General features: G+C 46.4%; 57 protein-coding genes and 1 other RNA gene (2 of these 58 running past the window's edge). 34 read left to right on the top strand and 24 right to left on the bottom strand.

Annotated features, from left to right (window positions below; genetic code table 11):
- Positions 1-131: the 3' portion of a DUF1450 domain-containing protein gene (locus IFU39_RS10535; protein ID WP_017689421.1), read on the top strand. 91 nt of this gene lie to the left of the window's left edge; the window shows 131 of its 222 coding nt (coding positions 92-222); its start codon lies beyond the left edge, outside the window; it ends in the stop codon at positions 129-131.
- A 106-nt stretch (positions 132-237) separates the two neighbouring features.
- On the opposite strand, the gene IFU39_RS10530 is transcribed toward IFU39_RS10535, so the two are convergent.
- Positions 238-636, bottom strand: coding sequence for a hypothetical protein (locus IFU39_RS10530; protein WP_105598101.1), 399 nt, complete (start codon positions 634-636; stop codon positions 238-240).
- Between the two features lie 150 nt (positions 637-786).
- On the opposite strand from IFU39_RS10530, the gene IFU39_RS10525 reads away from it, so the two are divergent.
- Together IFU39_RS10525 and IFU39_RS10520 are read left to right on the top strand one after the other, a co-directional pair.
- The gene (locus tag IFU39_RS10525) at positions 787-1,068 is read left to right on the top strand and encodes a hypothetical protein (protein WP_105598102.1); all 282 of its coding nucleotides are present in this window, start codon (positions 787-789) and stop codon (positions 1,066-1,068) included.
- A 174-nt stretch (positions 1,069-1,242) separates the two neighbouring features.
- Entirely contained in the window at positions 1,243-2,073 is an 831-nt protein-coding gene (locus IFU39_RS10520; RefSeq protein ID WP_091017566.1) for an aldo/keto reductase, read from the top strand.
- Between the two features lie 355 nt (positions 2,074-2,428).
- On the opposite strand, the gene IFU39_RS10515 is transcribed toward IFU39_RS10520, so the two are convergent.
- The 4 genes from IFU39_RS10515 to IFU39_RS10500 form a co-directional block, all read right to left on the bottom strand.
- On the bottom strand, positions 2,429-3,154 hold the full coding sequence (locus IFU39_RS10515) for a DsbA family oxidoreductase (protein WP_105598103.1): 726 nt from the start codon (positions 3,152-3,154) through the stop codon (positions 2,429-2,431).
- An 84-nt stretch (positions 3,155-3,238) separates the two neighbouring features.
- Positions 3,239-3,664 (bottom strand): cytidine deaminase, encoded by a 426-nt coding sequence (locus IFU39_RS10510; RefSeq protein ID WP_197997735.1) that lies wholly within the window; start codon positions 3,662-3,664, stop codon positions 3,239-3,241.
- 76 nt (positions 3,665-3,740) lie between these two features.
- Complete coding sequence (locus tag IFU39_RS10505; protein WP_105598104.1) at positions 3,741-5,741, bottom strand: LTA synthase family protein; 2,001 nt, start codon at positions 5,739-5,741, stop codon at positions 3,741-3,743.
- Between the two features lie 213 nt (positions 5,742-5,954).
- On the bottom strand, positions 5,955-7,109 hold the full coding sequence (locus IFU39_RS10500; RefSeq protein ID WP_091017560.1) for a THUMP domain-containing class I SAM-dependent RNA methyltransferase: 1,155 nt from the start codon (positions 7,107-7,109) through the stop codon (positions 5,955-5,957).
- Between the two features lie 239 nt (positions 7,110-7,348).
- Between IFU39_RS10500 and IFU39_RS10495 the strand changes: the two genes are divergently transcribed.
- Positions 7,349-7,981, top strand: coding sequence for an O-methyltransferase (locus IFU39_RS10495; RefSeq protein WP_091017777.1), 633 nt, complete (start codon positions 7,349-7,351; stop codon positions 7,979-7,981).
- A 188-nt stretch (positions 7,982-8,169) separates the two neighbouring features.
- Here the strand turns inward: IFU39_RS10495 and IFU39_RS10490 are convergent, their stop codons facing one another.
- A complete protein-coding gene (locus IFU39_RS10490; protein WP_100529287.1) occupies positions 8,170-9,381 on the bottom strand; it encodes an asparaginase in 1,212 nt (403 codons plus the stop codon).
- A gap of 486 nt (positions 9,382-9,867) precedes the next feature.
- Here IFU39_RS10490 and IFU39_RS10485 point away from each other — a divergent pair, with 486 nt between their 5' ends.
- Complete coding sequence (locus IFU39_RS10485; protein WP_091017556.1) at positions 9,868-11,070, top strand: cytochrome P450; 1,203 nt, start codon at positions 9,868-9,870, stop codon at positions 11,068-11,070.
- 100 nt (positions 11,071-11,170) lie between these two features.
- On the opposite strand, the gene IFU39_RS10480 is transcribed toward IFU39_RS10485, so the two are convergent.
- A complete protein-coding gene (locus IFU39_RS10480; protein ID WP_091017554.1) occupies positions 11,171-12,382 on the bottom strand; it encodes an MFS transporter in 1,212 nt (403 codons plus the stop codon).
- Positions 12,383-12,586: 204 nt separating this feature from the next.
- Between IFU39_RS10480 and hemE the strand changes: the two genes are divergently transcribed.
- The 6 genes from hemE (at position 12,587) to IFU39_RS10450 (ending at position 19,071) form a co-directional block, all read left to right on the top strand.
- Positions 12,587-13,651, top strand: a complete 1,065-nt coding sequence (gene hemE / locus IFU39_RS10475) for a uroporphyrinogen decarboxylase (RefSeq protein WP_074094433.1) — start codon at positions 12,587-12,589, stop codon at positions 13,649-13,651.
- Positions 13,644-14,594, top strand: a complete 951-nt coding sequence (hemH, locus tag IFU39_RS10470) for a ferrochelatase (protein WP_036609705.1) — start codon at positions 13,644-13,646, stop codon at positions 14,592-14,594. Before hemE ends, hemH begins: the two co-directional genes overlap by 8 nt.
- On the top strand, positions 14,594-16,018 hold the full coding sequence (gene hemY, locus IFU39_RS10465) for a protoporphyrinogen oxidase (protein WP_091017551.1): 1,425 nt from the start codon (positions 14,594-14,596) through the stop codon (positions 16,016-16,018). The genes hemH and hemY overlap by 1 nt, the downstream gene beginning before the upstream one ends.
- Before the next feature lie 181 nt (positions 16,019-16,199).
- Positions 16,200-17,615, top strand: coding sequence for a CapA family protein (locus IFU39_RS10460; protein ID WP_091017549.1), 1,416 nt, complete (start codon positions 16,200-16,202; stop codon positions 17,613-17,615).
- A 24-nt stretch (positions 17,616-17,639) separates the two neighbouring features.
- The gene (locus tag IFU39_RS10455; RefSeq protein WP_091017547.1) at positions 17,640-18,392 is read left to right on the top strand and encodes a glycerophosphodiester phosphodiesterase; all 753 of its coding nucleotides are present in this window, start codon (positions 17,640-17,642) and stop codon (positions 18,390-18,392) included.
- 46 nt (positions 18,393-18,438) lie between these two features.
- The gene (locus IFU39_RS10450; protein WP_105598105.1) at positions 18,439-19,071 is read left to right on the top strand and encodes a fumarylacetoacetate hydrolase family protein; all 633 of its coding nucleotides are present in this window, start codon (positions 18,439-18,441) and stop codon (positions 19,069-19,071) included.
- A gap of 123 nt (positions 19,072-19,194) precedes the next feature.
- Here IFU39_RS10450 and IFU39_RS10445 read toward each other — a convergent pair whose 3' ends face one another.
- Complete coding sequence (locus IFU39_RS10445) at positions 19,195-19,602, bottom strand: hypothetical protein (protein ID WP_105598106.1); 408 nt, start codon at positions 19,600-19,602, stop codon at positions 19,195-19,197.
- Between the two features lie 384 nt (positions 19,603-19,986).
- Here IFU39_RS10445 and IFU39_RS10440 point away from each other — a divergent pair, with 384 nt between their 5' ends.
- From IFU39_RS10440 to IFU39_RS10400, 9 genes are all read left to right on the top strand, one after another.
- Positions 19,987-20,544, top strand: a complete 558-nt coding sequence (locus tag IFU39_RS10440; protein WP_105598107.1) for a MarR family winged helix-turn-helix transcriptional regulator — start codon at positions 19,987-19,989, stop codon at positions 20,542-20,544.
- 59 nt (positions 20,545-20,603) lie between these two features.
- Positions 20,604-22,052 carry an aryl-sulfate sulfotransferase gene (locus IFU39_RS10435; RefSeq protein WP_105598108.1) on the top strand — a complete coding sequence of 483 codons (1,449 nt, stop codon included), beginning with the start codon at positions 20,604-20,606 and terminating at the stop codon, positions 22,050-22,052.
- A 12-nt stretch (positions 22,053-22,064) separates the two neighbouring features.
- Complete coding sequence (locus IFU39_RS10430; protein WP_105598109.1) at positions 22,065-23,120, top strand: ABC transporter substrate-binding protein; 1,056 nt, start codon at positions 22,065-22,067, stop codon at positions 23,118-23,120.
- 27 nt (positions 23,121-23,147) lie between these two features.
- Complete coding sequence (locus IFU39_RS10425; protein WP_074094443.1) at positions 23,148-23,924, top strand: ABC transporter ATP-binding protein; 777 nt, start codon at positions 23,148-23,150, stop codon at positions 23,922-23,924.
- Positions 23,925-23,941: 17 nt separating this feature from the next.
- Entirely contained in the window at positions 23,942-24,715 is a 774-nt protein-coding gene (locus tag IFU39_RS10420; protein WP_091017536.1) for an ABC transporter permease, read from the top strand.
- A gap of 228 nt (positions 24,716-24,943) precedes the next feature.
- Positions 24,944-25,753 (top strand): DUF92 domain-containing protein, encoded by an 810-nt coding sequence (locus tag IFU39_RS10415; RefSeq protein ID WP_105598110.1) that lies wholly within the window; start codon positions 24,944-24,946, stop codon positions 25,751-25,753.
- 12 nt (positions 25,754-25,765) lie between these two features.
- Positions 25,766-26,344, top strand: coding sequence for a TetR/AcrR family transcriptional regulator (locus IFU39_RS10410; RefSeq protein WP_017689402.1), 579 nt, complete (start codon positions 25,766-25,768; stop codon positions 26,342-26,344).
- 60 nt (positions 26,345-26,404) lie between these two features.
- Positions 26,405-28,336: an ABC-F family ATP-binding cassette domain-containing protein gene (locus tag IFU39_RS10405; protein WP_105598111.1), complete on the top strand. Its 1,932-nt coding sequence runs from the start codon at positions 26,405-26,407 to the stop codon at positions 28,334-28,336.
- Between the two features lie 164 nt (positions 28,337-28,500).
- Positions 28,501-29,439, top strand: a complete 939-nt coding sequence (locus tag IFU39_RS10400; RefSeq protein ID WP_105598112.1) for a hypothetical protein — start codon at positions 28,501-28,503, stop codon at positions 29,437-29,439.
- Positions 29,440-29,548: 109 nt separating this feature from the next.
- Here IFU39_RS10400 and IFU39_RS10395 read toward each other — a convergent pair whose 3' ends face one another.
- From IFU39_RS10395 to IFU39_RS10375, 5 genes are all read right to left on the bottom strand, one after another.
- Complete coding sequence (locus tag IFU39_RS10395) at positions 29,549-30,589, bottom strand: M42 family metallopeptidase (protein WP_091017529.1); 1,041 nt, start codon at positions 30,587-30,589, stop codon at positions 29,549-29,551.
- Between the two features lie 113 nt (positions 30,590-30,702).
- Entirely contained in the window at positions 30,703-31,083 is a 381-nt protein-coding gene (locus tag IFU39_RS10390) for a LapA family protein (RefSeq protein WP_192132478.1), read from the bottom strand.
- A 132-nt stretch (positions 31,084-31,215) separates the two neighbouring features.
- The gene (gene pepF / locus IFU39_RS10385) at positions 31,216-33,006 is read right to left on the bottom strand and encodes an oligoendopeptidase F (protein ID WP_091017526.1); all 1,791 of its coding nucleotides are present in this window, start codon (positions 33,004-33,006) and stop codon (positions 31,216-31,218) included.
- Between the two features lie 213 nt (positions 33,007-33,219).
- Positions 33,220-33,405: a hypothetical protein gene (locus IFU39_RS10380; protein WP_036609669.1), complete on the bottom strand. Its 186-nt coding sequence runs from the start codon at positions 33,403-33,405 to the stop codon at positions 33,220-33,222.
- 3 nt (positions 33,406-33,408) lie between these two features.
- Positions 33,409-33,642, bottom strand: a complete 234-nt coding sequence (locus IFU39_RS10375) for a hypothetical protein (RefSeq protein WP_017689395.1) — start codon at positions 33,640-33,642, stop codon at positions 33,409-33,411.
- A gap of 162 nt (positions 33,643-33,804) precedes the next feature.
- Here IFU39_RS10375 and IFU39_RS10370 point away from each other — a divergent pair, with 162 nt between their 5' ends.
- On the top strand, positions 33,805-34,002 hold the full coding sequence (locus tag IFU39_RS10370) for a cold shock domain-containing protein (RefSeq protein WP_017689394.1): 198 nt from the start codon (positions 33,805-33,807) through the stop codon (positions 34,000-34,002).
- Between the two features lie 154 nt (positions 34,003-34,156).
- On the opposite strand, the gene IFU39_RS10365 is transcribed toward IFU39_RS10370, so the two are convergent.
- Complete coding sequence (locus IFU39_RS10365) at positions 34,157-35,329, bottom strand: MFS transporter (protein WP_192132476.1); 1,173 nt, start codon at positions 35,327-35,329, stop codon at positions 34,157-34,159.
- A gap of 40 nt (positions 35,330-35,369) precedes the next feature.
- The gene (locus tag IFU39_RS10360; protein ID WP_192132474.1) at positions 35,370-36,710 is read right to left on the bottom strand and encodes a multi antimicrobial extrusion protein MatE; all 1,341 of its coding nucleotides are present in this window, start codon (positions 36,708-36,710) and stop codon (positions 35,370-35,372) included.
- A 179-nt stretch (positions 36,711-36,889) separates the two neighbouring features.
- On the opposite strand from IFU39_RS10360, the gene IFU39_RS10355 reads away from it, so the two are divergent.
- Together IFU39_RS10355 and pfkA are read left to right on the top strand one after the other, a co-directional pair.
- Entirely contained in the window at positions 36,890-37,969 is a 1,080-nt protein-coding gene (locus IFU39_RS10355; protein WP_017689390.1) for a tetraprenyl-beta-curcumene synthase family protein, read from the top strand.
- Positions 37,970-38,022: 53 nt separating this feature from the next.
- The gene (gene pfkA / locus IFU39_RS10350) at positions 38,023-38,994 is read left to right on the top strand and encodes a 6-phosphofructokinase (protein WP_036609663.1); all 972 of its coding nucleotides are present in this window, start codon (positions 38,023-38,025) and stop codon (positions 38,992-38,994) included.
- Between the two features lie 77 nt (positions 38,995-39,071).
- Here pfkA and IFU39_RS10345 read toward each other — a convergent pair whose 3' ends face one another.
- The 4 genes from IFU39_RS10345 to IFU39_RS10335 form a co-directional block, all read right to left on the bottom strand.
- On the bottom strand, positions 39,072-40,424 hold the full coding sequence (locus tag IFU39_RS10345) for an MATE family efflux transporter (protein WP_105598456.1): 1,353 nt from the start codon (positions 40,422-40,424) through the stop codon (positions 39,072-39,074).
- Between the two features lie 203 nt (positions 40,425-40,627).
- Positions 40,628-41,809, bottom strand: a complete 1,182-nt coding sequence (locus tag IFU39_RS10340) for a putative glycoside hydrolase (protein ID WP_105598116.1) — start codon at positions 41,807-41,809, stop codon at positions 40,628-40,630.
- A 163-nt stretch (positions 41,810-41,972) separates the two neighbouring features.
- Positions 41,973-42,161 carry a hypothetical protein gene (locus tag IFU39_RS32880; RefSeq protein WP_029880762.1) on the bottom strand — a complete coding sequence of 63 codons (189 nt, stop codon included), beginning with the start codon at positions 42,159-42,161 and terminating at the stop codon, positions 41,973-41,975.
- A gap of 174 nt (positions 42,162-42,335) precedes the next feature.
- Positions 42,336-43,157 carry a YitT family protein gene (locus IFU39_RS10335; protein ID WP_091017520.1) on the bottom strand — a complete coding sequence of 274 codons (822 nt, stop codon included), beginning with the start codon at positions 43,155-43,157 and terminating at the stop codon, positions 42,336-42,338.
- 305 nt (positions 43,158-43,462) lie between these two features.
- Here IFU39_RS10335 and IFU39_RS10330 point away from each other — a divergent pair, with 305 nt between their 5' ends.
- The 4 genes from IFU39_RS10330 to IFU39_RS10315 all read left to right on the top strand — a co-directional run bounded on the left by IFU39_RS10330 (position 43,463) and on the right by IFU39_RS10315 (position 46,908).
- The gene (locus tag IFU39_RS10330; protein ID WP_091017518.1) at positions 43,463-45,058 is read left to right on the top strand and encodes a DEAD/DEAH box helicase; all 1,596 of its coding nucleotides are present in this window, start codon (positions 43,463-43,465) and stop codon (positions 45,056-45,058) included.
- Between the two features lie 219 nt (positions 45,059-45,277).
- Positions 45,278-46,090: a YesL family protein gene (locus tag IFU39_RS10325; RefSeq protein ID WP_017689383.1), complete on the top strand. Its 813-nt coding sequence runs from the start codon at positions 45,278-45,280 to the stop codon at positions 46,088-46,090.
- A 51-nt stretch (positions 46,091-46,141) separates the two neighbouring features.
- A non-coding RNA gene (gene ssrS, locus IFU39_RS10320) (6S RNA) lies at positions 46,142-46,333 on the top strand.
- Positions 46,334-46,515: 182 nt separating this feature from the next.
- The gene (locus IFU39_RS10315) at positions 46,516-46,908 is read left to right on the top strand and encodes a DUF1499 domain-containing protein (protein WP_017689382.1); all 393 of its coding nucleotides are present in this window, start codon (positions 46,516-46,518) and stop codon (positions 46,906-46,908) included.
- 71 nt (positions 46,909-46,979) lie between these two features.
- On the opposite strand, the gene tpx is transcribed toward IFU39_RS10315, so the two are convergent.
- A complete protein-coding gene (gene tpx, locus IFU39_RS10310) occupies positions 46,980-47,498 on the bottom strand; it encodes a thiol peroxidase (protein ID WP_091017517.1) in 519 nt (172 codons plus the stop codon).
- A gap of 148 nt (positions 47,499-47,646) precedes the next feature.
- Between tpx and IFU39_RS10305 the strand changes: the two genes are divergently transcribed.
- Both IFU39_RS10305 and IFU39_RS10300 read left to right on the top strand, forming a co-directional pair.
- The gene (locus tag IFU39_RS10305) at positions 47,647-48,273 is read left to right on the top strand and encodes a rhomboid family intramembrane serine protease (RefSeq protein ID WP_036609651.1); all 627 of its coding nucleotides are present in this window, start codon (positions 47,647-47,649) and stop codon (positions 48,271-48,273) included.
- Positions 48,274-48,343: 70 nt separating this feature from the next.
- The gene (locus IFU39_RS10300; RefSeq protein WP_062833647.1) at positions 48,344-49,255 is read left to right on the top strand and encodes a LysR family transcriptional regulator; all 912 of its coding nucleotides are present in this window, start codon (positions 48,344-48,346) and stop codon (positions 49,253-49,255) included.
- Positions 49,256-49,291: 36 nt separating this feature from the next.
- Here IFU39_RS10300 and IFU39_RS10295 read toward each other — a convergent pair whose 3' ends face one another.
- Together IFU39_RS10295 and IFU39_RS10290 are read right to left on the bottom strand one after the other, a co-directional pair.
- Entirely contained in the window at positions 49,292-49,972 is a 681-nt protein-coding gene (locus IFU39_RS10295; RefSeq protein WP_036609646.1) for a zinc metallopeptidase, read from the bottom strand.
- 28 nt (positions 49,973-50,000) lie between these two features.
- On the bottom strand, positions 50,001-50,429 hold the full coding sequence (locus tag IFU39_RS10290; RefSeq protein WP_017689377.1) for a MerR family transcriptional regulator: 429 nt from the start codon (positions 50,427-50,429) through the stop codon (positions 50,001-50,003).
- A 351-nt stretch (positions 50,430-50,780) separates the two neighbouring features.
- On the opposite strand from IFU39_RS10290, the gene IFU39_RS10285 reads away from it, so the two are divergent.
- From IFU39_RS10285 to IFU39_RS10275, 3 genes are read left to right on the top strand one after another with little or no spacing between them, the layout of a single operon-like run.
- On the top strand, positions 50,781-52,181 hold the full coding sequence (locus tag IFU39_RS10285; protein ID WP_074094452.1) for an ammonium transporter: 1,401 nt from the start codon (positions 50,781-50,783) through the stop codon (positions 52,179-52,181).
- Positions 52,182-52,222: 41 nt separating this feature from the next.
- Complete coding sequence (locus IFU39_RS10280; protein ID WP_446740339.1) at positions 52,223-53,308, top strand: DUF294 nucleotidyltransferase-like domain-containing protein; 1,086 nt, start codon at positions 52,223-52,225, stop codon at positions 53,306-53,308.
- Positions 53,305-54,042 (top strand): exonuclease domain-containing protein, encoded by a 738-nt coding sequence (locus IFU39_RS10275; protein WP_192132470.1) that lies wholly within the window; start codon positions 53,305-53,307, stop codon positions 54,040-54,042. The genes IFU39_RS10280 and IFU39_RS10275 overlap by 4 nt, the downstream gene beginning before the upstream one ends.
- Here IFU39_RS10275 and IFU39_RS10270 read toward each other — a convergent pair.
- Positions 54,028-54,519 carry a M67 family metallopeptidase gene (locus tag IFU39_RS10270; RefSeq protein ID WP_192132468.1) on the bottom strand — a complete coding sequence of 164 codons (492 nt, stop codon included), beginning with the start codon at positions 54,517-54,519 and terminating at the stop codon, positions 54,028-54,030. The two genes, IFU39_RS10275 and IFU39_RS10270, sit on opposite strands and share 15 nt — an antisense overlap.
- 226 nt (positions 54,520-54,745) lie before the next feature.
- On the opposite strand from IFU39_RS10270, the gene IFU39_RS10265 reads away from it, so the two are divergent.
- Complete coding sequence (locus IFU39_RS10265; RefSeq protein ID WP_192132466.1) at positions 54,746-55,297, top strand: TlpA family protein disulfide reductase; 552 nt, start codon at positions 54,746-54,748, stop codon at positions 55,295-55,297.
- Between the two features lie 82 nt (positions 55,298-55,379).
- Here IFU39_RS10265 and cimA read toward each other — a convergent pair whose 3' ends face one another.
- Positions 55,380-56,999: a citramalate synthase gene (gene cimA / locus IFU39_RS10260; protein WP_192132464.1), complete on the bottom strand. Its 1,620-nt coding sequence runs from the start codon at positions 56,997-56,999 to the stop codon at positions 55,380-55,382.
- 531 nt (positions 57,000-57,530) lie between these two features.
- On the opposite strand from cimA, the gene IFU39_RS10255 reads away from it, so the two are divergent.
- Positions 57,531-57,671, top strand: the start of a protein-coding gene (locus IFU39_RS10255) for a DNA polymerase IV (RefSeq protein WP_192132558.1). The gene runs 1,161 nt beyond the window's last position; the window shows 141 of its 1,302 coding nt (coding positions 1-141); its start codon is at positions 57,531-57,533; the stop codon falls past the right edge of the window.

The following is a 57,671-nucleotide window of genomic DNA, read 5'->3' as shown; positions in this document are numbered from 1 at the left end:
AGATCAAGATTGGGTGCAAATCCTATTGCGGTCCTTGCGCGAAACGTGCGTTTGTCTTTATCAACGGTCGGTACATCAGTGCGCCGACAGAAGAAGAAGTGCTCGCCAAAGTTGCAAAGTTCGTGAAGTAATAGGATATGATATAACAAGGTGAGTGGAGAAAACTGTCCACACATCACAAAGGAGGGGCTACGTGCTTCTCCTTTTTTTGCGTTTGGGTAGCAGTGAAAGGCTGCTTCAAAATGCGGCATCATCTATCATTTCAGTAATTTGGAAGGTATCTTCTCGAATTTCAATGGCAATGACGGTAGTATCCTTTTTCAGAAAATGTACATGTCCCAGCCGTTCTTCCTCTAATTCCACCCATCCTGTATCCGCTAACTTCTGAAAATAATCCATTGGTGGGTATAGTCCTTGCTCACCCCCAATATGTTTCAGTTCATACTTAACACCTTCTTTAAGAGTGGGATGATCGGAATAAGCTATGTTTTCAATGAGTTTTGCATTGGTTGGAACCGGGATGTCTGGGTTCATGGATGATGCTTTATATCCGTCTATCTCGTATGTTGCAGGAGCGCAGCCTTGTACCCAAATGAGCAAGGGCAACATGCAGAGTGTCAGTAATATTTTCTTCAAATGAATTCCTCCCGACTCAGCATGTTTACCTAATAAACGTAGCGGAATCAATTAAAGTTACGATAAAATCACAAAAGAAGAATAAGGAAGGCTTGTGCTATCCATCCTAAAGGGGTAACAGGAACATGATAATCCCAAGGAGGAATACTCATGCCGAAGCGTTATGATTCCAGTTTGCAAGCCGATACCACCGTATCTCAGGCGCAAAATGCGGTGAACAAGCTTCATTATGCTGTATCTCAGGCCCTGTCTCATCCGACGGCACAGACCATTATACAGGCGGAACGTCGTCTGGCACATACGGAGCAAGCGATGCGACAAGCAGAGCTTTCACTCGGAGGGCAAGGTGTTGAGTTGGCAGAGGAAATGTTCATCGAGGAGAAGAGAAGATTGAATTCAATCCAGAGTCAGCACGGTCAAGGGAATTTATAACGTTCCTGTCACATCAGAACCCGCAGGGCAGCAATGCTTTGCGGGTTTTTCATATCTTTTGCAACGACTCTCGATCCATGGGTTTACTCCGACAGTATGTCGAATGGTCGCTTAAAATTCTGTGAGAAGGTTAATAGAACAAGAGCAGGCAAAATTCCATACGGGAGGTACAGAATGACAAAACATATTACAGATTGTACGATTCTGAACAACGGAGTAACGATGCCATGGCTAGGATTTGGAACATATAAAGCAAAAGGTAAGGAAGTACAACAGGCGGTTGAGACCGCTTTGGAGGTTGGATATCGCAGTATTGATACCGCGTCCATCTATGGCAATGAAGAAGAAGTGGGACAAGCTATTGCAAGCAGTGGTGTTGCCCGTAACGAACTGTTTGTGACGACCAAGCTCTGGAACGAGGATCAGGGATTTGATTCAACGTTGAGAGCATTTGAAGCCAGTCAGAAGGCACTGGGACTGAATGTGATTGATCTTTACTTAATTCACTGGCCTGGCAGAGACCAGTATAAGGAGACGTGGAGAGCATTCGAACGTCTATATAGCGAAGGAAGCATCCGTGCGATTGGTGTGAGTAACTTTCAAGTTCACCATTTGCAAGATATCATAAATGAGGGTGGAACGGTGCCTGCGGTAAATCAGGTAGAGCTGCATCCGGGTCTGATCCAGCAGGAACTTCAGGATTTCTGCGGGGCCCAGGGAATTCAGCTGGAGGCATGGAGTCCTATTATGAAAGGCAAGCTTAACCAAGAGTCCACCCTCAAAGCGCTGGCCCAGAAATATGGGAAAACGCCAGCACAGATCATTCTGCGCTGGGACATTCAGAATCAGATTGTGACGATTCCGAAGTCCGTTACCCCGGAGCGTATTCGTGAGAATGCTGACATCTTTGACTTTGAATTGACACCGGATGAGTTGAGACAAATTGATGCACTGGATTCAGATAAGCGGACGGGGCCACATCCGGATCAACTGTTCTGGGATTAAGTGGGTGGCGCTAATTGAATACAAGTGTTTGATCATAAGTTAGTGGAGGTTCCGGTTACGGAATCGTTCTTCGTGAGTTTAAGATGTAAGCATAATCGGTCACGCTAAGACACTGCGTGTGCAGAACAATATTTCGATCGCCGTTATCCCCGGATTTTTTTGAAAGTCCCTTTATCATGGGAGAAATCCGGTGATAAATGCGAGCGCTCCGCTTCTCCGGCTTTGTTCTGCCCACTTCGTTATCGTGAAAATTATGAATCCATCTTTAGTGGATAGGTATATAGTAAGTAATATACAAAAGCGGCAGGATCAGGGAGTATCCCCTGATCCTGCTGCTTTGTGTGTGTGAATTGGCTTAATTTTTTTTCGGAACTGCGCAGCCGTCATCTGTGCAGACGCCGCTGCCGTCAGCTTCGGTTGTATTGGACTCAACCATGGTGAACGGGGAACGCTCGTCCCAAGCTTTCTGAATAGCGTCCAGGAACACCTCGTCCGGCTGAGCGCCTGACACGGCGAACTTGCGGTCGAATACAAAGAACGGTACGCCGCGGATGCCGAGTTGCTCGCCTTCTGCTTGGTCAGCACGGACATTGTCGGTGAATTGATCACTGGAGAGCACTGCCGTAGCTGCGTCACGATCGAGGCCTACTTCTTCTGCTAACTGAGCCAACACTTCAGTGTCGCCGGAGTGTTTACCTTCAATAAACACAGCTTGGAAGATCCGTTCACTCAGTTCAAGCGCTTTGCCTTGTGTATCCGCCCAGTGTGTCAATCGGTGAGCTGAGAAGGAGTTCGTAGGGATCATGGCATCGATATTGTATTCCAGTCCTGCCGTGCGAGCATTGGCATTCATCTGGGCATTCATACCTTTGGCCTGTTCCACGCTCATATTATATTTGTCAGCCAGATATTCCGAATTGGTTTTACCTGGGTTCAATGCAGCATTTGGATCAAGCTCAAAGCTTTTGAATTGCAGCTTCACTTCATCACGGTGTGGAAACTGTTCCAATACATTCTCCAAGCGGCGTTTGCCGATATAACAGAAAGGGCAGAGAAAATCAGACCATATCTCAATATTCATTATGTTAAACCTCCATTATCCTTTTAGTTGAAACTAATATAGTTACAATTATAAAGCCACTTTCTATAATTCGCAAGGAGATTGCTATTTATCCCGATATGCCTTGGACCAATGATAAGGCTGGATCTCACTCAGTCTCTTGAAGACCAGTTGACCAGAAGGATCGTATACGGCAGCTTTGACTTCTTCGCCCCAGTAAAACAATCGTTCCTGGCATACACCGCAAGGTGTAAGGACCTTAAATTCTGAATGCTCATCATCACGAGCGATACAGAGGGAGTGGGTGACACGTTCGTTCAATTTGTGGGCTTCCAGATAAGCCCCTGTTTCCATACATAGATGCGTGGCATCATTGATAACCTCTGGCGCTACACTAATCAGCAGGGAGCCAGCTTCGGTATAGACGGCACCCGCACCGCCCCATCCCTGAGGATAACGTTGCTTCACAAATTTTGCGGCTGCATTGAACAATTGCTGTTCAATATGGATTGGTTCAGTATGTGATGTCATGTAATGAGAATTCCCCTTTTTGAAATGTAATTCACTTCATTTAGTGTATTTGTTTAGCTTGTCATTACGATATTGCTTATTGCGATGTTACGGCTGAACTGTCTTCCTCTCGAAAGCGCTGAATCAAATCATAGGTAATGACCGTGTCCGAGACATGCAATCGCTTGGTTGCTTCATCATGAGCGGGACGACAAGCGTTGATATCTGTTTTGTCACGTGTGGACAGGTCATAACAAGCGCCGCTCTCGTAGATATAATCATCCGATGGAATATAGAATACAGAACCATCCGAGAATGCGCCATTACGTAGCACAACCGTACGTGCAGACCCGTCATATACATCGTTACCCATATGATAATAGGACTGGTCGGACACCCCGAGCAGATGCAGCACGGATGGGGTGATGTCCAGTTGTCCCGAAGGTTCGTCGAAGGTTCCAGCCGCTGCTCCATCCGGTAAATGCACCAGCAGGGGAACCTCGTTCATGATCTGTGCCATATCCAGTTCATTCAATGAGCGTCCCAGGAACTGCTCGTATTGTGATTGTTCCTTGATCGAGTTGTCGTGGTCCCCGTAGAACATAAAGATGGTATTTTCCCATAATCCCCGATTTTTCAGATCCTCCACCATTTTGCCGAGCGCCGAATCCACGTAATGTACGGATTGCAGATAGTTACCAAACATGGTTCCCTGAAACTCGCCTACATCCAGTTGTTGTTTTTCTTTCGGCAATGCATACGGATGGTGACTGCTGAGTGTAATGAGGAAGGAATAGAACGGTTCGGTCACCTCACTACTCATTTTCTCAACGGATTGGCGGAAAAAGGATTCATCAGACAGGGACCAGCCAAGCGGGTCATCCTGTGCAAAATCATTTTTGCTATAAAACTTGTCGTACTTCATGTTCTGATACATCGTATACCGATTCCAGAAGCCGCTCTCATAAGCGTGAAATACGTTGGTGCTGTACCCGTTGTCCTTCAGGATAGAAGGGAGGGAATCATACGTATGGTCTGCATACCGTACAAAGGCCGAACCAACCGGAAGTGGATGTAGGGAAATGTTTGCTCCAAAATCGGCATCGGACGTTCTACCCTGACCGGTCTGGTGATAAAAGTGACTGTAATACTGACTTTCCTTCATCAGTTCATTAAAATGGGGTGTGATCTCCTGACCCCCAATGCTCTGGCCAATCATGAAGTTCATAAAAGCCTCACCCTGGACAATGATCACGTTGCTGTCTTTATATTTGCCAAACAAGGCATCATTCTGCGGGGCAGTTTCTTGCCTTTCAGCGAAGAACGCTTTTGCTTGCTCAACATCAGCGGGATCAGCCTGCGGCCCGGAGCCGATGTGGTCTTTGGCATAGTTGTACAGATCATAACCGTGAAAAGCGAGCAGTCCGGTCACATTATACATGGATACATTCCACCAGTTGTTATCGAACAGGCCTTTGGCCCATGTTTTGCTGTAAAAATAAATCGGGCCGACAGCGAGGCCAAGTCCCAGCACAAGGGCGATGCTGCCAGCCGTGAGACGGCGGCGCAACCGTGCCTTGCCATCGTTATACGAATAACTCCCGTAACCAGTAACAGATGTACTGGAGTGCTTCGAACGGTAACGTCTACTGAACATTACGATAGTTGCGAACGGAATGACGACAAGCCAATCGGCAAAGAACCAGAGATCACTTGTGTAAATCAATGTAGCGATGCTGTCACCCAATGCGTCAACTTGTCTCGCCTGCAACAATACCGGAATGGTCAAGAAATCCTGGAAATAGCGATAATACACCATATCGGCGTAGATTAGTGCGGTAAGCAGCAGGTTAAGGACCGCGAGAGACACGATCATGCCTCTACGTGGCAGCAACCAGGTCCAGAAGGACAAGAGTAGTAAAGATCCAATGGCAATGACTTTATCCAGCAGTCCCATCGTAATGTTATAAGCGTGAAGATTGTGATGGAGCCACATGAGTTTGAGCAGCATGAGCACAAGAAAAATAAGATATAACGTTAATGGATGATATAGAAGCCCGCGTGGCATGGAGCTGCGCGTAGGCCGAGTGACAACCATATGTATGTCCCCCTTGCTTTTGTTGTTTTGTTATCGGAATGTAAAATAGGGCTCCATCCATTATAGCGTGGCCTCATGTGTTTTCAACTATGCCTCAGAAGAATTGATTTCTGCGGAAGTGAAGGTCGATGAAGGAGAATTCATATGACCAGAAAAGCGCACAAAAAAAGCGCCCCGGCCATGGGTGGCTGGAGCACTTTATATTTGGAACAATTATGAAGATTGTGGTGTTTTATTTCGTGGAGGCAGTGGGCCCAAATACTGATAGTATTGGGTTTCAATGCGTCCGTTGAACAACTTGCGACGTTTGTCTGCCTTATGACCAAAATACTCCTCAAAAGCTTTGGTCGACGTGATTGCAAAAAAGGACCATGTTGGCATGTCGAGGTAACTGCGCCCTAATGAGCGGAGCAACTTCTGAACTTCTTTTTCTTCACTCAAACGTTCACCATATGGGGGATTGGTAATGATAACACCATATTCACCCTGTGGTCTTGCGCGATGCGCGGGCAGAACGCTGACTTCAATGTCTTTAGCAAAGCCTGCGCTCTTGATTGCAGCCTGAGCTACTTCAATCGCTTCCGGATCAATGTCGCTGCCCGAGATTTGTAACGGGATATCGTCACGTACAGCATCGAATGCTTCTTCACGCGCCTGTTCCCATAATTCTTCAGGAATGACAGCCCAGTCCTCAGAGTTGAAGGTCCGACGAAGTCCTGGTGCAATGTTCCAGCCGATCATGGCGGCTTCGATCAGCATTGTGCCTGATCCACAGCATGGGTCATAGAATGGACGGGATACATTCCAGCGGCTGAGCTGAATAAGAGCTGCAGCAAGTGTTTCTTTGAGTGGCGCTTCGGTAACGAGTTTACGATAACCCCGTTTATGAAGACCCGGTCCCGTTGTATCTAAAGTAAGCAGGGCGCGATCGTTCAGCAGAATGACCTCAATTACATAACGAGACCCGTCCTCTGGGAACCACTCTGTGTCATAAGTCAGTTTCAGTTTCTCTACGATTGCTTTTTTCACGATCCCTTGTGATGCAGGCACACTGCTTAACTGAGATTTTTGAGAGCGACCTTCTACAGGGAATTCGCCGTCGGCTGGAATCCACTCTTCCCAAGGCAGTGCTTTGGTGCCTTCAAACAATTCGTCAAATGTCGTAGCAGGGAATTCACCCATTTTCACCAATACGCGATCCGAACTTCTCAGCCACAGATTACAACGGCATATATCAATATAATCTCCTGTGAAGAAAACCCGGCCGTTGTCGATCGTAACATCTTCATACCCCAGTTGCTTCAGTTCCCGGGCAACAACAGCCTCGAGTCCCATCGCCGAGGTTGCAATCAATTGCAATTGAGCCATGTGATTCATTTCAACTCCATTTCAAGCTGGAGAAGGGAAATCCTTCTCTCTGCTGTATAGTAACGGTGCGGCCTTGCCGCTTTCCGTGAAAAAACTTACAATGAGAAATGCGGTGAACGTATGCATTCCTCTTTCGAGGTGATGCACCAGTCAACCGCCTGTGTTGATAACAAACATTTATTATAGAACATTGGCATCCATATGGAAAGCAGTCCAAGTGTCCAAGGAGGATTTTAGTGGTGAATCTGACCCCTGATGAATATGTAAATCAATTATTTCAAGAGGATGAGCTTTTGCTGAAAGTGAAAGAGGCTATCCGTTCGAATGGTATGCCGGAAGTTTCGGTGGCTGCGGCGTATGGACGACTGCTCACGTTTCTAGCGAAGACATCCAAAGCAGAAGCTGCGCTCGAAATCGGCGTATTAGGCGGTTACAGTGGGATATGCATTGCACGCGGGTTGCGTGAGAATGGAACCCTGACTTCGCTGGAACTGAGAGAGGAATATGCGGCAATGGCGCGTGGTCATCTGGAAGAAGGCGGTTTTGGCGAAAAGGTAGAGTACCGCATTGGTCCGGCCGCAGATAGCCTGGAACAATTGGAGCAGGAGGGTCGCACATTCGATTTCTTCTTTATTGACGCAGATAAGGAGAATTATCCGGTATATCTTGACTATGCCATTAAGCTGGCCCGGCCAGGTGCGGTCATTGTAGGTGATAATTGTTTCCTGCGTGGTCGTACGCTGAATCCGGACAAGCAGGGACCGGCTGTGCTTGCTGTTCGTCGCTTCAATGAACAGATGGCGAGTGACCCGCGCTTGGTGACGACCATGTTGCCGGACTACGATGGGCTCGTACTTGCCTGGGTGAAGTGAAAGTGGATATTTCCTAAAGATAAAACTCCGATGGAACACGATCTCACGCTTTTATGTTTGTGAGGGGGATCGTGATTCTGTTCGGAGTTTTCTAAAAACACACAAAGAAAGAGATGACAACATTTTGAAGGACAGAAAATGTGTCGTCTCTTTCTTTGTGTTTACAGATATCTTTGTAGTAGTTCTATTTATACTTCAGGTGTTCCGTACGTTTCGAACCATTTTTTGATGGTGTCAAAATCATCACTGAAGGACAAGCCCAGCATCAATAATACACGAGCTTGTTGTGGACTCAGGTTGTCACCTGCAATGATGCCTTTGCCGCCGCCGTATACACTTCCCGAACCCGTCCGAGTGGTGGTGACAAAGATAACACCTTCTTCAATGGCTTTGGTACGAGCTTGTCCCATAGCTCTGGAGATACCGCCAGCTCCGGTACCGGAAGTCACGATTCCTTTGGCACCGCTGCTCACGAATCCTTCAATGGCTCCGCCGCCAGCTTCTTGATATGAGATCGCAATTTCTACTTTGGCCAGATCTGCCTTTGTAATTTTACTTAGATCAAATACGGGCTTTGCTGTGCCTTCAGGTTTCAACGCACGTGCAGGAGCGCGGTAGATTCGAATGTTTTCTTCATCAATATATCCTACAGCACCGAGCATCGGCGTTTCAAACGTATCTGTCCGATAATCATTTGTCTTGGTTACACCACGAGCAAGCTGGATTGTGTCATTCAACATGAGTACAGTGCCGAATGAAGTGGTACGACCACTGCCTGCAAGTTTGATTGCGTTGTACAGATTGGCTTGAGCGTCAGAACCGATGACAGTCCATGGACGCATGGAGCCTGTGATGACGACTGGTTTGTCACTCTGAACCGTCATATCGAGGAAATAAGCGATTTCTTCCATTGTATCTGTACCCGTGGTAACGACAACACTGTCATACATTGCCAGAGCTTTGTCTACCGTCTGCGACAAGTCATAGAGGTCGGTCATGCTATAGGAACCTGAACCTGAATTTCCGAACTGGAGTGTGCTAACATCAGCAATCTTCTGTTTATCCGGTAAGGCGTCTACCATCTCTCCAATCGGAAGTGTGCCTGCCTTGTAATTCTGGAAGCTGGTGGCATCCTCGGATTGTCCGGCAATCGTTCCGCCAGTTCCGATTACCAATACATTAGGTAGTGCAGATTGCTTGGAAGAGTCTGGTATTGCGGGAATGGAAGTATTGCGAGCTGGGGTAGTGGTTGCTGTCTGAACAGCACCTGTTGTGCCTTTCACCTCTACCGTAGCTGCGTGCGCGGCGTAGGTTCCAATGGGGGACAACGAGATGGTTAATGCTGTTAAAGCTGCGGTACTCCATACAGCCCAGGGACGAAGATTGGATGTTTTACTCATGAATAGCACTCTCCTTCAAGTAAGTGTGATGTTAAGTTTGTTAAGAAGAATATGTATACCATTTCAAATTGATTGTATTTCATGTTAAGTAATATGACAAACTTAGATAATGGTAGAGTAATCGGTTACATTCGTAGATAATGAGAGTAAAATGATTATTTATGAGGAATTACGAAAGAATATTCATTCTGATAGAGATATATAAGAGCTGGTTTTAGGAGTTTTGAAGAGAAATATGCCTTCGTTGTGTTATTTAATATTACATATTGAGTCTTTTGTCCTGATAAAATGAAGCATTTTAATAAAAGAATGTCGAATTGGGACGCATATCAGAAGTAGGTAACAGAATAAGAGGATGATAGTAACGCATATTAGGTAATGGGGATCAATTACGGTCTAAAGAGTGGTTTCGTTATAGAGTTATGTTTATAATAGGGGTGATTAACATATGTAAATAAATATATAATATTGATTGGAGGAGAAACGATGAAACAGGCACCGAGAAAGTATGCAAATTACATTCCGATTCGGGAACTGGAGACTTTGGAAGAGAGGTTACTTCCCTTCAAGGTGTATGCAGAACTTCGTGATAACACTCCAGTCCGATATGATGAGCATCGAGAATGTTGGGATGTTTTCGGGTATGAAGATGTGAAGTACGTTCTGAAAAATCCCAAACTGTTCTCTTCTGCACGTGATCGTGCCAATACGAGCATGTTGACGACAGACCCTCCCAAACACAAACAGCTGCGTGATCTGGTGAACCAGGCGTTTACACCCAAGGCAATTGAAGCATTGGCTCCGCGTATTCAGGAAATCACAGATGAGTTAATTGCTCCACACCTGTCAGAAGGACATATGGAACTTATTGATGACCTTGCAACACCATTGCCCGTCATTGTCATTGCGGAATTGATCGGAGTCCCTGCGGCGGATCGTCAAAAGTTCAAAGACTGGTCTGATGTATTGGTGAAAGGCGCACGTGACGATAGTGAGCAGGCCTTCCAGGAGTTATTGGAGGAGAAAAAAAGAAATATGCAGGAGTTGCATATCTATTTCACTGGCATTATGGAAGAACGTCGGTTGCAGCCAGAGGATGATCTGATCTCATTACTGCTTGCTGCGGAGATTGATGGTCAGAAATTGACTGCAGATGAAGTGGTAGGCTTCTGTATTCTTCTACTTGCTGCCGGTAATGAAACAACAACCAACCTGATTACCAATGCGGTTCGTATCCTATCCGAACAACCTGAGCTACAACAGGAGTTGCGCGAACATCCTGAACGGATTACTTCTGCGATTGAAGAGACGCTGCGATATTATCCGCCAATTGTCGCGATTGGGCGGGTCGCCAAGGAAACTGTAGAGTTGAATGGTCAGACGATTCAAGCTGGAGAGCAGGTGATTTCCTGGGTTGGAGCTGCTAATCGGGACAGTGCCCAATTTGAACACCCGGAAGATTTCATCTCTGATCGCAAGCCGAACAGACATATGGGCTTTGGTTTTGGCATTCATTTTTGTTTGGGTGCACCACTCGCTCGATTGGAGGCAAGGGTAGTTCTTCATACATTGCTTCAGCACATGGGAAACATTCAACTTGTGCCGGGAACGGCTCTGGAACCGATACAAAGTGCTTTTGTATTTGGTGTGAAACATTATCCGATACAATTCAATCTAATAAATAAATGATGAATGGCGCATGAATGACAAAAGCCGCTCTCAGGCCAATTAGGCGCTGGAAGCGGCTTTTTCAAATGGAAAAGTAAGATGGACTAAAATGGATAGGGAATCAGGATTCCCGAATAGAAGCAGGTTTGTTATACAATTTGAATCGGACCCAAACCATATTAAGCAGCAGCAGTCCGCCAGAGACGATAAACAGACCTTCGATCCCGATGAATCCTGCCATAAAACCTCCAATGATCGCTCCAAGCATGTTGCCTAACGCAAGGGTACTCGTATTAAAACTGAATGCACGGCTGATCATGCTATCGGATGTATAGGAACGGATCAAGGCATTAACGCTCGGAAGCAGGCCACCCATGAATACACCCATCATGAAACGAACAACAATGAGCTGCCACACGGTCTGAACAAATGCCTGCGGAATAAGCATGAGTCCTGTTCCAATGAGTGAGAACGTAAGTACCTTGTGAGGACCAATCCGGTCACTCAGCTTCCCGAGAATCGGAGACATAGCCATATTGGATAGTCCCGTAACTGCACCGACCATTCCTGCCCAGAAGGCCACATTTACATCCGAAGCATGCAATTTTTGCACATACAGCGGCAAGAGTGACATGGGGCTGATCATTGCAAACTGCAACAGGAACGTCACAGCAAACAGTGCGGGCAGTTGAGGTGACTTGTTCAATTCCTTCAGACCGGACAATACGGATTGTGCCGGCAGTTTGGCTGCTTCTTGACGGTCAAACTTCTCTCTCACCAGGAACATGGCGAGCATGGAAGCAACAAAGATCAGTCCACCTGTAATGTAGAAAATGGGGCGGAAGCCTACCGCATCCGCTAACAAGCCACCAATGAGTGGACCCAGAATTGTGCCGGCAACCTGCCCGGACTGACTGATTCCCATAGCGAAACCCATGCGGTCTTTCGGCGTGGTACCCGATATCAGTGCAACAGCCGCAGGATTGAACCCGGAGATTGTACCGTTAAGCAAACGCAATAAGAGAAGCTGCCAGGGATTCTGTGCCAGACCCATAAGGGCAATTACGATGGCCATCCCGAATCCCGAACGAAGCAGCATAACTTTACGACCATACTTGTCCGATAACTTACCCCACAGCGGTTGAAACAAAAATGAGGTGAGGAAATTGGCTGCAAAAATAAATCCCGCCCAAATGCCAATTTCATGTTCGCCAACAACGCCAAGATCTCTTGCGAGATAAAGAGACAAAAATGGGGTAATCATGGTCATGCCCGAATTGACCAAAAATTGTCCGAACCAAAGCACAATGAGGTTTACTTTCCACGTTTTCAAAGTGCTTTCACTTCCTTTCAAAGATATTTCTGTAATTCTCAAAAAAACACCATTCTTTCATTATAACATAATTGGCATATGAGGGATGGGTGTAAGGAATGTCATAGTATTGTCACGTAGAACGCATCTGCATGTGGTTGTTACGGCTGTTTAAAAAGGGCATAATGGTAATTATGAGTCCAAAAACTATTGGAGGCTTCTTACATGAGCTATAATGATCGACTGATTCGGGCAAGTTTCAAACAACAGGTAGACCGTGTCCCGGTATGGTACATGCGTCAAGCTGGACGTTACGATCCTGAATATCGCAAAATTAAAGAAAAGTACTCCTTGCTAGAAATCTGCAAACAACCCGAGCTGGCGGCTGAAGTTACACTTATGCCGGTACGCAAACTTGGTGTAGATGCGGCTATTTTGTATTCCGATATTATGAATCCGGTTGCCTCTCTGGGCATTGATTTTGACATTGTAAAAAATATTGGTCCAGTTATTGATAATCCTATTCGGTCTGCTGCAGATGTGGATCGGCTACGTCCCATCGACGTAGAAGGAGATCTGTCACATATTCTGGAAACCATTCGAATTCTGGATAAGGAGCTTGATGTGCCTCTTATTACGTTTGCGGGCGCACCATTCACGATTGCGAGTTATCTGATTGAAGGCCGACCTTCGAAAGGTTATATCCGCACCAAAACGATGATGTACAGCGAGCCTGAGGTGTGGCACAAGCTGATGCAGAAGCTTGGTGATATGGTTATTACATATGTCCGTGCGCATATTGCGAATGGCGGTAAGGCATTTCAGTTGTTTGACAGCTGGGTTGGAGCACTTTCTCCCAAAGACTTCAGAACATATGTGTTGCCTACGATTACCCGTATCTTTACCGAATTATCGGATTTGAATGTACCGAAGATTTATTTCCCTGGTGTTGCATCCGGTGAGTTGTTGCCAGCACTGCATAATCTGCAAGCCGATGTGATTGGACTGGACTGGAGAGTATCCATTTCGGAAGGGCGTCAACGTCTTGGTGGCAAGTTTGCAGTACAGGGTAACCTGGACCCATATTTGCTGACTGCCCCAATGGAACTGATTAAAGAGCAAGCCAAAGTGATTATTGACGAAGGAATCAAGGAGCCGGGATATATTTTCAACCTCGGACACGGATTATTTCCTGAAGCATCGCTAGAGAAGCTCAGAGAACTAACGGCGTATATTCATGAATATTCTGCCGAAGCAATGAAGACTGGAGTGACGGTAACCAATGACTAATACTGTAGGTGTACTGGTGATGTCGTATGGCACACCAGAAAATATGGAGAGTGTTGAAGCGTATTACACACATATCCGCAGAGGACGTCCGCCTGAACCGGAGCAATTGAAGGAACTGACGGATCGTTATGAAGCGATTGTTGGCGGTGTGTTCCCCCTTCGGGAGAACACAGACAATCAGGTCAAGGCCCTTCAAGAGACATTAAACCGCGATGAGCGTGGCACTGATGTGGAATTCCGTTGTTATCAAGGACTGAAGCATGCTTATCCGTTTATTGAGGATGGCGTGGAGCAGATGGCGAAGGATGGAATTCAGACAGCGATTGGTATTGTACTGGCTCCTCACTTTTCCACGATGAGTGTAGGCAGTTATATCAAACGTGCGCGTGAAAAAGCAGAAGAGCTGGGCGTTCATATGTCCTTTATTGAGAGTTATCATCTGCATCCGAAGTTAATCCAGGCGTTGTCCACACGTGTCAGTGCCAAGTTGGATGCGTTCGAAGAAGCTGGAGCAAAACGCGGAGATGTGAAGGTGTTGTTTAGTGCGCACAGTCTGCCGGCACGTATTGTGGAGATGGGTGATCCATACCCGCAACAATTGCTGGAAACTTCGGAAGTGATTGCCTCACGTGTAGGCATAACCAATTGGCAATTTACGTGGCAGAGTGCCGGACGAACAGCTGAGCCTTGGCTTGGACCGGATATTCTGGATACGTTACAGGAGCTTTCTCGTGAACAGGTAGAGGATGTACTTGTGGCACCAATCGGGTTTGTCTCGGATCATCTCGAAGTACTCTATGATCTCGATATTGAGGCCAAATCGATTGCCAAAGAAATTGATATGCGCCTGATGCGTATTGATTCTCTCAATAGCGATCCTCTATACATGGAGACATTAAGCGACGTTATTATAAGCCAATGGCAGCAAGGGTCGGATGAGTAATGGGTGATAAGAAACGCCGTGTTGTTGTCGTCGGCGGTGGCCTTACCGGCCTCAGCGCGGCATTTTATATCCGCAAGCATTACCGGGAAGCGGGCGTTGAACCCGTGATTACTTTGGTTGAGAAAAGTTCGTCCATGGGAGGCATGATTGAGACACTGCACCGGGATGGATTTGTGATTGAAAAAGGGCCCGATTCCTTCCTGGCTCGCAAAACAGCAATGATTGATCTTGCCAAAGAATTGGAGATCGATCATGAGCTGGTCAGTCAGAATCCGGAGTCGAAGAAAACGTATATCATGCAACGTGGCAAGCTTCATCCTATGCCAGCAGGACTTGTTCTCGGTATCCCGACAGAACTAAGACCATTCCTGAGAAGTGGTCTGGTCTCTCCGGCAGGCAAACTGCGGGCGTTGATGGATTTTGTCATCCCGCCACGTCGTACAACAGAGGATGAATCGCTCGGTTATATGATTGAACGTCGTCTTGGAGCAGAAGTGCTGGAGAACTTGACGGAACCACTGCTCGCAGGAATCTATGCAGGTGATATGCGGCGATTGAGCCTCCAGGCTACCTTCCCGCAGTTCGGCGAAGTAGAGCGCGATTACGGCAGCTTGATTCGGGGCATGATGACTGGCCGGAAACCGGCTGAGACGCATACCGGAACCAAACGGAGCGCTTTTCTGAACTTTCGTCAGGGACTGCAGAGTCTTGTTCATGCACTCGTCCATGAGTTGCAGGATGTGGATCAACGTCTGAACACCGCGGTGAAGTCACTGCAACGTCTTGATGGCACGCAGACCAGATATCATGTTGAGCTGGAAAATGGTGAAATGCTTGAAGCGGATGATGTAGTGGTTACTGTGCCGACATATGTCGCGTCAGATCTGTTGAAGCCTCATGTGGATACAGCGGCACTGGATGCGATTAACTATGTATCTGTGGCCAATGTAGTGCTCGCTTTTGAGAAAAAAGAGGTGGAGCATGTATTCGACGGATCGGGTTTCCTCGTTCCGCGGAAAGAGGGTCGGAATATTACGGCTTGTACGTGGACATCGACCAAATGGCTGCATACCAGCCCGGACGATAAAGTACTGCTCCGCTGTTATGTCGGTCGCTCGGGTGACGAACAGAACGTAGAGCTTCCAGACGAAGCGTTGACGGATCTGGTTCTCAAAGATTTGAGAGAGACGATGGGTATCGAAGCGGTGCCGATCTTCTCCGAGATTACAAGGCTTCGTAAATCCATGCCTCAGTATCCGGTGGGACACCTCCAACATATTGCTTCCCTGCGTGAGGAACTTGGCAGCAAGTTACCGGGTGTGTACATTGCAGGTGCAGGTTATGAGGGCGTAGGCTTGCCGGATTGCATCAAACAAGCGAAGGAAATGTCTATTTTGGCAACACAGGCGCTTGTAGCAGATTAAGTACAGCAAGAGAGCTGTCTCACCGTAGAATTATCTACTGGAGAGATGGCTTTTTTCATATGAAGATCTAGAAGCTAAGCGAGTTAATCCCCTTTCAATCGATGCAGTTCCAAGGAAAGATGGAAATCCAGAATATGCCTGATATAATGGTATGTATGGCTGTGAAGAAGAGGAGTTGCTTATGTATCCCCCAAGATCAGATCGAAGTGTAGAGAGAAAAAAAAGAAAGCGCACCCGTGATAGAATCATCTGGACAATTAATCTTTTATTGATCATGACAATTGGTCTGGTGGGCATTTTTTATGTGATTAACACACGTCAGCAACAGGCAGACCAGCCGGTGAAGCAGCAAATTGTTGATCAGGATCAGCCTTCCATTGGAGACGATGCCAAAGGCGGGGATCAAGTAAGTTCTCCAGACTCGGAGGAGTCTGATGAGACTCCGGAAGAAGACGCCGAAGCAACGAATGAAGAAACAACAGCAGATGCAGGTGAGCCATCTGGCGTAGCGACCCCAGACACTTCAGGCAATACCAATAGTGAGAAATCAGAATCCGGAACGAAAAAACCTGCGGCAACTTCGACTCCGTCCGGCACCAAGGGAAATGCAGGTGCGGATAAGGAAACAGGGGCATCGAAACCTACCAATTCAGCGAAGGATGTCACGATTAACTTTGTTGGCGATATTCAATTCTCGGGCAAAGTTGCTGAATTGCTGGATAAGAACGGTTATGACTATCCCTTTGTCAAACTCGGCAGATTATTCAAGGATGATGATCTTACCATCGGCAACTTGGAGACTCCGATAACCCAAGGTGGTACTGGTGCAGCTGACAAAACGTATGTATACAAATCTTCGCCCAAAGCATTGGCGGCAATGGCCTCTGCGGGTTTTGATGCTGTCAATTTGGCTAACAATCATATTCTGGATCAGGGTGTAGAGGGTTTGGTAGATACGTTAACCTATCTCAAGGAATATGGCATAGCTCACACTGGGGCCGGTATGAACAGGGATGAAGCCTATGCACCAGCGTATCTGGAACGCAAAGGCATGAAGATTGCATTGCTTGGGTTCTCCCGTGTTGTACCGGAAACGAGTTGGAAGGCTGAGGGCAATCGGGCTGGCGTGGCTGAAGCCTATGATTCCACAGGAGCGGTCAAAGCGATCCAGGAGGCCCGTAAGAAGGCTGATCTGGTAATCGTGGTTGCTCACTGGGGCGAGGAACGTGTAAGTACTCCGAACAGTGACCAGACCCGATTGGCTCATGAGTTTGTCGATGCCGGCGCAGATCTGGTCATAGGTGGTCATCCTCATGTGTTGCAAGGGTTGGAGTATTATAAGGGGAAATGGATTGCATACAGTACGGGGAATTTCATTTTCTCCAGATCAACAACCGAAGAGACATGGAAAACGGCGGTATTTCAGGCACGCTGTAGTGCTGATGCAGCTTGCAGCATGAAAGTCATCCCTTATGAGGCCGGGCTTGGTCAGGCCATTCCAATGATTGATGAGGCAAACAAACTGCTGCTGCAACAGATGGCAAAGCTCTCGCCAGGCATTCGATATGATGGAAATGGAGTCGCTTCGCCAAATTAATAACCTTTTTGAGGAGGGAATCGAATGAACAACCTTTGTGTAGCGCACCGTGGATTTTCTTCTATTGCACCAGAGAATACGATGGCTGCGTTTCTAATGGCCATGGAACGGCCTGAAGTTCAGTGGATGGAGCTGGATGTGCAGTTGTCGCGTGATGGTGTGCCAGTAATCATTCATGATTTTACAGTGGATCGCACCACGAATGGAAAGGGTCTGGTTCGGGAAACCGATTGGGCAGATCTGCAACGTTTGGATGCCGGAGCATGGAAAAACAAGTCTTACAAAGGCGAACGCATTCCGGCGCTAAGTGAATTGTTAGATCGCTCGTGCGGCAGAGTACGTTTGAACATTGAACTGAAAACGCAGGGAGACATGTACCCGGGTCTGCCTGCGGCTGTTATACATGAAGTGAGAAAAAGACATATGCAAAATGATGTTGTAATCACCTCATTTGAACCAGCCGCTCTGATCGAAGTGAAGAAACTTGCACCGGAGATCCAGACGGGGCTGATTATCGATGCACGACCAGGTGATCTGTTAACTGCCCTGCAGCAGATGAATTGTACATTTCTCTCGATTGGATACACCAATGTAGACAAATCCTTAATGAACGATATGCGGAGTGCAGGCATTCGGGTGATGGCTTGGACAGTAGATGACAAGACCATTATGAAGAAACTGGCCGCAGTTGATCCAGAACTCATGTTATGTACGAACCGTCCTGACGTATGGGAGCTGGCATTTCAGGAGACGAGCAGCCGATTCTTCAGACCGTAATTACCCTAAATGCACTATTGAATCCAATAAAGGTGGTAATATACCCATGTTGACTAACATTCGCAACGTATACTGTGTAGGACGCAATTATAAACTTCATGCGGAAGAATTGGGCAACGCGGTTCCGGATGAACCAATGATCTTTATGAAACCTTCTCATGCAGTCGTGCCCCTGAGTGGTGAAACGCTTGAATTGCCTGCTACCAAGGGTGAAGTTCACTATGAAGCTGAGCTTGTCGTGCAGATCGGCCGGGGTTATGAGCCAGGTATGGCGGTAGATGAGCTGGTGGATGCGTATGCGTTTGGTATTGATTTTACGTTACGTGACGTACAGTCCGTGATTAAGAAAAAGGGCCACCCTTGGACAGCGGCCAAAGGATTCAAAAATTCGGCTCCGGTTACTGCATTTCAGGCGTTCCCGGGGGCGGCAGCTTTACTTGAGAAAGACTTTACATTGACCAAAAATGGTGAGGAAGTCCAGCGTGGTAACATTCGTAACATGATCTTCAGTTTACAAGATATTGTGGATTATGTAGGTCACCATTACGGCCTGGGGCCGGGCGATGTCATTTTTACAGGAACACCGGAAGGTGTTGGACCAACTCAAGCAGGAGATGTGCTCGAACTGGCATGGGACGGCGAATCCTTGGGTACATGCACGATTGGGGCAGCGCAGTAAGGATTACACATCATACCTGCTTGAGAAGAATAGGGTACAAGAAAGGGGCGTGCATACGCTCCTTTTTGCTGTGTTATCGCGGATCTATGGTTTATACCTTCATCGTACGGATACGCTACTAAGTTACGCCAAGCTGTATGTTGTATTTGCGCTCTGTGTGACCAACTCTTCCAGTTCGGTTTGTTGTGCAGCATGTTGCTCCGAGCTGATACTTCCATTTGCGAGTCGCTCATCCAACTGCTCCCTGAGCTGCCTTACTTGTATAGCAATGACCTCATCCAAATTCCCGTTGTTTTCTTCCGTAATCGTCCTCAGTGATTTGCCGTTATACAGCTCCTGATACAGATGCTCTTCTGAAGGCTGATTCAGAGCGCTGAGTAGCTCGTCACTGCTTCCCTCATGAGTATCCAGGTCAACGATGGACCATTTAGCAGTAGGTATGGGGGAGATGGCGGATTGGCCCCATGCTGTTCCAGCGAAGGACATGGTGACAATCATTGTGCCTATAATAATGACTCTTTTCATGTTCATATGGATAATCCTCATTTCTGTAGTTGAGTACGAACTGAATCGTAACTTGTCGTTGATGTAGTTGTAGATGTTTCGATCTGAGAATAGTGTAAACGGGAAACCTGAAGTGAAACTTAAAACAGGATAAGTAATTTAGCCCGACAGAGAACGACCGTAAAAGAAGATCACTAATATAATTCGCACTTGACAGGTTGGGTTAGTTGGTTATATGATGATCTCAATTATTTTAATACTTATTAAATGAACAGTGAACTAATTTGAATTGAAAAATAAATCGAGCTGATTGGACCACCAAAGGCTCCCGGGACTACTCCACTATGGAATGTCCGCGGGGGCCTTTTTTTGTTCGCTGTTGAAGTTTCAAACGATCAAGGAGGTTATGGAATGAGTGATAGGGACTGGGAAGCGTTGGAGCGGACGGATTGGTTATTTCGCAAAATGGTCAGACGATTCGTCAAGGAGCGGGATCGCATCTCTGTAGAAGGCATCAGCCTGCCGGGTATGCTTATCCTGCACAAGATCATTCGTGAGGGAGAACAGCGGCTTGGAGATCTGGCAGAACAGTTGGACTTCACATCGGGTGCCATTACAGCTCTGACCGATAAGTTGGAGAAAAAGGGACTCACCATCCGCAGACGAAAGGAAGACGACCGCCGGACGGTTTTGCTGGACATCACATCCAGCGGGCGGGAGATGTATGCGAGAAACAGCAATATCGGTGCCCGATGTATCACGCTTCTGTTTGAGGGGTTTACGAGTGAGGAACTGGAGCAGCAAAGTCGATTCTACGAGCGGGTAGTAGCGAATCTGGAGGGATTCTCGGACACGGTGCTGGAATTGGCGGAGAACAACGGGATACAAGAACATGATCGGTCCTCCACAATTAACCTTGAGCAGAAGCAGCGGGACAATACCGGGAAGAGTAACTATCTCAGTTATTGAGGTTGGGTCACAGTAACGACATTTGATATACCACAAACATTCTAGGGGAGAGATGGTCAATGGGACACTCAACAATATATCCAACTGGAGCGACGTTATACAATCCGGACAAAGCTTGGGGCGGTTATACCGTTTATCAGGCAGGTGAGGAAGGCGTAGTGTTGATCGATATGAATGGCAAGGAGGTTCACCTGTGGAAAGGATTATTAGGTTTTCCGGCCAAAATATTACCTGGCGGCTACGTGCTGGGCAGTACAGGTCGGAGAGATCCGAAGTTCGGTATTCAGGATAATGTCGATCTGGTTCAGGTGGATTGGGACGGCAACATTGTATGGAAATACAATAGCTACGAACACATCGAAGATCCGGGGTATGAGCCACTATGGTATGCCCGCCAGCATCATGATTATCAGCGTGAGGGTAATCCGGTAGGTTATTATGCACCTGGGCTTGCACCGAAGACGAAGAGTGGTAAAACACTTATCCTGGCTCACAAAAATGTGAGTAACCCGCAAATTTCAGATAAGCCATTGCTTGATGACGCCATTATTGAAGTGGATTGGGAGGGGAAGGTACTTTGGGAATGGCTGCCTAACGAGCACTTTGAAGAATTAGGTTTTGATGAAGCGGCTCGAAATGTTCTGTTCCGTGATCCGAATACACGTTCTTTCGGTCATTTGGGTGGTGGTGTGGGTGACTGGTTACATATTAATTCTGCTTCTTATGTTGGACCCAACCGCTTCTATGAAGACGGAGACGAACGGTTCCACCCCGACAATATTATCTGGGATGCAAGAGAGGCCAATATAATCGCTATTACAGACAGGCAGAGCGGAAAAATCGTATGGAGACTGGGCCCCGACTATACTTCAACTGAAGCGAAGCACATTGGCACAATTATCGGGCAGCATCATGCACATATCATTCCTCAGGGCCTTCCTGGAGAAGGGAACTTGCTTGTATTCGACAATGGCGGCTGGGCAGGTTACGGCCTTCCGAATCCGGCTTCCCCATTTGGATTAAAACATGCGATTCGGGATCACTCTCGTGTGCTGGAGATTAACCCGGTCACTCTGGAGATTGTCTGGCAGTATACCTCGGCAGAAGCAGGTTTCTCGGTTCCGACGGATTCTTATAAATTTTATAGCCCATACATCAGTTCCGCCCAGCGTTTACCTAACGGCAACACCTTGATAACCGAAGGTTCCAATGGCAGATTGTTCGAAGTGACAGCGGAGCATGAGCTGGTCTGGGAGTATGTCTCCCCGTACACGGATGGGCGGAATACCAATATGGTCTATCGCTCGTATCGAGTTCCTTATCAGTGGGTTCCACAGTTGGAGAAACCGCAGGAAGTTGCCATCGAAGCCATTGATGTCTCCACCTACAGGGTACCGGGAGCAGCACCCAAAGGTTCTGCATCCATCGTGAGCGTAGAGACAACTCTTCCATTTGTGGAGGGTGCAGCCTGTGTGGCAACGTCGGATGAAGGCAAGTCGGGTGGTTAAGCGTCAAGAATCATGACTAGATCGAATGGGGTGTATATTGTGAGAGTACCATCCATAATTACCGGCGTATTGATATTATTCCTGGCTACGGCACTCATATTATCCGGATGCAGTTCAAACGCAGCAGGATCTGGAGCAAAAGACGCTACCGGCAAGAATACCGATAATGTAAAAATTCGAATTGCAGATACAAGTACGAACCCAACGTTCAGGGTAGCCATTGCAAAAGGTTTTTTTGAAAACCGGGGCATAGATGCAGAGAGTATTACGTTTGGCTCACCGGCTGAAGGTGTAAATGCACTATTTATCAAACAGGTTGATATTGCGTACGGGGCGGACTTCCCTGTATTGAATGCTCTGGCTAAAGGGGAATATTCAGTCATCGCTTCTGCAGGCCAGACTACGGATGAAGCGGCAGCCGCCTGGAAGCTGTATGCAAGGGATGATATTCAGAGTGGAGCAGATTTGAAAGGCAAGAAAGTGAGTTTCATTCGAGGCACATTTATTCCATATCTATGGGATGAATATTTGAAAGATCAGGGGGTGGCGCTGAGTGATGTGACGCAAATTGGTCAGGGGGCTTTTGATGAAGCCTACATCGCACTGAAACAGGGAGACCTTGATGCCGCTTGGGTCATAGGTTCCGCGTTAACCGATAAATTCGATGCACTCGAAGGAGTACATCAGCTGACGGATATGTCTCAGACGCCTATACGCCTTGGTATGGGACTGGTATCAAGTAATGAATTCATCCAGGCAAACCCTGAAAAGATAAGTGACTTCCTTGCTGCGCTGGATGAAGCATCCACGTATGCCCAAGCGCATCCTGAAGAGGTTGCCGATCTGATGTATCAAGAGACCAAACAGCCTAAAGATGCCACGTTGAAAGATCTTCCGATCAATCCATGGGAAGTTGGATTTACGCAGGCTGCTTATGATAGTTTGGCGGGTCAGAAGCAATATATGGTGGACATTGGAATCATCGAACAGGATTTTGATCTCGACACCAAACTCAATCTGACTTCTCTCCAGCAGGCGTTTCCGAAAAAAGTGACATATAGTAAATAATTCTTATTGAAATGGGAGGTGTCCGTTATGTCCTTACCTGCAACTCAGCATACCATTCATATTGAACAGCTTCGGAAAACGTATCATGCCCCGACCAATGGGGATGTACATTATATCATTAAGGATGTCGATCTGGTTATCAAGGGAGGGGAGTTCTTTGTCCTGCTTGGTCCCAGTGGGTGCGGGAAGTCAACGCTGCTGAATATGATCGCGGGTTTCATCTCCAAGTCAGGTGGACAGCTCAAGGTGGACAACAAGGAGATCGACAGACCGGGCAGGGATCGGGCAATGGTATTCCAGCAGGCGGATTCTTCTCTCTTTCCATGGCTAACTGTGAGGGAAAATGTTGAATTCGGACTTCGAATGTCCAAGGTCCCTAAGACACAACGACGTGAGATCTCTGATCGATACATCCAGCTTGTGGGACTGAGTGCTCATGAGGGGAAATTTCCGAAAGAGCTCTCGGGTGGCATGAAGCAGCGGGTTCAATTGGCTCGGGTACTTGCGAATGACTCGGCGATCTTGCTGATGGATGAGCCATTCGGTGCGCTGGACGCGATGACACGGCGGACGATGCAGAAGGAACTGGTGAATATTTGGAAAGAAACTCATAAGACCGTTATCTTTGTCACCCACGATATTCAGGAGGCGTTATTGCTTGGTGAGCGCATAGGCATTATGTCCGTAGGTCCGTCTTCGAATATAACGGATATTTACCACAATACGTTACCTTACCCGAGGAACATCGCCTCGTCTGAGTTCAACACCCTGTATGACCGAATTCAAGGCCACTTTGAAGAATAACTGAGGTGATATGTAAGATGAAATGGTTGGAGAAAAAATGGGTGTCTATCCCGCTTCTATGGGTAACGGTCATCTTAATTTGGCAACTTGGCGCCCTAATCTATGGGCCTGACGTAATCCCTGGTCCGTGGCACACGATCCTGGGAGCACGAGAACTGATAGCTGACGGTACGCTGATGGAGTATATCGGAATCAGCTTCACTCGTGTACTGGCGGGCTGGGTACTCGGAAGCATCATTGCTATTCCGGTAGGGCTGATTATTGGCAAGGTGCATATCATCCGGCTGTTCGCCGAGCCATTCCTTAACTTTATACGTTTTATCCCGCCGATCGCCTTTATTACCTTATTCCTGGTGTGGTTTGGTATTGGAGAGCAATCCAAGATCGCACTCATTATGTACGCAACCTTCTTCATAGTTGTGTTGAATACACTGACAGGTGTGCTCTCCGTCGAAGAGGACAAAATCCGGTCGGCCCGCAGTATGGGAGCCAATGAACGGCAGATTCTGCTGCATGTGATTGTTCCGGCGACAACCCCGTATATCTTCACGGGTGTGCGACTGGCGATGGGAACTTCGTATATGGCCATCATCGGTGCTGAGATGATTGCCTCGAATGAGGGAGTGGGTTACTTAATCTGGAATTCCAGACTCTTTTTCCGAACAGATTGGATCTTTGTCGGACTGATTTCCCTGGGTTTTATGGGATTCCTGACGGATCGATTGTTCAACTGGTTTGGTCGCAGAGTACTCTACCGATATGGGGTCATTGGCGGAGCGAAGAGGGTCTAAATTAGGACATAGGAACATTGAATTCCAGACGTTACTTGAAGAGGGGAGTTATCCTGTTTTAACGTTTGATCAATAACCTGTTTTGGTACTTCTACACGAGGCCAAAACAGGTTTTTTGTGTGCTGTCGTAAGGAGTTTCGGCATTGGGATCAAACCGTGGTATAATTGAATTTCAAAAATACAATAAACGTCATGCGGGCTGTACATACGCTGCATGCAGGAGACATTATGGATTGGATTATTGGCGCCGTATGCGCTTCTATGGTGGCAGGTGCTGCCTATGCGAAAAAGTCGCTAACCTTGTCTGGCTGCCTGGCAGCCATCATGATGGGAACGATATATTACGGAGCGGGTAACCTGTTCTGGTTTGGCACGTTATTGTTGTTTTTCATTACTTCAACGTTGCTCTCCAGGTTTCGTAAAGATCGGAAGCAGGAGCTGGAGAAATCCTATGCCAAGTCAGGAAATCGGGATGCAGGACAAGTGATGGCTAATGGTGGAATGGGTATGTTCCTATGTCTGGGATACTGGATATTTCCACATCCGGCATGGGTGTATGCTTTCATTGGTGTAATGGCTACCGTTACATCGGATACATGGGCAACCGAAATTGGGAGTCTCAGTCGCAAGCCGCCGCGCTCTGTGTTCACGTGGAAGGTACTTACGCCAGGTGCTTCAGGAGGTGTTTCACTTCTTGGCACCGTGGCTGCAGCCGTAGGCGGGGCTTTGATTGGTGCGGGAGCATTCTTGTTTTCCTGGATCGCCGGGATCGAAGGGTTTGGTCTGTTTAGTTGGACTTTTGTCGGTCTTGTAGGCGGGTTGGCAGGGGCTTTTGCTGATTCCTATCTGGGTGCAACGTTGCAGATGATGTATCGTTGTACGGTGTGTGGCCGTGAAGTTGAGGTACATGAACATTGTGGGCATCCAACGGTTCGGGCTCGTGGCTGGGCATGGATGAGTAACGACCTGGTGAACGTGCTTAGCTCAGTGATCGGCGGATGTGTGGCGATTGGTTTAGGTAACATTTTGGCGTTGTAAGGGGGAGTACATTTGAGCACGGTACAGGGAGACAAATCGGAGGCTATTTTGGATGCGGCCTATGGTATTTTTGGCTCGAAAGGTTTTTATGAGACGAAAATGTCTGATATAGCAGACGAAGCCGGCATCGCAAAAGGCACCATTTATTTATATTTCAAAAGCAAGGAACAATTATTTATCGCAGTATCCAAGCGGGACTGTAACAGCTTTATTAGCCGCCTGGAATATGCTTTGAACTCACATGAGAACACAGGTGATAAACTTGGAGCAATAGCCAAGACTCACCTTACGTATTATTATGAGCGCCGCAATCATACCAAGCTCTTTTTTATGGCACCCAATAATGATCCGGACCTGATGAAATTCATGAAGGCATTCATGAATCAATACATGAGTATGGTGTGTGAGGTATTGGAAAGTGCAAGTGTACCTGAGCCTGTATTGCTCGCTGAAGCCTACATTGGAATTCTGGACCGGCTGAAGATGGATATCATGTTAAATCCGGAGTTTAATGAGGAACATCTGAACAAACGAATTGCTTTTGCAGCAGCATTGTTTCTGGACGGATGCCGCTCTTTTTTACAAGTTTAAAGTTAGTGCGCGGATGTACGTAATGTTGAATATTAATTTACAGAGAAGTGGGTACGAGCAATGAACATAATGACGGTAGAGCAAATTGCAAAAAGTTATGGCGAAAAAATATTGTTCAAGGACGCTTCATTTGGCATGGCTGATCAGGACAAGATTGGTGTCGTTGGGGTAAATGGAACCGGTAAATCCACGTTTTTGCGTGTGATATCTGGCATGGAACCTGCAGATGCGGGACAGATCTCGATCGGTAATGATGTACGAATTCAGTTCCTGGCGCAAAATCCAGACTTCAATCCGGATAATACAGTACTGCAACAAGTATTCGAAGGTGACAGCCTGGAAATGAAGACCGTGCGAGAATATACGGAAACGATGGAATTATTGGAACTGAATTCGTCCGATCCAGCGTTGCAAGAGCGGTTATTACGTTTGAATCAGCAAATGGAGCAGCTTCAGCTCTGGCAGATGGAGAGTGAAGCGAAGAGCATTTTGTCCAAGCTGGGTATTCGTCAATTCGATGCACTGATGGGCACATTGTCTGGCGGACAACGCAAAAGGGTAGCACTTGCTGCTGCACTAATTCATCCTTGTGAACTGCTCATTCTGGATGAGCCGACGAACCATATTGATAATGATTCGGTCGTATGGCTCGAGCAGTACTTGCAGAAGCGCCGCGGTGCACTGCTTATGATTACGCATGATCGGTATTTCCTGGATCGTGTGGCGAATGTCATGCTGGAATTGGATCATGGACGTTTGTTCCGGTATGAAGCCAACTATACACGCTTTCTGGAACTGAAAGCGGAGCGTGAAGAACGGGAAGCCTCTTCCGAACAGAAGCGTAAGAACTTGCTTCGGACAGAGCTTGCATGGATTCGTCGTGGTGCCAAGGCACGGACGACGAAACAAAAAGCGAGAATTGATCGCTTCGAACAACTCAAAGACCAACAAGGAGTCCAGCGCTCGGGTTCATTGGAAGTATCGGTTGGCTCCACTCGTTTGGGTAAAAAGATTCTGGAGATCGAGCATCTTTCCAAATCCGTGGGTGGCCGCACGCTCATCGAAGATCTGAGTTATATTGCCGTACCTGGAGATCGGGTAGGGATTGTCGGACCGAACGGTAGTGGTAAGTCCACGTTGCTTCAGATGATATCTGGCAAGCTGGAACCTGATGCAGGTGTGGTTGACGTTGGTCCTACGGTCAATCTGGGTTATTTCACACAGGAACATCAGGAGATGGACGAATCTCTTCGTGTCATAGAGTATATTAAAGAAGTGGCCGAGAATGTGAAAACGGCCGATGGCTCTCTGATTACAGCATCCCAGATGCTGGAGCGGTTCCTGTTTACCCCGGCATCCCAGTGGACGCCAATCTCGCGTCTTTCTGGTGGAGAGAAGCGTCGCCTGTATCTGCTGCGTGTGCTGATGGCTGCGCCGAATGTATTGCTGCTGGATGAGCCGACGAATGATCTGGACATCCAGACACTCGCTGTACTGGAAGACTACCTGGATGATTTCCCCGGTGTTGTCTTTGTCGTATCCCATGATCGCTATTTCCTTGATCGTACTGTGGATAAAGTGCTGTCTTTTGAGGGCAACGGTGCTGTACGTGTACACGTCGGCGACTACAGTGAATATGCGGAATGGATGCTGAAAAATGCGCCTGGAGCTAATCAAGAGAGTGACACAGGAGCGGCGAAGGTGAAGCAGTCATCGGAGAAAGCGACGCCTGCAGTGTCAGCGGCCAAACCGAAGTTGAAATTTAGCTTCAAGGAGCAACGTGAATACGACCAGATTGATGAAAATATTGAGAAGGCTGAAGCCAATCTTGTCCGGATTAACAAAGAGATGGAAGAGTCATTTAGTGATTCTGCCCGTCTGCAGGAGTTGATGGCGGAGCAGGTTGAGGCTGAACGTCATCTGGATGAATTGATGGAACGCTGGACCGTTCTGAATGAACTTGCAGAGCAGATTGAGCAGAGCAAGTCTTAATTTATAACTAAACATCGCCCTTTCTTTCTATAGTGACTTTATGTCGCATTGGAGAAAAGGGCGATTTTTTTGTCTGCGAATTTGCGATTTTATGTGAAACGTTCTGTATGTTCATTACGTTGTATAAGTAAAGAATTCCATAGAAGGGAGAGAACACCACACTCATGTATAAGGAAATTAATGAACAGTTGGCAGTGCTCAAGGAAAAGGGGAGAATTTACGAGAAATGGACCAAACGTCTGGAGAAGCTGCAAACGGAGGAAAGCGAATGGGAAGCAAAGGTAAAGCGTCGTCTGGAGCATCTCCAGAAGGAGCAGAAGGATGTTGATCGACTGAACAGTATGACATTGTCGGCATTTTTCTATCAACTGATTGGCAAGAAGACAGAACGGCTGGAGAAGGAAGAGCTGGAACTCATGGAGAGCAAGGCTGCATACGACACTGCTTGTCGCATGTTACAAGACGTACAGGAGCAACGAATTCATGTGGAGCAGGAGTTGGAGGGCGGGCGGCATTATCAATACTGGCAAAGCGATTACAACGCGCTGTGGGGGAAGAAGGAAGGTCGACTGCTGGACCAGGATGCGGAATTGCAACAGATGGCTGAGAATCGGGAACATCTGGCAAGTGAGCTTCAGGAACTGGATGAAGCTTTCCGGGAGGGGGAATACCTGGTCTATGCCCTTGAACGTGCCGAGAAGGCTTTGTCTTCGGCAGGTAATTGGGGTGTATATGACATGATGGGTGGTGGAGTGATCTCCACACATATCAAGCGAGGACGAATGGATGACGCTCAGGTCGCCATCATGGATGCAGGTAAGCGTCTACGACGTTTCCAGAAGGAGTTGGAGGATGTAGAGATGGCTGTACACGCGGATCTGCATCTGGGAGGTCTGCTTTCATTCGCAGACTATTTCTTCGATAACCTCTTCGTGGACTGGATGGTTCAGGACAAAATTCGCAAAGCCGAACGTCAGGTGAAGGATGGACTGAGTGCCGTTCGGAAAACCATGCATGTGTTAAGAAATGAAATGCGTGACCATAAGGCAGAGTTAGAGATATTGGATCGTAAGTATCATGCATATGTCGAACAGGCAGATTAAAAGAAATGACAACAAAGGCCCCTTCCAAGCACACCGAATTGTGTGCTTGGAAGGGGCCTTCTGCTTAGACGAACATGCCATGATAATTTCGTCGATCAATGATTCTTTTTTATTTGGTTGTAATGTAGGCTGTGAGCAATCGTGCTGTATTCAGGACAGCATCCTTATGTGTACGCTCCATGGAATGAGATGCGTGAACTCCAGGACCGATCAGTGCTGCACGGATATTGTTTCCTCCGCGCAATGCTGCGCTGCCATCTGAGCCATAGTGGGGATAAATGTCCACGACGTAATCCATTCCATCTTGTTTGGCCAGTTCAATGAGACGACTGGTCATATCGTAGTCATAAGGGCCAGAAGAATCTTTGGCACATATGGAAACGTCAGTTTCTTTACAGCTCAGGTCATCACCCATAGCTCCCATGTCTACAGCGATTATTTCACTGATTTCCGCAGGGATATACGATGCGCCATGTCCAACTTCTTCATAGTTCGAGATAAGCAGAGAGACGTTATGTAATGGTTTCCAGCCTTCACGATGTGCAGACTCAAGGATGCCAAAGAGGGCAGCTACGCTGGCTTTGTCGTCCAGATGACGTGATTTGATATAACCACTCGGCGTGATGACTGCGCGAGCATCAAAGGAGATAAAGTCGCCGACAGAGATCCCGAGTTTCAACACATCTTCCTTGGAGGAGACGACCTCATCGATTCGAACTTCCATATGGCTCTCGGTCCGTTCAAAGGTGCGTGCATCCGGATAGACGTGTACAGACGGATGAAGGGAGAGAATGGTGCCTGTGTATGTCTTTCCATCCCGTGTATGGATGGTGCAATATTCGTTTTCGATACTTTGCATCGAAAACCCACCGACAGAGGTAAGCTTCAATGTGCCATAGGATGTAATCGAGCGTACCATGGCCCCTAGCGTATCCACGTGGGCGCTTAAAGCGATGGTCTTGGAAGAGTCCTGTCCGGGCAATGTAAGCACCGCACCGCCCTTGTTATTCAGCTCACAGGCGATGCCCACTGCTGCTGCTTCCTTCCGGATCATCTCGATAATATGATGTGTGTAACCACTTGGGCTTGGTGTGTCCAGTAATTTTTTCAGAAAAGACAGAACGTATGATTCATCAATTGTAAAACTCATTGTGTAATTTCCTCCTCGGATCATGGGTATGGTGTGAAACAAAATACAGCCTGTCTGGGGGAGAGAATGTGATACTACCATTCCTGACTCGCCAGCAGGCTGTCTCTGATTGGTTACAGTGTTCCCGTAGGGTTTCCTTTGCGCTGACTCTGGATCGAATCATTCTCCAGTAGGCTGTCGGGTGCATTTGAGTCAAGCGAATCCATCGATTTGAAAGAATCCAACGTAGATTTGCTTGTCGCGGAACTTTCCAATTCAGATACACGCAATTTCAATTGCTTGTTCTCGCGTTGCAGTCTGTATTGGCGATAGATGCCATATGACCCTACAATAATTCCACCGATCAGGGTACAACCGAGAATCAGCAAGATTAGCGGGATTTGTACCGTATTAAATAACAGGTTGACTTGTACGGAATCCACATTAATGACCGCAAAGATTCCCGTGAGCAGTGCAAAAACAAGACCTGCTATGAGTGCCCATTGCATTTTCATGGTGTTGCCTCCTTGTTGAACAATTGAGAACTAGATATGCATTACCCGTATTCGGGTATGTTGCATCTTGCAATGATGATAAAATCCCCTGCCCAAACGGGCAAGGGATGCAGGTCACATGGAAAGTCAACCTTATTTGGTTAGCTGCTCCATCTGTTCAATCAATTCCTTGAACACACTCATGGCTTCACGAATTGGCTGTGGTGTAGACATATCCACACCTGCTTTTTTCAGAATGTTGATGGAGTAATCACTGCCACCGCTCTTCAGGAAGCCAAGATATCGGTCAACAGCCGGTTGGCCTTCTTCCAGGATTTGCTTGGAAAAACTTGTCGCTGCGGAGAAGCCTGTAGCATATTTGTAAACGTAGAAGCTGTTATAGAAGTGGGGAATACGAGCCCATTCCATTTCAATTTCTTTGTCAACAGCCATGCCTTCTCCGTGATATTTAACGTTCAGATCATAATAGATCTCGGATAACAATTGTGGTGTTAATGCGTCACCTTGTTCCGCACGTTCATGAATGATTTTCTCGAATTCAGCAAACATGGTCTGACGGAATACCGTTGTACGGAATTGGTCGGCATAATAGGTTAACAGATACAATTTTTCCTTTGGATCTGTTGATTTGTTAAGCAGGTAATCCATGAGCAACGCTTCGTTGGTCGTGGATGCAACCTCTGCCAGGAAGATGGTGTACTGGGCATCACGATACGGAAGTGTTGTATCCGAGTAATGTGAATGCAAAGCGTGACCCATTTCATGTGCGAGTGTGAACATGCTGTTCAGGTTATCTTTGTGATTCAACAAGACATACGGGTGAGTGCCATAAGCGCCCCAGGCATATGCGCCAGAACGTTTATTTTCATTCTCATATATATCGATCCAGCGGTTATCATATCCAGTCTGCAATGCGTCAGCATAGTCCTTGCCGAGTGGTTTCAGACCATCTTTGACCGTTTGTTTCGCTTCCTCATAGGTAATATCCATTTTGTATTCGTCTACGAGTGGAGCGAACAGATCGTACATGTGCAATTGATCCACACCCAGCAACTTTTTGCGCAGGTCCATATAACGATGCAATAACGGAAGGCTCTCGTGAATGGTGTCTACCAGATTGGTATACACATCCGTTGGGATGTTATCTCCATATAGGGACATTTCCATCACGGAAGGGTACTTCCGAACATTAGCATAGAACATATTTTTGGTTACATTTGCGTTCAAGGCAGCGGCAATTGTGTTCTTCTGTTTAGCATAGGTTTCGTATACCGCTTTGAAGGCACGTTCGCGAACTTCACGGTTAGGGTTCTCCAGGAACTGAATGTAGCTGCCGTGTGTCAGCTCGACTTCCTTACCATGTTCATCCTTGATTCTTGGAAACTTGAGATCGGCGTTATTCAGCATGCTGAAGATGGTCTGTGGTGCTTGTGAAAGGTTGCCTACCTGTGCAAGCAAAGCCTCTTCAGCTTGGCTAAGAACATGGGCTTTTTCGCGTTTCATCTCTTCCAGCGTAAATGTATAAGCAGAGAGTTTTTCGTTCGCAATAAATGCGTCCAACTGATCATCAGGCAGGGAAAGAATCTCCGGTGTGACAAAAGAAAGTGCTTCACCAACCCGTACGCCTAATTTCTGGGCTTTTTGGGACAGGTTTTGATATGTAGGATTAGCTGTGTCTTCATCTTGATGCATGCGTGCGTACACAAAGAGGCGTTCTATTTTGAGGCTGATCTCATCTTCGAATTCGAAGCAAGATTTGAGTACATCAGGTTGATTCAGTTTGCCTTGGAATTCGGAGGCCTTCTTGGTCAAAGACGATACTTCTTCATATTCTTGATCCCAGGCTTTCTGATCGGCAAATAAATCTTCCAGTTTCCAGCTATGTTCAGCTGGCACCTCGGAACGTTTCAATAATTGACTCATGGAAATCCTCCTTTGATGATCTGATGAATGGTTGGACGAAGCTGCCTTCGTCTCGCTTGCCTGTGCGGAGAGAGACGAAGGAATCAGACTAAGTACCAGGATAACAGATAGCGATTTCTGGTATTTCAACGGCCTTCCTCCTTACGATACGAATAATCTCGTATAGTATGACCTTAGGCACGTTGAAATATTTGAATATCTGGGTCCCCTTGATTAGGCTCCCATGTTATACAGAAAATAAACGATCAGGAAAAAGGCGAAACAAATGAGCAGGGTAGCAATAAGCGCCATTCCGCGTCTCAGTCGATCCGGGATGGAATTGCGTCCCAGAATAAGCACAATACCAAGGGAGAAGGCAAGGATAATAAAGATGACGACATTGCTAGAGTCAAGCTGCATGGGTTAGACCCCTTTGAAGGCAGCCATTAATTGACGCCATTCATCCTCACGGTTCTCAAAGTCTGCTTTTGGGAAACGGCGTTCAGCCCAGTGCATTAATGCAGGACGGCTTAGGAAAGTATGGCATTCTTCGCCCCACTCTTCCGAAATTTCTCGCAGTACGAGATATTTGCCTTGAACTTCTACGGTCATCATATTCCACTTGTCTGTTTTGTATATTTCATGTTTTTTTATCATAGGTAGTCTCCAAACTAACGGTTTTGGTAAAATGATACCGTACCCTACGATTCAAAGCAAATTTTTTCGACATTTATGGAAAGATAAATTGCAAAATGGAAGCCCATACAGTATAATAAAGGTATTCGCCATAGATGGCGATATTTTTAGGAGGTTTTTCATTTGAAAGGTACAGTTAAATGGTTTAACGCAGAAAAAGGCTATGGCTTTATTTCAGTTGAAGGCGGCGAGGACGTATTCGTACATTTCTCCGCAATCCAAGGAGATGGCTTCAAAACATTGGAAGAAGGTCAAGCGGTAGAATTCGAAATCACTGATGGAAACCGTGGTCCTCAAGCAGCTAACGTAAACAAACTGTAAGAATTTTTCCGGTCAACGGACTTCTTATATATGATAAATTTATAGCTGAATATTAAGAACCTAAGCACAGTCCCCCAAGGGAGGCTGTGCTTTTTTTGATTCTAAAATTTTCAGTGTAAATAACGGTTGAATACGGTGTATGTTCCCTGTGTGTTCAGGAGACGCGATTGGTCATGCTGGACCATAACTTCAATCCGAAACCGATCAGTGCAGCCAGGGAGAAAGCCATAGCGGTGAGATAGAAGGTTTGTCTGCCTGCATGTTCCAGCAGCAGTCCGCCTAACGTTCCGCTAAGAAGTCCCGAAGCACTGGACCAGACAATGGTGAACAAAGCCATACCCGTAGCTCTGTAGCCGTCCGGAACTAGGCGAATGATATAGCGGACCGCCGTAACGTAGAAAATACCAAAGGTCACACTGTGCATCGTCTGAATTGCAACGACAGCTGCTGGTGTATCGGATATGGACATGAGAAGCAAACGAACCGTATACATCAGTGCAGCAAAAGCGATTAGCGGCAGTTCTTTATAACGGTTTCCATACTTGCTGAGAAGTAGAAATATGGGGATTTCACTTACGGAAGAGATCAGCAAAGACCAGCCGATCAGCCCCTCGCTGGCACCCAGATCTTTTAGCGTGATGGTAAGAAATGCTTCGTTCATGCGATGTCCCATGGCAAGCAAAAATACACAGCCAAAAAAAGTGAGCACATCTCTGCGTTTCAGAATAGCCCATAACCCCGATAGATCCATTTTGCTACTGCTCCCCGAAGGTTGATCCTTCAATTGAAAACTGATCAATAGTGTAGTTGCAGCAAGACCAACGCAGACCCAAATTGTCCATGCTGGACCAAAAGATCCAAGGAAATACCCGATACTTAATGCAAAGAAGGCATAACCGATCGATCCGAAGACTCGAATGGAAGTGAAATTTCGGCCGTACTTGCTGGCCGTTGTAATGGCCATCGTATCGGAGAGAGGATAGACCGGATAATAGAAAAAGTAAAACAGGGACACGAGTACAAATACCTGACCGAAAGTTGTTGCATTGGCGAGCATGATCCCTGTGATCAATTGACCACCAAGCAGAATGATCATCACTTTGCGTACCGTTTGGTATCTGTCGCTGGCCATGCTCCAGAACATATTGGAGAACACAGAGATGAGGGGGCCAATTCCGTAGAGATATCCAATCTCAGCCCGACTGAAGCCCAGATGACTGAAGTAAAGCTGGAAGTAGGATACCACCAGAACGGTGGAACCAAAGATGGTGAACATGAGAGCCCGGAGCCAGTTCTGATCCGGGCGGGCGTTGTGACTTAATTTCATGATGAGAGACTCCAATCCTGATAACAATTCAATGATTTTATTACCCTTTCAGGGATGTTGATTTACGGGCTTTCGGCACGGACATCGTAGGTTCTTGCTTCGTGCGCCGGATGACAAGCCAGACAATGATGAGTTCGGCGAGCAGGCCAAGGGATTGGGCAACAGCGCCAATCATGCCGTTCCACGCAGGAAAGATACTAACCAGTATAAGCAGCACAATTACTGTGCAGATTGCATTCGCAGTTTGCGAACGAAACATCGTTTTTGTCTGACCGCGAAGCAGAATGAGGCCATTGCTGAAATCCAGAAAAGGGAAGATCAGCGGAAATAAGACGAACGCACGCAATGTCCACAGACTTTGTTGCAAAAGTTCGCCCTGAACGCTCATGACATTTTCGAGTACCCATGGTCCCAAGGGGGTATAGGCAATCGACACCATCATCGCAAACGGAATAAATCCGGTGACAAGTGCGAATTTTCGTACCAGTTTGGCGTCCACAAGGTAGAAATTCAGCACGATCTGATGGATGTATGTAAAGAAGCTTAGCATCAACTGCATCAGACTGCTTGCTATGGCAAAGGACGAAATGGCTAGTGCAATCCCGGTCGTTTTGCCCAGTACAATGTTAATAACCGGTCCTATGAACAGCGCTACAAAGCTGGATAACAGCAGTGGCTTATAAAAGCGAAATACGTCTCCCTTGCTCTCGACGGGATGATCCTCAAGCTTGGCTGGCATCTTGCGTTTGATGCTGTTTCCCTCCAGAAAGCTGACGAGCGCTTCAATCATCATGCCAGCAGCAAAAATGATAGCGCCTACACGTCCACTGTCAATGCTGTCTGTGTATATGAAATAGAGGGAAAGGCCGTACATGCCGGCTAAACGGAATACCATACCTATGGTTAACCACTTGGTGCGGTTATTCGTAATGATGATCCCCTGATAGATGTTGCGGATCACTGAAAAGATACTCACATACATGAGAATTTCATATACGTCGATGACTTTGGTCAGCAGATCCGGACTTACACCAAACAGGTATTTGAACACCCCGGTACCAACGGGAGAGTATACGATGAGAAACCCAATGAGAAGCACACAGGCAAGAAATATTTTGGTCACAAACGTGAGGGCCTGAAAGGAAAGGCGATCGCGAACCAGTGCGGAACAGGTTTGCCGCAGCAGGGTGGAGGGGCGTTCCGTGAGGGTTAACAAGCTACCGGCGATGGCATAGCTGGCAATAACCGTCTCGGGATGAGCGGAACGTGCTAATGTGCTGTTTATGATGACGTGAGAAATGGTGACGAGAGAGGCGGAAATGCCAAGTGGCACAAAAAAAGAAAATAACCGTCTCCACGAAAGTGATTCACTTGACGACATGTCAACGACTCCTTTGATGGATGAAATATGCCTAGTATATCACAAAGTTTTGGGCGCGGATGCGATTTTTTATGCGGAATATGCGGCAGATCATTTGTACAATTAAGGGGATCATATTATAATAGGAATGGTTAAAAATCGCTCTAATACGTATTCAACCAAGTGGAGGCACATTTATTTTGAGCCAATCAAATCGAAAACGTCATCAATATCCGCGTGGACCGCTGGCATTGATGAGAGGGGTGTACAAATACACCATTCCGGAAACACGGAAGGCACTGAATGGATGGCGTGCTCAAGCTGAGGCGATTCCGAATGAGGAATTGCGTACACAGGCACTTGCCAGTCTGAAGGATAAACAGTTTCACTGTGAAGGCGGAACCGTCTACGCATTAGCTGATTTGCCCAACAGGCACATTCTGATTCCGCTGATCGTTTCATATCAAACTATTAGTGATTATTTGGACAATCTGTGCGACCGCAGCACGTCGATGGACCCGGATGACTTTCGTCTTCTCCATCAATCCATGCTTGATGCGGTAGATCCCGAAGCAATTCCCGTCAATTATTATGCCCTCCGTGAGGAGCAGGATGACGGCGGATATCTGCGGAATCTGGTGACCACATGTCAGGAACTGACCCGTCAGTTACCAGGCTATACGTCCGCCAAGCCCCAAATTCAGGATCTGGCAGGCCTATACACGGACCTGCAGGTATATAAGCATATCAAGCCGGAACTGAGAGAAACGGCACTGCTCGAATGGTGGTCGGAGCATCGTCATCGCACACCTCAGTTTCGTTGGAACGAATTTGCTGCTGCAACTGGCTCTACACTGGGCGTTTTCATGCTGTTTCTGGCTGCGAGTGACGATCAGTTGACTGAAGAGCAAGCGGCCTCGATCCACACGGCCTATTTCCCACATGTATGCGCATTGCACATTATGCTCGATTATTTAATTGATCAGGATGAGGACCGCATCGGGGGAGATCTCAACTTCTGCAATTATTATGAGAATGTGGAGACCATGCTGGACCGAATTGCTTTTATTGTGGAGATGGCACGCAGTGATGTACAGAAGATTCCGGGAAGCTCCTTTCACCGGATGATCATCGAAGGACTGATTGCCATTTACCTGTCTGATCCCAAAGTCAGCGAACAACAGGAAGTTCGCGTCGTATCCAAACGTCTGCTGAAAAATAGTCCGATCACAAGAATATTTTTCTTCATTTTCAGTCGCTGGATACGGAAAAATATGTAAGTCAGGTGTGATATTGCGGAGCCTGAAGTGAAACTAGAGGAGGAAGAAACATCATGACAGCAGTAAAGAAAATCGCAGTATTAACGAGCGGTGGTGATTCACAGGGGATGAACGCGGCTGTTCGTGCGGTTGTTCGCAGCGGACTGTTTCACGGTCTCGAAGTATTTGGAGTTCAACGTGGATACCAGGGTCTTTTGAATAATGACATTTTCCCAATGGATTTGCGGAGTGTAGGGGATATCATCCAACGTGGGGGAACGGTTCTTCAATCGGCACGTTGCAAGGAGTTCTATACCGCTGAAGGTCAGCAAAAAGGTGCGGACATTTTGCGTGCGCGTGGCATTGACGGTCTGGTTGTTATCGGTGGAGATGGTTCCTACAACGGAGCGAATAAACTGAGCAAACTGGGCATTAATACCATGGGTCTGCCAGGAACGATTGATAACGATGTTTCATTCACCGACTATACCATCGGATTTGATACAGCTGTAAGCATAGTAGTTGATGCAGTAAACAAATTACGTGATACGATGTCTTCACACGAACGTTCTTCCATCGTTGAAGTTATGGGTCGCCACTGTGGAGATATCGCGCTGCATGCCGGACTTGCTTCGGGTGCTGAAACGATTCTTGTCCCAGAAGTTCCATTTGATATGGACGAAGTAGCAGATCGGATGAAAGCTAACTTTGCACATGGCAAACGTCACAGTATTATCATCGTTGCAGAAGGCGTAGGCAAAGGTGAGGATGTAGCAAAAGAACTGATGGAACGTTGCCCAACGTATGAGCCGCGTGTAACCGTTCTGGGTCACATTCAGCGTGGGGGTACGCCAACTCCATTCGACCGTAACCTGGCAAGCCGTTTAGGTGACTTCGCTGTTCGCAGTCTGATCGCAGGCGAGACAGACAAAGGTTGTGGCATTATCAAGGGTGAGCTTACCCTGACGGATATTGATAAAGTGGTTAACACAAAAAAAGATTTCGATATGGTGACTTACGAGCTTGCACAACGTTTGTCCCAATAATTCGATTCATAAGCAAAAAGAGCACAGTCCCGTGGATTGTGCTCTTTTTGTTGTTTCACGGAGTGAGTATATCGATGTTACGCCTTACGGAGTGCCGCTTGTTTTTGTACCAAGAAGAGTCTCCAGAGAAGCGCTGTTGCTCCTACAGCAAGGCCGGCAATGAGTCCAATCCAGTATCCGAAGGCACCGAGTGAAGTATACGTAGCTGTTAGGTAACCTACAGGCAGGCCAATAATCCAATACGCTATGAACGTAATGATCAGTGCCGGATTAACATCTTTGTAGCCACGCAATGCTCCTTGGGTCGGTGTGGCAATCGCATCCGAGATCTGAAAGAAAATGGCGTAGATGAGGAAATGCTGCGTAAGTGCAATGACCTCTCGATCGTTTGAATACACGCCTGCAATCTGTTCGCCGAACACAATCAACACGATCGCTGTCAGCAGTGAGAGCCCGATGGCTCCACCAATTCCAAGCAGACTGTATTGTCTGGCATCTCTCAGACGCCCCGCACCTGCCTCATAACCCACAAGGATCGTAAGAGCCATACATATGCTCACAGGCAACATGTAGAGCGTAGAAGCGAAATTCAGCGCCGCCTGGTGGGCAGCAATTGTTGTGGTATCGAAACGGCTCATCATTAAAGTCACAGCAGCGAAGATGGACGTTTCGAAAAAAGTCGCGAATCCGATGGGCACTCCAATCTGGAGTAACTCTTTCCATTTGGACAATGATACACGGGTCCATCGACGGAAAATGCCATATTGGGCGAAAGGTTCGACCCGATGGACAAAAAAGAGACTAATAAGAAAGATCAGCCAGTATGTACATGCTGTAGCAACTCCAGCGCCAACACCGCCCAATTGTGGAAAGCCCCAGCGGCCGAATATCAGCAGATAATTTAGAATGATGTTAACGGGCAGGGAAACCAACGTAATGAACATCGTAGTCCGTGTCTGGCCAAGTGCATCCATGAAGCTGCGCAGCACCGTATATCCGAAGAGCGGGATAATGCCAAAAGCGAGTGCACACAAAAAATAGAAGGCAACTTGGGCAACCCGGGGCTCTAGAGGCATTCCGTTCAGTATAGGGCCAAGTAACAACGCCCCGGCTCCGATAACGACTAGACTGACTGCAATCCCTAGATACAACGCCTGGATGACGTTATACCCGATCTGATCATTACGTTTGGAACCTAACAGATGGGAAACGACAGGTGTAATACCGATCAGAATCCCGCTTAGTCCGGTTTGAACTGGCATCCACAGACTTGTGCCGATTGCGACGCCTGCAAGGTCGGCCGGAGAAAACTTGCCTGACATATTGGTGTCGAAGAACGACATGGAAGAGAGGGCGATTTGAGTGGTAAAGATGGGCAAAAATATAATCAGGAATTGCTTCACTTTTTGGGAAAAACTTGTTGTGTTCATGTTCACTGGCAGTGCCTCGCTATTCTAAAGAGATGTCATCCAAGTGTCATATCTGGACAGCTATTTATTGTAGTGGATTTTGTTCAATTTGAATAGGGACAGAAGCAGAGTGGGGCAGTCAGAGAAAAATGAACACCAAAAAACCTCGCTCCGCTTCAAGCAGAACGAGGTTGGATGAAATGAGAAGTATGAAAGAGTGCGGATTACTTATATTGTACACCTGATGTATAACGGTTGGACGCATTCCAGAGCAGATATTCATGCACATCCATGTCCTTCATCGCTCTAATCTGGTCTTCCACTTGTTTCTTGCCATACTTGATATAATGCCCACTGCCCAGCCAGCTTGCTGTGAAGTCCTGAATCCACGGACGAATGACGGGTTTGAGTTCTTTGGTAGGGTCTAGTTTCTTGTGTGTATCTTCCATTGAACCCTTGATGGTTGTATAAGGATCTTTGTCAGGGTCCTTGACCCCATACCAGCCAGTAGAATAGTGACTAGGGTATACCATCGGTGAGATCACGTCCACGTTTTCGGATATTTTAACAAAATCCTGTCCAATGCCCTCAGCCGCAGGTACAGAAGCGGCGTAACCGAAAATATCAACCGAGACCCGAACACCTAGCGGGGCCAACTCCTTGCGTGCATATTGCACGAATTCAGCTACAACATCCACTCGTGACTTGTCGGATTTGGTATATTTCAGGACATCGGCTCGAGTTTCGAATCCTTCCGGGAAACGAACGTAGTCAAATTGAATCTCTTTAAATCCAAGCTTGGCAGCTTCCTTGGCAATCTCAATGTTATAGTCCCATACTTCCTTGCTGTACGGATTCACAAAGCTGTCGCCTTTGCCATTGGCCCAGACAGATCCATCCTTGTTGCGGAAGGAGAGCTCCGGATTTTTCTTGGCAAGGATCGTATCTTTGAATACAACGACACGTGCAATCGGGTAGACCTCATGTTTTTGCAATCGTTTCATCAAGGCATCGATATCCCGAATAAAAGGTTGGGATTTACCCATTTTCTGAAGCGCTTTGTTTTCTGTGGGATAAGTTATGTATCCGAGATCGTCTTTGATATCAATGACCATGGCATTCAGTTCTGTACTGTCTGTCAGTTCCAACAATTCTTTCATACGTTCGCCGCCAGCGCTGTAGGCTGTGACATAAATACCTTTGACCACAGGTGCGTCAGGTTGAGGATCCATTTTGGCAGGTGGGTTATCGGCATCAATAACGACCTGATCTTTTTGAGATTGGATGATTGCAGTGTTAAAACTGTTGGTTAACGATTGGAACTGGGGATTTCCCTGATCCGCCACTGCGGGGGCACCACCAAAGCTTCCAAAGGCCATAGCCAGTAAAGCCCAAAACATGTTCATTCATTTCCACTCCCTTATGTGTGCATTCCATGTATGAATTATACATTAAAGCCTCTGGGCTTTTAACCATATTAAGCAAGTAATGAAACACATGGAAAAAATGAAAACCGCTTCCTGCTGAGGAAATCCTCTGCAAGAAGCGGCGTGATCAATCTGAAAAAAATTATTGAATGTAAATCTCATTTTGATGCTCACAAATACTGTACTGAATGATTTCCATTGCGTCTCCCTGTTCCAGGATGCCCAGCCCATCCCGGAGGACTATCAGTGAGTCGAGTTCATTCGGTTTCAAGAAAGGGAGCATTTCCGGGCACCATCTGTTGACAATCTCAAACAGTTTTACCGTTTCCATATCCACAATAATCACCCTTTCCTACTCGAATTCCAAAATGGTAAGTCATTCGGCGCGATTCGGGAAAGCATATGGCCTGTGAAATTGAAGGGTTGAACCTGCTATACAACATATTTAGGAGCCGTACACCGTTATTATACCACAATGTTGTGAATTGTTAACCGTACAGGTGTCTCAACTTCTGCGAAATGAACCCATAACACCAACCGTTTCCACAATGTTAACAAAAGCGTTTGGATCTGTATCCTTGATAATACGTTTAATTTCAACCAACTCGTAGCGGGTGGTAACGGTCATGAGCATGTCCTTCTCAATATCCGTGTATGCTCCCTGAGTCTTAATTTTGGTAACTCCACGAGGCCGAACAAGTAATTTTTTTAACATGGCTTCGGTTTCGTTTGTAATAATGTACAGCGTTACTTTGACGTGACTGATATGAATCAGATCAAGCACTTTGCCTGTAATGTAAATGGATACCATGGAGGCCAAGGCTGTATTCCAATTGTCACTCAGGTATCCTGCAAGCATAATAATCGAACCGTTCATGCCAGCCATTACCGTACCAATCGGAAAGTCTCGTTTACGCGTGAAAATGGACCCAACAATGTCGAGTCCTCCTGTGGAGCCACCGACTCGGAAGGAAACGCCAGTGCCCATTCCAATAAGCACACCGCCAAAAACAGAACTAAGTAAAGGGTCTGTTGCCACAGCAAAAACAGGCAGAAGCGCAATGAACCAGGAAGTGGCTGCTACCGAAAGAATACTTAATGTAATGAAGCGTCGTCCAAGAATAAACCAACCTGCAATGAGCAGGGGAATGTTAAGAACAAAATACATTATACTAAGATTCAACGTTGTAAAATAACCCAGAAGCATTGAAATACCGGACACCCCGCCGCTTAAAAGCTGATGGGGGACCAAAAACCAGTTAAAGCCGCAGGCAATAGCTGCAGCACCCAAAATGATCACTAAAGAGTGCCAAATTATTTTGGGCAATTTAATCACCTCATTTATATTTAAAACCAGATTGCTGGTAATCTTGAATTGTTTTGTGATATAATAATTTGTGGATATTCTTGAGTAGGAAACTTTTCCTAAATGGAGCAATAAAATTTTGAAATGTTTCAAACACATGTATGTAGTTTTAGTCTTATGTTGGGGACCCATTCATGGAATTATATTCGTTAGTGAAAATAATTCGTCCCGTTGGGATACCCTATAAATATTAACGCTACTTAAGAATACAGACAACAAAGTGGATTGTCCACCATGTCCACCATATAAAAGGAGCATGAATAATTTTGACAAATTTAAACTTTACAGATTTCAATCTTGAACCACTGGTGCTGCAAGCCATCACTGAGCTCGGGTTTGAAGAAGCAACACCGATCCAATCCAAAGCGATTCCTTTGGCACTCGAAGGCAGAGATTTGATTGGTCAAGCTCAAACAGGTACGGGTAAAACAGCTGCATTCGGTATTCCGTTGATCAGCAAAATCACAAAAAGTGACGAGAAAATCCGCGCCCTTATTATGGCACCTACACGTGAACTTGCAATTCAAGTTGCTGAAGAAATCGAAAAACTTACTCGCTTCAAAGGTCTTCGCTCCCTGCCAATCTACGGCGGACAAGATATCGTGCGTCAAATCCGTGCACTGAAAAGAAAACCACAAATCATCATTGGTACACCTGGACGTCTCCTTGACCACATCAACCGCAAAACAATCAAACTAGATGATGTACAAACTGTTGTACTGGATGAAGCAGATGAAATGCTCGACATGGGTTTCATGGAGGATATCCAATCCATCCTGAAACAAGTTCCAGACGAGCGCCAAACGATGCTGTTCTCAGCAACAATGCCTCCTAACATTCAAAAATTGGCACAACAATTCTTGAACAATCCTGAACACATTTCTGTGATTCCGAAACATGTTAGTGCACCATTGATTGACCAATCCTATATCGAAGTACCTGAGCGTCAAAAATTCGAAGCATTGAGCCGTTTGTTGGATATGGAATCTCCTGAACTGGCGATCGTATTCGGACGTACAAAACGTCGTGTTGACGAATTGGCTGAAGCTTTGCAAAAACGTGGATATTCTGCAGACGGTCTTCATGGTGACTTGTCCCAGAATCAACGTGATGCGGTAATGCGTAAGTTCCGTGACGGCAGCATTGACGTACTCGTTGCAACAGACGTGGCTGCACGTGGTCTCGATGTATCTGGTGTAACTCACGTTGTTAACTTTGACCTTCCGCAAGATCCGGAGAGCTATGTTCACCGTATCGGTCGTACAGGTCGTGCGGGTAAAGAGGGTGCTGCTTGGTCCTTCGTTACACCGCGTGAGATTGATCACTTGCACTTCATCGAGCGTGTAACACGTCACCGTATTCCACGTAAACCACTGCCAACAATGGCAGAAGCGGTTGAAGGTAAACAACGTTTGACAGCAGAGCGCTTGCTGGAAATCGTACAATCAGGCGAACTGAACGAATACAAAGGTATTGCGATTCAAATGCTTGAGCAATATGATTCTGTTCAACTGTTGTCGGCTGCACTGAAGCTCCTTACAGGTGACAAGAAAGATGCTCAAGTTGATCTGACTCCTGAAGACCCAATCCGTGCAAAACGTCGTAAACCGGATGTTCGATCTGGCGGACGTAAACCATCGGGTTACAGCGGTAACCGCACAAGTGGTAGCGGCGGCAGTGGTGGTGGTTACAACCGCGATCGCAACAGCAGTGGCGGCGGACGTGGCGGTTACAACCGTGATCGTAACAGCGGCAGCAGCACTGGCGGTGGAAGCAGAGAAGGTGGTTACAACCGTGACCGCAAACCGCGTCCAAGCAGTAACGAAGGACGTCGTCCAGCGAAAGATTCTTCTTTCGAGTAATATAAACGTATGATCTGATAAATGGAGCGGGCAACTGCTCCATTTTTTTATTTTCAAAGCGCCTGCAATCATTTTATTTCACTGTCAGAAGTGGCCAGAAACGCTAGCTAAGGACAATGACGATCTCTTTTCGGGAAGTACTGGCTTTTCCTATCTATAATAAGGTATATTAATATTAGACTTAAGGTAATTCGCAAGGCTGCAGAGGAGGAGAAATGTTTGGAATTTAAAGGAGCTATGGGTGGGATCTACCGGCTTACAGAGTGGATTACGAGACTGGCCGCAACCAATCTGTTGTGGGCTATTTGTTCGTCTCCGTTCTTGTTTTTCTTGATTATGAAACTGCTCGTGATGCAGCAGAACCTCGCAAACGAATCATTGCAAATGAACTGGGCTATAGCTATTGTGGCACCGCTTACACTGTTCCCGGCGACTTCGGCGCTGTTTACGGTTGTTCGTAAATGGAATATGGGCGATACGGATGTTCCGATCTTCCGTACTTTCTTTGTAGGTTACAAGGAAAACTACAAGCAAAGTTTAATTGGGGGCATTTTTTACACACTGCTGTTCGCGATTATGTATCTGGATTACACCGTGTACATGACGCAGTTCCGCAATATGCAGCTCGTGGGAATCATCATGTTAGTACTGCTTCTCTTGTTATTTGTATCACTCTTTAACTTTTTCTCGATGGTTGTACACTATCATATGTCCATCGGACTTATTATCAAAAACGCGGTATTGCTTACGCTGATCAGACCATTCCGTGTATTTTCCACATTGCTGGGAAGTGGATTGCTGTTCTACATCGGTTTCCGTTATCCGGTCTTGTTTGTTTTCTTCATTATCAGTATCATTGCTTGGTTTGCTTTCTTTAACTTCTACGCAACCTTCAACAAGATGCAGGAGCAGATGGAGAAGATGCAACTCAAGAAGGAAGAAGAGGAAGCTGCTGCGCTGGCTGAACAATCAGCAGAGAATGGTGAAACATCTGAGCCATCAGACGACAAAAACATTACATTGCAAAAATAAAACATGATGGATCGCCATTTACTTTTTACACAGTTAGGGATATAATAATTGTACATCCTGCGATGTACGTTTCGGTTATTCGTTGTTTTGAACCAATGATGATGTCTTCGGGAGATCAACACAGAATGTTGCTGAAAAGCCCTGTCTATACGACATGGGGACTTCAAAAAGCATTTTTGCGGTCACCCACCTGCCAAGCAGGTTCATAAGACAATGTAGCCGGACGGCATAGGCGGGTTCCTAAATCTTCATGTACAGCACCCTGACTTTTCCTCTTTAGAAGGAATTTCAGGGTGTTTTTAAGTTGTGATGAATGTTTTTGATTGGTTTTACGATAAATATGATGCTTGCCCTTTTGTTACTACTTGAACAATGTTACACTAAGATACATAAATGGAACGGTTACATTAAAAGGAGGAAGGGTCTTGACCTTAAAGAGAACGCTCGTCGGTATCATCCGCAGCATGGAGGGGACCAGCGATCGAGCCAAGGATCCCAAATTAAAAACACGGTATTATAACTTATCCAAAGACAGAGCCTGGGAAGAGGTCTCTTCGACACTCAAAAAGATTCCGGGTTATAAAGTGCTGCATGAAGTGCCTTCTGTTGGAGAAGTTATTCTGGAGAAGCGGACTACCTTTGGACGGACGATGGATATTACAGTTTCCATTATCTCGGTAAGTCCTGTTCGCAGTGCGGTGGATATGTATTCAGCTTCTCGTGGTTCACTTGGAGACTTGGGTTCCAATTATCGCACGATTATGAACTTATTCTCTGTACTGGATAAAAAGCTAAGCAAGTATAAAGCAAATGATTGAAATAGATGATAAATAACAAAAGCGAGTGAAGGTTAACCTTCCTCGCTTTTGTTCTGAACGTATGATAACTTCTACAGCAAAGCTTTTACAGCAGCAATTGCTTGTTCGAAGTTAGGGGAGTCTGTCATTTCAGGCAAATACTCCACATATGTAATCCGGTCTTGGGCATCCAAAACAAAAATGGAGCGCATGTCGAGTTGGAATTCTTTGATCAGAACGCCGTAGTCTTCACCGAAAGAACGTGTTTTGTAGTCTGACAATGTAACTACGCGGTCAACACCAGCTGCTCCACACCAACGGGCTTGAGCGAACGGAAGGTCAACGCTTACTGTCAAGACAACAACATTGTCTCCGAGATCTCCAGCTTCCACGTTGAAACGACGAGTTTGCGCATCGCATACGCCAGTATCCAGGGAAGGAACAACGCTGATTAATTTGATTTTGCCTGCGAAGTCTTTCAGGGAAGCATCCTCAACCAGGTTCTTGCTCAGTGTAAAATCAGGTGCTTGATCGCCCACTTTCAGTTCGGGTCCGATCAATGTAATAGGGTTGCCTTTAAATGTGGCTGCGCCTGTACGTTCTTGTGTCATAATAATGTTCCTCCTTATAAATTGGTGATCCGTGCCAAAATCCATTATAATCTTTTATGAAAGGCATTGTCCAATTCGGACATGTACCATTACGATGGATCAGAGATGTAAGTCCGATCTGAACAGGGTGGAGTGAAAGAAGAAATTTATGATATTTATTCGCTATGAGAACTGGAAAGGTTATTTGAAGTATTTCCCTTTGACGTCGCTTTTTTTAATTGCCAATGTAGTCATGTTTATTGTGTTAACGGTGAACGGTGGATCAACAAACAATATGGTGCTGCTGAAATTCGGGGCACTTACGAATCATGAACTGTTCGCGCATGAATGGTGGCGTTACATTACATCCATGTTCCTGCATGCGGGCTTCAGTCATTTATTGTTTAACAGCTTTGCGTTAATCGTATTTGCACCACCAATGGAGCGGTTGCTCGGGTCGGTAAGGTATGGTGTATTGTACCTGGGTGGCGGTGTATTGGGTAATATTCTTGCTGTTGCGTGGTACAACTCGGTTGGGAGTATTACCATCTCGGTAGGGGCTTCAGGAGCGATCTATGCCGTCTATGGTGCATTCCTGTATGTAGCGCTGTTCCAGCGAACGATGATGGACGAGGCTTCGCGCAAAACGATGTACACGTTGCTTTTGTTCGGGATCATATTCTCTTTCGCCATGTCAGGCATCAACTGGATGGCTCACCTTGGCGGATTGTTGGGTGGATTCTTTATTTACGGACTGTTGATCAGATTGTGGAAACCCCGCAGCTTAAAGAGGTAGTCAGAACGTTCTCAAGATGGAATGCAATCCAGGATAAGTAGGGTATAACAGATTGGAGCGATCAGGACGAGTGGAATTAAGACAGTTGCATTACTTTTTGAAAGTGGCACAGAAGGAACATGTAACACAGGCTGCTGAAGAGTTGCATGTGGCACAGTCGGCGGTGAGTCGTCAGATTCATCAGCTGGAAGAGGAGCTGGGCGTGGACCTTTTTATGCAAAAGGGGCGGAACCTGCAGTTGACTGCAGTGGGACAGCTTTTTTGCAAACGAATTGAAGGTATATTAAAAGATTTGGACAAGGCAGTCGGGGAAGTTCATGAGTTTCTTGATCCGGAGCATGGGGAGATTCGAATTGGATTCCCTCATAGCCTGGGGATTCATCTCATTCCTTCCGTTGTGGCTGCTTTCCGTCAGCGTTACCCTAACGTGAAATTCAGATTCAAGCAGGGGATGTTCCCTACACTGATTCGTGATGTGTTATCTGGAGAGGTAGACTTGGCATTTATTTCTCCTTTTCCAGAGAAGCATGATCAAGTAGATGGTGATATTGTACTCACAGAAGAATTGCATGCGATCCTTCCTCCCAATCACCCGTTAGCTGGTGAAGAGACCATTGCGCTTGAACAACTCAAGGATGATAAATTTGTATTGTTTAGCAAAGGTTATTCTCTTCGTCCTATTGTGTGGCATGCCTGTCTGGAAGCTGGTTTTACACCCAAGATCGCTTTTGAAGGGGAAGAGACCGACACCATCCGCGGATTGGTTGCTGCGGGCATGGGGGTCAGTCTGCTACCTGAGATGGCGCTATTCCAGACGAATCCTTTGCAACCGGCACATGTGGCCATCTCCCATCCCAAAGTAACACGGACCATCGGGTTAATTCACCGTGCGGATGACAAACTGCCGCTGGTTGCCCAGTCCTTTCGTTCATTTTTGCTTCATTATTTCGGTTTACAACAAAACAATACCCCATCCGATTGACGGTGGGGTATTGTTTTTGTTGTATTAGGTATCCAATTAATCGCGGCTGTTGAAGATTCCGATATAACGAATCAACTCAAGCAGTGAGATCAACGCTGCAGCAACGTAAGTCAAGGCTGCGGCATTCAGAACCTTTGCAACACCTTTTTCTTCTTCGTTACGGATGTACCCTTCGGATACCATAATCTCTCTAGCGCGATTACTTGCATTGAACTCAACCGGTAAAGTGATGAGTTGGAATGCTACAGTTACGGAGAAGAAGATGATACCGATACCTACAAGGTTCATGGCATTGAAGATGAATCCTGCAATCAACAGGAATGGAGCTAATCCGGATGCAAAGTTCACAATTGGGAAGATCCGGTGACGCAGTGCCAGCATCGGATAACTTTCTTTATGCTGAATGGCGTGGCCAACTTCATGACACGCTACCGAAACAGCTGAGATTGAGTTTTCATAATATACTGGTTCTGATAAACGTACAACCCGATTGATCGGATCATAGTGATCAGAGAGCGTACCGCGTACAGGTTCAATTGGAACATCGTGCAGGCCGTTAGCATCAAGCATCTGGCGAGCGGCATCGTAACCAGTCATTCCGTTCTGGTTCGGTACCTCCGACCAACGTCTAAACGTACCTTTAACGCGAAATTGCGCCCATAAAGAGAGCAAAAAGGCGATAATGATCAATACGAACATACCGTTATTAAAACTCATATTCATTCCTCCGCTTTCTAAGAATAAGCTACATCATGGTGTTCTCAAGCAAGATTTTTAGTGCCTCCATTGTACCGGCACTTTTGGTGAGGAGTCCTGCCATCATTTTACGTGCTTGTACAGGTTTCATCTCTCCAAGTAGCGGTTTGAGTTCGTTAACCTCTCGCTCAAGTTGTTGTACATGAAGCTCCAGTGTTGTCAATTTGCTGGCAACTTGTTCTTCTGTACTAACCAGACGCCACTTTTCAAGAGATTGCTTAATCTCGTCGAGACTATACTTCTCTTGTTTCATCTGTACAATACGTTCAAGCCTCGTTAAAGTTTCATTACTATAGAGACGATAATTTTTTTGTGTACGTTCTTCGGGAGCGATTAGTCCAAGCTTCGTGTAATAATCAATCGTCCGTTCACTAACACCAGCGGTCTTGGCAAGTTCGCCAATCCGAAAAAGTTTCATATCCCCAATGATATTCACCTCGCTTGCAAGTTCAAATGTAGGGAATTGTAGTTTCCACTTGTGAATTTCTAGACTACGCCCAATTTTCTTACTAATAAGTATGATACATGATCTTTAACCGTACAGTCAAACGTTATGCTTTGGCAATCAGCATACTGCATTTCTATATCTATGTACTCATAGAATGTGATTATGTACTTAAGTGCAAGAAAAAGACGTATGACTTTATTCCCAGAAATATTTTTCAGTTTTGATGAAAATACTCTTGTCAACTTTCCTCTCTTCTGCTTATAATGACATTAAGAGTTTCACGTTATGTGAAGAAACTTAACATAAGAGGGAGTGGGGTATATGAGAAAGAAATGGTTGGTTTCCGTGTTAGTAATGCTTACTTTGTTCGCTTTTCCGGTCAGCGCTTTTGCGGCTGCGGAGGGTCCGACTAACATTGAACTTCAAAGTGGTTTGAACTCAGCCTTTACGTTTTTGGCTGTTGTACTCGTGTTCTTGATGCAAGGGGGATTTGCTTTACTCGAAGCGGGTTCAACACGAATGAAGAATGCAGGACACATTGCGGGTAAGACCATCCTGACACTGGGAATTTCAGTTATTGCCTTCTGGGCTTTGGGTTTCGGTCTTGGTTTCGGTAATGGTAACAGCTTCTTTGGAACAACAGGATTCTTCCTGAGTGGTGACAAGATGGCTGCTTCCTTCGAATCACTGGCTTTCTCCGATGTTCCACTGACTATTAAATTCGTATTTCACCTCGCCTTTGCGGCGGTATCTCTGGCCATTGCCTGCGGTGGTATGGCTGAACGTGCAAAGATGAGCGTATATATTGTTTTCGGTACTCTTTATACCATTATCATGTATCCGGTTGTTGCTCACTGGGTATGGGGCGGCGGCTGGTTGGCTGAGCTGGGTATGCAAGACTTTGCAGGATCGACGGTTGTTCACTTGACTGGTGCGACTGCAGCATTGGTAGCTACCATCTTGTTGAAACCACGTATTGGTAAATATAACAAAGACGGAAAACCTAACATCATTCCAGGTCACAACCAAGTGTATTCCGTACTCGGGGTTATTATCCTCTGGATCGGTTGGTTCGGATTCAACCCAGGTAGTACATTATCTGCCATGGGGGATGGGTTCTTCGGTTATGTTGCATTAACTACTAACGTAGCTGCTGCAGCTGGTGGTGTTGCTGCGCTGTTGATCTCATGGGCAGTACTTGGTAAGTCTGATATTCCTAGCATGTTAAACGGTGTGCTTGCGGCACTCGTTGCGATTACAGGAGCATGTGCATTCGTTGAACCTTGGGCAGCGCTGGTTATCGGTGCTCTGGCGGGTATCATCACATTCTTCACAGCACAGTACTTCGATCGTAAAGGAATTGACGATCCAATCTACGCTTTCTCCGTGCATGGTATTGCTGGTATGTGGGGTGCGATCTCCACGGGCTTGTTCGCTACTCCTGAACTTGCCGAGAATGCTGGTGTAGGTCAAGCGGGTCTGTTCTATGGCGGTGGATTCCACCAATTGGGCGTACAGCTTCTCGGTCTGGCAGGTGCTTTTGCCTTCGTACTGGTCATGTCCTTCATTATTCTGGGTGGAATGAAAGCGATCATGGGCATCCGTGTTACTGAAGAAGAAGAAACAATGGGTCTGGATATCAGTGAGCACGGTACTTACGGATACCCTGAACAAATGAAAAATGTAGATTCTAAATCCAATGGTGGTACGTTCAGCTCCTGAGGTGAATGATGCTGAATCATGCTTCAAGGAGGCTGGACATGATGGAACCCATCTCGTATACAAACTATTCCTGGTCTTATCAGGGAATCGATGGTGCGGTGTCTTCTCAAGAACTGCGCCAGGAACGTGTAATATTACAGAACGAGCTCCAGGAATTGTTGTCCGCTTCCTTGTCGCCGATCGAGTGGTACCAAACGGTAAATGAACTGCATGACCGGATTGGACGGAAAGCAGTAGAGTTATGCATTCAGGGGATGGTTGAGGAAGGCTTCGGCCAACCTCCCGTCCCCTATACCTTTATCGTATTTGGCAGTTCCGGCAGGGAAGAAGCAACGTTATGGAGTGATCAGGATAATGGCATGATCATTAGCGATACTCCGCATGAAGGTAAAGAGGAATATTTTGCTCAGCTCGGACAGCGAATGACGGATATGTTAGAAGAGCTTGGTTACGCCAAGTGCGAAGGTAAAGTCATGTGCTCTGAGCCACTCTGGAGAAAAACACTGGCCTCATGGAAACAACAATTAGCAGATTGGAGCTCGGATCTGAATTGGGAGCCTGTTCGTAATCTGATTATTGCTTCAGACATGCGTTTTGTTGCAGGTGAGCAAAGTCTGGCGGAGGAATGGATCACGAGTTTTTATGAACAGTTCAGACTGATTCCTGAACTTTCGGATGCAGTTCTTCGCAATACGGTTAAACATAAAGCTACATTAAATGTACTTGGACGTGTGGTCACAGAACGATTTGGTGAACATGCAGGCGGATTTGATGTTAAGTATGGTTTGTACATTCCGCTGGTGAACAGTGCTCGTTATTTGGCTTTGCAACATGGGATCAAGGAGTCATCTACGTTAAAAAGAATGGAGAGACTGACTTCGCTTGAAGCTGTTCCATTTACATTACTGGATGCATGTCAGCGGGCCTTCTTGGCTGCTTTGAAATTTCGCCGAAGTACACCGGTTTTCATGCAAGGGGATTTGCAACATAGCAGTGGGTTCCTGGATGAGAAACAGATGAAACAAAAGCAAATTCATTATGAGCTCAGGGATACGCTCGGGTTGGTACGACGAGTGCATCGTGCTTTGCAAAGACAGTTGCGTTTTGCAGAAAGGAGACGTCCATGAGAGAGCCAGCAAGGGGCAATACAGGATTCTGGAATTCGCTGCGTCAGGGAGGGGTTCCTTCCGCCATCGCTTCCATTATGGGAGCCCCTACGGCGCAACACATGGCGTTTATCCGTTCGATGATGAGAGATCAGCGCAGACCTGAGGTTCTGCATACACCTCTAAATGAGCTGGACGCAGTTGTATTTGATCTGGAAACGACGGGATTTTCGCCCCAGCATGGGGATGAGATTATCTCATTTGGTGCGGTCCGTATACATGGTGGTGTGGTACTGGAAGGGGAGCAGTTCTATACGGTGGTGCAGTCCAAGACTGCGGTTCCGGAACATATCACTGAACTTACAGGTATTACGCAGGAGATGACGCTGGACGCGCCAACTTTGCTGGAGGGACTGCATGATTTCATGTCTTTTGTTGGCGGAAATGTTCTGATTGCACACGCAAGTGCGCATGACCGAGCTTTTCTGAATGCAGCTCTATGGCGGACTTCGAAGGTAAGGTTGACACATCGTTTAATTGATACGATGATGTTGGCCCGCTGGCTTGAACCAAGCAGGCCGGGGTATGGTCTGGATGAATTGCTGGAATCCAGAGGGATTCCGATCTATGGGCGGCACCATGCACTGGAAGATTCAAAAATGACTGCGCAGTTATGGTCTTGTTACTTGGAGGACATGATGCGTAAAAATGTGGAGACCTTGGGTGATCTGTATACCCAGCTAAGTCACGCATAACGGAACGGGAAGCAGATTGTATGAAGGCACAACGCGGTGTGCCGGATCCTGCGATTCTTTCGAGGATTCAATCAGATAACCGTTCAGATGCATATGAGATCTTAACCCGCTTGTTAGGTCGGGTGAGCCGATGAGGTACATCTGAAGTAAACTGGCGAAGGCCGGAAGAGCTTGCATGTCCTCTACGGATGGAACAGGCCTGGTCTGCGGATGAGAATGGAAGATACCAATGAGCTTGGGCTCGGAGAATACGCACCGAATCCATTCGGCATCGTCCAGAGTAAAATGGTGCAGCGGGTCAGGTGCTACGTTACGAATGGGCTGAAACCGACTGATTCGTATACCGCCCGCTGCGGTTTCACCCAGCATAACCCCGCAGGCTTCTTGCGGCAGCGAAAGGAACATGTGCTTTGACATCTCTTGTTCTACGGAAGAAGGGATGTAGATGGCGTTTTGCTGCCCGTGAAGTGCTGCCATTTGTATTCACCCCTCTCTCTTTGGCTCCTGCTATGGCAGGAGTCCTTTTTCATTTTATTTTCTGTAATGCGGATTGTAAAATTTTAAAGGAAAAGGGTACAATAATAAAGAGAACATTTGGGAATCATGTTCTGGTGAACTGTAATAGAGCGTGATAAACACTTAGCATGTGCAGAAATTACGGTTTCAGTTTCAATGTGCTAATTATATAAAAGGGTGGCGGGTTATGAAACGAAACATATACATACTCCTTGGTGTTGTCTTGCTGGTTGGTGTTGCACTGGCCCAGAATGCGGGTGACGGCATTACAGCCGTCTTTAAGCAGGAAGAACCCATGCCTACAGAGACGGGGCCTCGTGCGGGTCTTCTGGCGCCCGCTTTTTCTCTGACAGCAATGGATGGGAAGACGTACAGTGTGGGTGGTGCCAAAGATAAGGCTACGTTTGTCAGTTTCTGGGCATCCTGGTGTGAGCCGTGTAAACAGGAAGCTCCTGAGCTGAACAAAATGGCTGCAAAATACAAGGATAAGCTTGACATGTATGGGGTTAATGTAACGTCATACGATAAACTCAAAGATGCCAAAGCTTTTGTGGATGAGTACCAACTGACATTCCCTATTCCTTTGGATGAAAAGGGGACTGTGTATGCTCAATACAATGGGGTGGCTTTTCCGACGAATGTTCTGATTGACTCCAGAGGCGTTATACAGGAGATTGTTCTGGGCATATTACCCGAGAAAGAGTTGGAGCGTAAGATAAAAAAGTTAATTGCAAATTAATTTTCATGTAAACAAAGAAGCCTTTGCATCCATGAATCATGGGTACAGAGGCTTCTTTTTATTTTCCGGGAAATAAGCATTATTAGTGGTTGCTTATCCCATGAGCAGGAATAGGGAGTGTGTCCGGCTCATCCTGCAATTTTTCTTGAAGCAAAGCATAGCGGAAACTGTGTACGAGAGCTTCCCAACTTGCTTCAATTACGTTCTCGGATACACCGACAGTGTTCCATGTATTTTCCGTATTTTTGGATTCGATCAATACACGAACTTTGGCAGCTGTAGCATCCTTCTCATCCAGAACACGCACTTTGTAGTCCGACAGATGCATATTGGCAAGCGAAGGGAAGTATTGCACCAGCGCTTTCCGAAGGGCGTTATCGAGTGCGTTAACCGGACCGTTGCCCTCAGCAGCGGTATAAGCGCTTGTTCCAGCGATATTCACTTTGACAAAAGCTTCAGAAACAACGGATTTGCCCGCCGTTTTCTCTACAAGCATTTTGAATGATTCAAACGTGAACAATTCTTTCATATCACCGTTCGCTTCACGAATTAACAATTCAAGCGAAGCATCTGCACCTTCGAACTGGTAACCCTGATGCTCCAGGTCTTTGATCTTCTCAATAATCTGACGTGAATTGGCACTGCTTGGATCGAACTCAAGCCCCAGTTCCTGTGCTTTGGATACAATGTTACTTTGTCCGGCAAGTTCAGAGACCAGCACACGTTGTTTGTTACCAACCAGTTCAGGCACGATGTGTTCATAGGTACGTGAATCCCGCAGGATGGCAGAGACGTGAATTCCACCTTTGTGAGCAAAAGCAGCATTGCCGACATAAGGCTGATTAATCGGCATATTCACATTGGCAATCTCGCTAACATAACGAGCCACGTTTGTAAGTTGTCTCATGGAATCTTCAGTAACACATTCATAGCCAAGTTTCAGTTGCAGGTTCGGGATAATGGATGCGAGATTGGCGTTACCGCAACGCTCTCCATAACCGTTCATCGTTCCTTGCACCTGACGGGCTCCGGCTTGTACAGCGCTGAGTGTGTTGGCCACAGCCAGTTCACAATCATTATGTGTATGGATGCCGAGATGGGCATGAGGCAGGCTTCTATGCAATGTGGATACGATCTCGTGTACCTCGTTAGGCATCGTCCCGCCGTTGGTATCACACATGACGAGCCAGTCCGCTCCTGCCTCGTGAGCCTTGGTCAAGACCGCTTGAGCATACTCCGGGTTATGTTTGAATCCGTCAAAGAAGTGTTCTGCATCAAAGATCACTTCCATTCCATTCTGTTTCAGATAGGCGATGGAATCATAGATCATGGACAAGTTTTCTTCCAATGTAGTTTGCAAAGCGGTATGCACATGGAAGTCCCATGATTTACCGACCAGGGTTGCAGCCTGAGCACCAGATTCGATCATGCGCTTCAGGTTGGCGTCTTCACTAGCAACGCTGCCTTTACGGCGGGTACTGCCAAAAGCAACAACCTTTGCGTTCAGGTTTAATTCCTTGACTCTTTTGAAAAACTCAATGTCCTTGGTATTGCTGCCGGGAATTCCGCCTTCAATATAATGTACACCCAGGTCATCAAGCTTCTTGGCAATTTTGAGTTTGTCGTCTGCCGATAAGCTGACACCCTCCCCTTGTGTGCCGTCACGTAAAGTCGTATCGAAGATGGAAATGGCCTTTGACATGAAGATCCTCCTTTGAAATAAAGCGCTCTTTTAAAAGTATGGATTGTAAGTTAGGAAAAGCTGTTAAGTACGTTAGTGGACGAATCCTTCGATTCGGCAACGCTACACTGTGTTAAACTGGGTGCGCTGATTTGTCCTAAAGTTGTCAATTTGTATAATTAATTATTATATCACCATTATAGCCAAATGCTACATCGAAATCGCAGTATCATGTAACAATTAACGGATTTTAGAGAAAAAAGAAGGATGTTAATCATAATCCGGATGTATGTTATAATCTATTATTGAGTTTTAATTGGAATATATGGAAGAAAAGGAGGGTTTATTTTGAGTTTTGTATGGGAAAATACGGTTATTGTCCTGGTCACTTTGATATTTTTTGTGAGTGTAGGCTGGTTGATTATTCGGTCTCTGATCAGATCTCGCAGAAAATAAATGTTCGTGACTGAATTAACATAACGGGTTTGATATACTATAGAAGAAAGAAATTTGTTTCATTAATTAGTGTGCAAGAAAGGGCGGGGGTTCTTGATGTCTTCAGACGGCAATCCTCCAGCGAATGTGGATCAATACTACCCTACAGCCGGACGGGTGATTCTGCATGTCGATATGAATGCTTTCTACTGCTCTGTACATGAAGCCGAGGAACCAGATTTATATAGAGGAAAAGCA

Source organism: Paenibacillus sp. CFBP 13594 (assembly GCF_014842675.1).
In the GTDB taxonomy this organism is placed as follows: Bacteria; Bacillota; Bacilli; order Paenibacillales; family Paenibacillaceae; genus Paenibacillus; species Paenibacillus amylolyticus_B.
This window is presented reverse-complemented; position numbering and strand designations above follow the sequence as displayed.

Bases quoted from the DNA above. Each gene is read 5' to 3' on its own strand.
- IFU39_RS10525 (WP_105598102.1), top strand. From the start codon at position 787: ATGCCGAAGCGTTATGATTCCAGTTTGCAAGCCGATACCACCGTATCT.
- IFU39_RS10520 (WP_091017566.1), top strand. From the start codon at position 1,243: ATGACAAAACATATTACAGATTGTACGATTCTGAACAACGGAGTAACG.
- IFU39_RS10515 (WP_105598103.1), bottom strand. From the start codon at position 3,154: ATGAATATTGAGATATGGTCTGATTTTCTCTGCCCTTTCTGTTATATC.
- IFU39_RS10510 (WP_197997735.1), bottom strand. From the start codon at position 3,664: ATGACATCACATACTGAACCAATCCATATTGAACAGCAATTGTTCAAT.
- IFU39_RS10505 (WP_105598104.1), bottom strand. From the start codon at position 5,741: ATGGTTGTCACTCGGCCTACGCGCAGCTCCATGCCACGCGGGCTTCTA.
- IFU39_RS10500 (WP_091017560.1), bottom strand. From the start codon at position 7,109: ATGGCTCAATTGCAATTGATTGCAACCTCGGCGATGGGACTCGAGGCT.
- IFU39_RS10490 (WP_100529287.1), bottom strand. From the start codon at position 9,381: ATGAGTAAAACATCCAATCTTCGTCCCTGGGCTGTATGGAGTACCGCA.
- IFU39_RS10485 (WP_091017556.1), top strand. From the start codon at position 9,868: ATGAAACAGGCACCGAGAAAGTATGCAAATTACATTCCGATTCGGGAA.
- hemE (WP_074094433.1), top strand. From the start codon at position 12,587: ATGAGCTATAATGATCGACTGATTCGGGCAAGTTTCAAACAACAGGTA.
- hemH (WP_036609705.1), top strand. From the start codon at position 13,644: ATGACTAATACTGTAGGTGTACTGGTGATGTCGTATGGCACACCAGAA.
- hemY (WP_091017551.1), top strand. From the start codon at position 14,594: ATGGGTGATAAGAAACGCCGTGTTGTTGTCGTCGGCGGTGGCCTTACC.
- IFU39_RS10460 (WP_091017549.1), top strand. From the start codon at position 16,200: ATGTATCCCCCAAGATCAGATCGAAGTGTAGAGAGAAAAAAAAGAAAG.
- IFU39_RS10455 (WP_091017547.1), top strand. From the start codon at position 17,640: ATGAACAACCTTTGTGTAGCGCACCGTGGATTTTCTTCTATTGCACCA.
- IFU39_RS10450 (WP_105598105.1), top strand. From the start codon at position 18,439: ATGTTGACTAACATTCGCAACGTATACTGTGTAGGACGCAATTATAAA.
- IFU39_RS10445 (WP_105598106.1), bottom strand. From the start codon at position 19,602: ATGAACATGAAAAGAGTCATTATTATAGGCACAATGATTGTCACCATG.
- IFU39_RS10440 (WP_105598107.1), top strand. From the start codon at position 19,987: ATGAGTGATAGGGACTGGGAAGCGTTGGAGCGGACGGATTGGTTATTT.
- IFU39_RS10435 (WP_105598108.1), top strand. From the start codon at position 20,604: ATGGGACACTCAACAATATATCCAACTGGAGCGACGTTATACAATCCG.
- IFU39_RS10430 (WP_105598109.1), top strand. From the start codon at position 22,065: ATGACTAGATCGAATGGGGTGTATATTGTGAGAGTACCATCCATAATT.
- IFU39_RS10425 (WP_074094443.1), top strand. From the start codon at position 23,148: ATGTCCTTACCTGCAACTCAGCATACCATTCATATTGAACAGCTTCGG.
- IFU39_RS10420 (WP_091017536.1), top strand. From the start codon at position 23,942: ATGAAATGGTTGGAGAAAAAATGGGTGTCTATCCCGCTTCTATGGGTA.
- IFU39_RS10415 (WP_105598110.1), top strand. From the start codon at position 24,944: ATGGATTGGATTATTGGCGCCGTATGCGCTTCTATGGTGGCAGGTGCT.
- IFU39_RS10405 (WP_105598111.1), top strand. From the start codon at position 26,405: ATGAACATAATGACGGTAGAGCAAATTGCAAAAAGTTATGGCGAAAAA.
- IFU39_RS10400 (WP_105598112.1), top strand. From the start codon at position 28,501: ATGTATAAGGAAATTAATGAACAGTTGGCAGTGCTCAAGGAAAAGGGG.
- IFU39_RS10395 (WP_091017529.1), bottom strand. From the start codon at position 30,589: ATGAGTTTTACAATTGATGAATCATACGTTCTGTCTTTTCTGAAAAAA.
- IFU39_RS10390 (WP_192132478.1), bottom strand. From the start codon at position 31,083: ATGAAAATGCAATGGGCACTCATAGCAGGTCTTGTTTTTGCACTGCTC.
- pepF (WP_091017526.1), bottom strand. From the start codon at position 33,006: ATGAGTCAATTATTGAAACGTTCCGAGGTGCCAGCTGAACATAGCTGG.
- IFU39_RS10380 (WP_036609669.1), bottom strand. From the start codon at position 33,405: ATGCAGCTTGACTCTAGCAATGTCGTCATCTTTATTATCCTTGCCTTC.
- IFU39_RS10375 (WP_017689395.1), bottom strand. From the start codon at position 33,642: ATGATAAAAAAACATGAAATATACAAAACAGACAAGTGGAATATGATG.
- IFU39_RS10365 (WP_192132476.1), bottom strand. From the start codon at position 35,329: ATGAAATTAAGTCACAACGCCCGCCCGGATCAGAACTGGCTCCGGGCT.
- IFU39_RS10360 (WP_192132474.1), bottom strand. From the start codon at position 36,710: ATGTCGTCAAGTGAATCACTTTCGTGGAGACGGTTATTTTCTTTTTTT.
- pfkA (WP_036609663.1), top strand. From the start codon at position 38,023: ATGACAGCAGTAAAGAAAATCGCAGTATTAACGAGCGGTGGTGATTCA.
- IFU39_RS10345 (WP_105598456.1), bottom strand. From the start codon at position 40,424: ATGAACACAACAAGTTTTTCCCAAAAAGTGAAGCAATTCCTGATTATA.
- IFU39_RS10340 (WP_105598116.1), bottom strand. From the start codon at position 41,809: ATGAACATGTTTTGGGCTTTACTGGCTATGGCCTTTGGAAGCTTTGGT.
- IFU39_RS32880 (WP_029880762.1), bottom strand. From the start codon at position 42,161: ATGGAAACGGTAAAACTGTTTGAGATTGTCAACAGATGGTGCCCGGAA.
- tpx (WP_091017517.1), bottom strand. From the start codon at position 47,498: ATGACACAAGAACGTACAGGCGCAGCCACATTTAAAGGCAACCCTATT.
- IFU39_RS10305 (WP_036609651.1), top strand. From the start codon at position 47,647: ATGATATTTATTCGCTATGAGAACTGGAAAGGTTATTTGAAGTATTTC.
- IFU39_RS10295 (WP_036609646.1), bottom strand. From the start codon at position 49,972: ATGAGTTTTAATAACGGTATGTTCGTATTGATCATTATCGCCTTTTTG.
- IFU39_RS10290 (WP_017689377.1), bottom strand. From the start codon at position 50,429: ATGAAACTTTTTCGGATTGGCGAACTTGCCAAGACCGCTGGTGTTAGT.
- IFU39_RS10285 (WP_074094452.1), top strand. From the start codon at position 50,781: ATGAGAAAGAAATGGTTGGTTTCCGTGTTAGTAATGCTTACTTTGTTC.
- IFU39_RS10280 (WP_446740339.1), top strand. From the start codon at position 52,223: ATGGAACCCATCTCGTATACAAACTATTCCTGGTCTTATCAGGGAATC.
- IFU39_RS10275 (WP_192132470.1), top strand. From the start codon at position 53,305: ATGAGAGAGCCAGCAAGGGGCAATACAGGATTCTGGAATTCGCTGCGT.
- IFU39_RS10270 (WP_192132468.1), bottom strand. From the start codon at position 54,519: ATGGCAGCACTTCACGGGCAGCAAAACGCCATCTACATCCCTTCTTCC.
- IFU39_RS10265 (WP_192132466.1), top strand. From the start codon at position 54,746: ATGAAACGAAACATATACATACTCCTTGGTGTTGTCTTGCTGGTTGGT.
- cimA (WP_192132464.1), bottom strand. From the start codon at position 56,999: ATGTCAAAGGCCATTTCCATCTTCGATACGACTTTACGTGACGGCACA.